This window comes from Paenibacillus sp. 01T443, assembly GCF_056398325.1.
Genome location: NZ_JBFTPE010000030.1, coordinates 1 through 57,671, shown reverse-complemented (window position 1 = coordinate 57,671; position 57,671 = coordinate 1). Strand labels below are relative to the sequence as shown.

Below are 57,671 nucleotides of genomic sequence, written 5' to 3'. Positions count from 1 at the left end.
TAGAGCCTGTAGCTCCGTATAAATATTTTACTGAGCTTAATGCAATAAATCCTTTTAACACCAAAGTAAAATCTCTTTTTTGTTCATCGGTAAGTTTTCCTAAAACAATCGTTCGTGTAATATCTGTTGTTCCATCATAATACTGTCCGCCTGAATCAATTAAAAAAAGACCTTCATTCTTAAGAGTAAATTGTCCTGCGCCCTTCTGAAATCTTCTAATCTTTCTTCTGCAGTAATCTCTGTAATTTCTTCTTTGTCTACAACGTTTTTTAGCCATTTTATAAATTTCACCATGGCTAAACCATCTTTTATTTCACACCATTTTACATTTTTTATCTCAACTTCATTTTTAATCGCTTTTAAATTAGTCGTGATGTCAGGACTTTCAATTTTCTTTGTAATACTGTTAATGGCATTATATAATCTGCTATTTGTTTTATTCGTATCTAAAATAATAGTATCTCCGCTTGAAAGATTTCCTAAGAAAGTTTGTATTTCATGATTCGCTTTTAACTCGATTCCTTCAGCCTCCAGTTCTAATTTAACCAAAGGGGAAACCTTGCAAGAATCAATAAATAAATAACATTTATGTTCTGCTACGATTACATTAGCTATTACAACTGGATTGTTAGGCACATCGGCCCCTCTTATATTCAAAAGCCATGCAATGTCATCAAGGGAAGTTAAAATAAAATAATTTGCTCCTATATTTTTCATTTCTTTTCTTACTTCATTTAATTTTTCTACTTGTGATTTGCCTGCATATTTTACGTCATGAGTAAAAATTGGTCCTTTAGGAATCTCTGGTCTATCTTCCCACAGATCACCAATTAAATCTTGATTCATTTTTAATACGATTCTCTTTGCTTTTAGATCTTTTTCCATCTTTTTAACCATATTAATTGAAAAAACATTTCCATCAAAGCCCACAATGCTTCCTTCATTAAGAACATCTGCTAGCCATTCTGAATAAAATGGTACCCCTGGATCCACCATTCTAAATAATCTGATTCCTGAGCCCTCAAGCTGCTTTTCTGCTTGAATATAGTATCTACCATCTGTCCATAACCCAGCATCCTCTAATGTAATAACTACAGTACCTGCAGACCCTGTAAATCCTGATATCCATTGTCTACATTTCCAATGTTCTGCTACATATTCACTCTGATGTGCATCAAAACTGGGAATTATATAAGCATCCATTTGATTTTCTTTCATTAGCTGTCTTAACTTTTCGACCCTATCCCTGATATTCATTACTAATACCTCCATTTTCCTTAAGACTAAATTCTTTATTTTCACGATCATATAGCCATGCAGCTAGTACTATACTAATTATTCCGGCTGTAAGCTTTGATATGATAAACGCTCCTAACATTTCTGGGGCTACTCCTGACACAAATCCAAATTGACCTCCAAATACAAATGCTCCACTTACTCCAAAGGCAGTACATACCACTTTTCCTTTAGGATTCATTTCCTTAAATGTTCCAAATATCAACAGATTACTAGCCAAACTTCCTAGAATGCCTGCTACTGACACTGAATTAATTCCAAATTTCTCCCCTATTTCTTTAAAACTATTTTTAAAAATTCGATTGATAAGTGCTAGCATAGGATATGCTCCACCTAAAACAAATGCGATCTTGCCTACTATTACAGTAGATTCAGATAGTGCTGCTAATTCTGAGACAAGCCTTACACCAAATATCACATCTATACCTTGTAAAAGTAATCCAACAGTACTCAAACTCATTATAAGCTTTCCAAATACATTAAAAACTTTTATAAAAACATGAGGAGCTTTTAATAATCCGGCTCCTAAAATAATGGCAAAAACAAATATAGGTACCAGATTCCATACTAATATATTGATATTTATTTTTTGCCATAAGCCTGCTGCAAGACATCCTATTGGTATAGTAATAATTCCAACCAACACACCCATAGAAAAATATTTTTCATCCTCTTTAGAAAGCATCCCTAACGCGACAGGTATTGAAAAACTAATTGTGGCTCCTAATGTAGATGCGATGATAATTCCTGAGAATGCCCCCATTTCCTCTGTCAATGCTAGCTCATTAGCCATTTGATAGCCCCCCATATCTACAGCTAAAAATGCTGCAGGAACGATAGAAGGATCTAGATGAAAAACTCTAAAGATTGGAATAATCTCAGCGGATAAAAAATTTGTAAATATAGGGGCTAAAGAAAGTATTCCTATCATGCCAAGCCCTAAAGCTCCCATGGTCTTTATGCCTTCCTCAAATTTCCCACCCAGTTTCAAATGATTTCCGGTAATATAATCAATAGCTCCGATTACAAAAAAAGAACCGATTAGATATAATACAAATTTTTCCATTGTTATGATCACTTTCTATTTATTTTATATAATGTCTTTACTAATCAGCATCTGTAGTATAAAACCCACTATTGTAGATATAATTAGGCGTATTAACAGCTATAAGCTTGACCTTTTTGTTCGTATAATTAGCCCAATTGTGGGCAATATTTGAGTCCATATGAACACTGTCACCAGGATATACTTCATGCCTCTTACCATTTATGTAAACTGTTAATATACCCTCTAAAACATAAATGAACTCTTCTCCCTTATGCTTATAGGATAATATTTCTTCATCTTTCTTTTGAGGAAGAATTTCTATAAGCCTTGGAAAAAGTTGTTTACTTTCTAAGTTTKTACTTAAACTATACTTAATAAAACCACCTTCTACTGAATCCATTAATTCTTGTTCATAACTTCTTAAAACCATATCTTTCCTTTTTAGTGGATAATCAAAAAAATGTGTTAAATGTACTTTCAAAATATCAGCTAGTTTTTCAAGTGAATCAACAGCTATGGTAGTAAGCCCCCTTTCTAATTGAGACAGAAATCCAACAGATAGTTCGCTTTTTTCACTTAACTCTTTCAAAGTAATTCCTTTTTCAGTCCTCAATTTCTTTATTTCCATTCCTATATTCATAAATTCACCCCGGATTTTCATTATTGTGAATAATATAATATAATTTAGAGTAATTATCAATATACTATGAAATAATTTCATAAATATGAAAATCATTAAATTAACGTAATCATCTATTCTCTCAAGAACAGTCCGTAGAATTACACAATCTGGCACAAAACAGACGCTTGATCTATTAGATCTCTATTAGATCTATGCGCCTAGATTATTAAATAATAAAATATGAAAAAGAGCTATCTTATAGTGCCTTACTCAACTAAAGCGCCAATAACTCGAAGGAGAGTAAAGATACAGTCTGCCTACAATTTGATTAACCAACCTCAGTCTTCTGGTTAGGTCATGTTTTTTAGGTACTGATCTATATTAAAATGAGGAAAAATTTTCTAGCTTCGATCAAGTTTTGAAACTTCTCCCTGATTTTGTTGCATTGTAAATAGTTGAATTTGGATGAAATGCGTTTAATGTGAATTCCCCTCCTTAGATGCAACCATAAGAGCATGCTAGATTGCTATACAGATAATGTAACCTATTTAAACAAATCCAACCTTTGGTGATTTACAATTTTTATCAACCAACAGATTTGAAAAAATCACAGGAATAAAAAAAGCCACGTCATGAAGACATGGCCATTGAATCTACAAAAGAACTTATTCGAACAATATTAATAATGACCCGTCATYTCTTCGCCTTATAAAACTCATGATAAAGCTTCATGAGCGCTCTTTTCTCTATCCGCGACACATAACTCCGCGATATCCCAAGCTCCTTTGCAATCTCCCGCTGCGTCCGCTCATCCCCGCCATGTTCCAGCCCGAAGCGCCCAATCACGACTTCCTTCTCCCGATCATCGAGTATATCCAGATTCTTATAAATTTTCGATTTTTCAATCTTCAACTGAACCTTATCCACGATATCATCAGCCTCAGTACCGAGGATATCGATCAATGTAATTTCATTTCCTTCCTTATCCGTGCCGATCGGATCATGCAAAGAAACGTCTTTCCGCGTCTTCTTCAAAGACCGCAGATGCATAAGTATTTCATTCTCAATACAACGAGCAGCGAACGTCGCGAGCTTCGTGCCTTTACCAGTTTGGAAGCTCTCGATTGCTTTGATTAATCCGATCGTTCCGATCGAGATCAAATCCTCGAGATCTTCACCTGTATTGTCGAATTTTTTGACGTTGTGGACACAACCTGATGTAAAAGTCGTACTGGAATTGTGATAGCTTTTGGAAAGAAGTTTTAGGATACGATTCAACAGAAGAGGTCAATGATTTTATCTAATATATTCAATCAGGCGAGATCGGACTAACTGGGAATTATTTAAACCTTACGGATCTGGTGGATGAAAGAGTTCTTCATTATACGTTTGCCCGTAGCGTAGAGTCGATGCAAAGCTTTAATCTATCTATGAAATACGACATGAATGCTGATAATAACGGCTATAGCTGGGGGTATGCTGATCCGCTCGCAGACCATGGAATCGAGCATTTGATGTCCTGCATCCATCCCCATCATGGCTATCATCCTTTATTTAAGAAACAAACACCATTCTACTGGCAGTCACCAAATAGTAAGAAAGTGCTAGTGTGGAGCGACGAACATTATCTAATTGGAAACAGGAAAACAGGATACCCTTCCTCAAAAAATGAGGATGAGTATCCTGTTTATAAATTTCGGACTTTTTCAGTGGCACAGCACATGGCCATGCCCCCTTAGATCGTTAAGGTTTTTCCGGATCAGCGGAACCGGAATATTTGTTAATCACTCGGTACACGATGACTGCCACTTCTGCCCTTGTCGTAGTAGCATTCGGGCTAATCAAACCTTCTCCTCTGCCTGAAATAATACCAGCATTGACTAGTGCCGCCACAGCATCTGTCGCATACGCTGAAATTTCAGATGCATCGGTAAAGCTGTTCAAATCGGAAGCCGATCCATTAGGTTCCCATTTATCGACAGCCTGCAGTGCTCTTGCTACAAGCACCATCATATCCTGCCTGGAAATTTCCCCTCTTGGATTGAATATCCCTTCCTCGGTTCCCTTTGCGATTCCCAGCTCCTTCACAATGCCGAGCGCTTCATAGTAGTAATCGTCTTGATCGACATCCTGGAAGTTGCCGCTGATTTCCACTTTTAAGCCAAGCGCTCTTACTAGCAGCGTCACGAAATCAGCCCTTGTTATCTTTTTACTAGGCTCAAAAGTAGTTGCTGAGGTACCTTTTATGATACCTTGTTTGGCCAATGCTTCGATGGCTGCCTCAGCCCATTTGTGTCTGCTGGTATCCGTAAAGAAGCCATCGGATTCTTTTTGTTTTGCCGTAACTTCGACAACCGCAGTTTTACCTTGATAACTTACCGTTACGGTCGCACTTCCCTTACCGAGCGCTTTCACGAACCCGTTCGCGCTTACCGCAATCACTGATGCATCCGAAGAGGCATACGACGCTTTATCGGTCACGCTCTTCTTGGTTCCGTCGCTATAGGTTGCCGTGACCTGAATAGCCTGAGTTTTGCCTACTTCCAGCGCATATGACGCAGAATCGAGGCTGATTCCCGTGAGCACGGCCACATTCCCTGGATTTCCGGTATTTCCGGCGTTTACAGTAACGTTATACACCGCTTGGTGACCGCCGTCTGCTGTCGTAGCCGTAATCTTCGTCCTTCCAGCAGATACGGTCTTCACGGTAACGCTTGTTGTGCCAGACGCTGCATCGTACACCGCATCTGTAACCGTCACTGCATTTCCTTCTACCGTAAAGGTCACGTTTTTATTGGCTGCATCAGCCGGATTGACCGTTGCAGTCAAGGTATGCTCAGCGCCTATGTCCAACACTTCAGACACTTTATTCAGAGTAACGCCCGTTACCGAGACTGGTACAGCAACAACCGTCGCTTCATACACGGCCTTGTTGCCGCCTGCCGTAGTCGCCGTTACTTTCGAATGGCCTGGCGACACAGCGCTTACCTTTACGCTTGTCGTTCCGCTTACCTCGTCGAATACTGGGGTAGACAATGTGACCGCATTTCCTTCTACTTCAAAAGTTACGGTTTTATCGGTTGCATCAGCCGGACTGACCGTTGCGATCAAGTCATCCGCAGCTCCGACGATCAGGGTCGAGGAGGACTTATTGAGAGAAACACCCTCTGCAGGCACTTGAACGTCGTTAACCGTAACATTGTAGTAGTCTTTGTATTGTCCGTCTTCGGTTTCTACCGTAATCTTGGCTGTACCCGCGGACAGCGCCTTCACTGCTGCGCTAGTCTTTCCGTCAGCGTTGAAGATCACATTGGACAATTCAACCACGTTGTCATTGTCTACCGTGAAAGTTACTTTCTTATTGCTTGCATTAGTCGGCGTTACGGTTGCCACCAAATGATCGGTAGCACCTACACTTAGCGAAGCGGCCGTTTTATTCAGAGAAACTCCATCAGCTGCTACTATAGTTGTTGCCGGCAGCACAGTCACACTGATACTTGTTGTCAATGCTACGTTGTTCGGATTTAGCACGTCTACAGGCAGAGTTACAGTTCCATTTACGGTGAATATTTGCTGCGTTCGTACAGCCGGATCATAGCTTGAACCGTCAACATCCCATGTCACATTAGCGTTCATGCTTCCCGTATCGGTAACGAGCTCTGTCGTTGCAGGTAATCCAAGGGCTTCTGCTGTCTTCTCCGTACCGCTCACCACCCCTGTGATTTCTGCAGGAGTTGTTATGCTCGTAAGCGTCAGTCCTTCCTCAGCATTCAGCAATTGCGTTACTTGATCCTGAGTCAACATATAGTTAAATACGCGAACGTCGTCCAGCAGTCCATTGTATGCTTCTCCCCATGGAGCGGCTCCCAGAATGATTTTATTCGTTGTGTTCGGAAGTGGCCCGAGATTCGTTGCATCGCTTGCCACTAAGTTACCATCGACATAGATCTTCAGCCCAATTGCTTGACCGTAGGAAGCCACATAATGATGCCAGTTGTTATCACTGTAGGTCCATGGAAACACCAGCGATTTATTACTAGATGAACCATTGGGCCAATAGGCCACTTGAGCTTTACCCCCGCCTGACAACTGTAAGGCCGTGAAACGACTATCTTGACGGATAACGCTATAGTAGCCGTTTGAAGGCTGAGAAGTCTTGAACCAGAACGAAACGGTCTCGTCACCCGTTTGATTCAAAGTTGCCGAAGGGTTGATCTCAGCCCTTGAGCCGCCGTTGAAAGCAAGCGCTCCGCCGAACTTGCCCGAATTGGTCCAAGTTGGGTTGTTAACCAGAGTTACGGTGTTGCCCTTGCCTGAAGAATCGCCAGCTGTTGTACCGGAGCCTTCATTAAACCTCCAGTAGGCTTCTAGTTCGGCAGGCTTAACAGTTACGCTATTGCTTGATGTCGAGTGCAGTATAATGTAGTCAAGGTTTACGTTTCCGCTATCTCCATCATCGTATTTATAAGATATCGTATTAAGTCCGGATTTTAGCGTTACAGTCTCAACCTTGTCGCCCCATGTAGCCCAATTTGCCAAGCTCGGCAGGCTAATCTGCCTTAACTTGATGCCGTTCACATACAGGCTGACTTTCTTTGTTGCGCCCGTAGCATTGGCATACCTGAGATCCAGATTATAACTACGCGTTAACTCTGATGAATTATTTACTGTAAAGGTAGTCGTTGCACCAGTTTCCCCGTATCCGTCCACAAAACCGGTCCCGGAATACTTCAGATGGTCGTTAACTACCACTGCACCGCCCGATAGTGAAGCATCCTCAGCCTCATACTTGTTATATGCCGTTACTGTAATATAATCGAGACTAACATTTCCGCTGTCGCCCGATTCATACTTGTATGTTATGGTATTGTCCCCTGCATTCAGGTTTACCTTCTCAACCTTGTCGCCCCATGTATCCCAATTTGCCAAGCTCGGCAGGCTAATCTGCCTTAACTTGATACCGTTCACATACAGGCTGATTGTCTTTGTTTCGCCCGTAGCATTGGCATACCTAAGATCCAGATTATAAATTCCGGCTGACGCAGCATTTACTGTAAAGGTAGTCGTTGCACCGATAGACCCGTATCCGGCCGCAAAACCGATCCCGGAATAGTTCAGATGGTCATTAACTACCACTGCACCGCCCGAGAGTGAGGCATCCTCGGCCTCATAATTATTTTGTTCCACAAATTCCCATTGATCGCTCGTCCAATCACCTCCACCTACCATACCAGATTGTACATATTCGTTCTGTGTGTGTATATGCTGCAAGGCATGCTTGCGGTTTCTGAGCTGGAAAAATCCATTTTCAGAGCCGACTGGCATCCAATCCGCACTCCATCCTGTAGCTGGTCCAGTCTGAATTCGACCGTTATTAGCCTCAATATTCATATAGTTGCCGGTTAACCGGTTTCTGAAACGGATAAATCCATCACTATTTTCTAGAGCCCATTGATATTTATAACCCGTTCCATCTCCATAATTTACTGTTCCTGAATCATCAAAAAGGCTTTTACCTGTCTGCTTGCGATTATAGATTTGATAATACTTACTGTCGGAGTGCGCAGGGACAATACTCGTCGGCAGCGTAAGGTCTCCCGTGTATGGTACTCCATTAAATGTAACGTTTTCAACATAACTACCTATAGACAAGTTTCCAATTGCGCTATCTGTAACAAGCTTCCCGTCAACTTTTACATTTTCAAAATGTACATTTTTCACAAATTCAGTCGCACTTACCCCGCCTACCTGCGACCCGAAATCATATGGATTGGAGGCATAATTAATATTCTTGAACGTAATATTACTTATACTTCCAGTTGCATGATTCCAGATTTGATAGGGATATACTTCCAACATACTCCCGTATCTGGTACGTTCTATTTCAATATTCTCGAAGAGCACATTATCTGTTAAGCCGTTAGCGGAATAAACTCCAATAGTACCTCTTATGCCAGGATATGCATTAGAGTTAATAATGTAGATATTTTTAGCTGTATAGCCTGTAAGATTACCAGCGTTAACCATAAGACTATGCACTCTCATGCTAGCAACCACGTTATTCTCCCATAAGATGTTACTACTATTAGCGCCAGTCACAAGAGCATCGTCAGAAGTTCTAACAAAACTATTCTTCACTGCCACATTCTTATTGTCCATTACAAGCACAATACCGTCACCTTCATGCATACTGGTGAAGCCTTTAATATTGTCTATTTCTACATTTGAACTGCCGATTACATTGACGGACTGCCTTTCAGGATTGACGACAACTAATCCCTCAATTTTGACATTTTCCGAATAGAATGCGACAATACCCGGCATTTCGGGGTTCTTAGCTCTAGCAGCATCCGTAAAATCACCGCTCCACTTAGACATCTCAAGTATGCCTCGTCCTCTAATGGTAATATCCTTTTTAATAGGACTCTTATCCCAATTAGGCTCATTCAAATACGGATTGGTTCTAATCTGTGCCTTGACTATTGCACCTGGCGCTAAATAGACTGTTGTTCCACTCGGTACATCTATATAATCCATCTCAGCCATGTAGCTGCCGTTTGTGTGAGCGCGTATTTTCTGCCTCTTTATTATTCCATAATTTGGACTTGCCGGATTGTCCGAATACTCATGAACTCCAGGGCCAAAGTACATGACGTTCGCATCACCCTTTGACGGAATGTTCGTGTCGATAGGATTTGCAAATATATGCAGCGCATTATAGATATTATCATTTACCTCAAGTACGATGTTTTTATCTCCGGTCACTGAAAACGTGATCACATTTCCAACAATTGTCGGCTCTATTCCGTATGCCTGAGGCCAAACCTTTGCTGATGTTAATGGACCATCGCCATGATACGTAACCTTCATTTCCACTGTACCTGCAAAGTCAAACATTACAAAACCTGTAGGCATATTGCTATTACCTGGATCACCCGAATCACCATTAAACATTCTTGCCAAATGTGTAAATAATTCCTGATAAGTTCCCCCTGGAGTTTTTACCTCTGCTGTAAAAGCTGAATAGCTTGGTGCAGTCCCTTGCGCCGGAATAGGATATACATTAAGTTGATTTCCTGGATCTTGCTCAGCCGCAGAAATAGAATTCGGTGGAGAAACAATGGTAACAATTGTAAACATCACTAGTACCAGGACCAAACTTAATAATTTTTTTCCTTTTTTTTTCATGTTAATTCTCCCTTCTTTTACCTACGATTTGGATCTCCTAAAGCCTTTTGAGTTTTGTCTTATGATTTAGTGGCAGCACAGTTGTTCAGACGTGTTGGATCATTCGCTCAATCAAGCTGAATGCATTTCCCTTCTCATAGGAAGAGCGTATGAAGTTATGTGTATCCCACGTCTGATCCCCATAAAAATTAGTTCTATTAAAACGCTTACATGTTATTACTTGGTTAATTCTTGATTACTTCGATACAAGAAATGTATCGATTTGTTGGCATTTTTAATGAAGGATCATTTTTTTAATTTGCTACAAACCGCTGAAACACCATGATGATTCCGAACATCGGAATCATGCTGAACACGCACAACAGCAAGACGTCGGGAAGAATCATGAGATGATGCGGTAATAACGTTTTTTTTCCTTATTCCCGCTCACCTTCGCAAGAAGCAGGAAAGGCGCAAATTCAACAACTTTGCGCCTTTCTCTTCTTTCCTATCCTTACTATTTTTTGATCGCCGCTTCCACTTCTTTGGTGATTTGATCGCCGCCAAGCCGTTTCCATTCCGCAACGAACGAATCAAACTTGTCGACAGGCTCTTCACCCATTACGATTTTCAAAAATGTTTCATTTTCCAATTTCAGTAAGATGGCCCATTTCAATTCCATCGTTTTCGTCTGTCCGRAGAAGACGTTGCGCGTGACAACGAAATTGGCTGGATCGGTTTGAGCCGCGCCCTCCATTCTAGCCATCACTTCGGACCATGCAGCTAAATCCTTTTTCGGATTCTCATCATTTTTCTTCACGGCGTTATACCAATTTGTTAATTCCGTGTTAAGTTTGGACGGATCTTTTGCTTCCCATGCGCTCTTCAATTCGGAATGAGTTCTGAATACGGCATCTTCCGTATCGAGGTTGAGGGCAAACGGCCATACCCACCAGCCGACGTTCAGCCCCTTATAAATGTCTACCGCATCCGGATCAAGCTGACGTCCGGCTTGAGTCTGTACATTCAATATTTTCATAACCGCATCGGGATGTTCGTACCCCTTCCTGACAACTAAGTACGAGCCGGCCGGATCCGTATCATACGTATTGAATTTCCCGTCTGAATCAACAGGAACGGAATAGGCCTTCCACTCCGCTTTCGGATCGTTCTTGACGGAATCGGTTAACGGACTGCCATAAGGACTCCACCATGGTTCGAGTACGATGCCTAACTTCCCTGCCGCACCAAGCTCGTTCACATCTTTGCGTATGGCAAATTGCTTGTCGATGATACCCGCAGCATACAAGTCGTGAAGCTTGGCTAACGCCGTTTTCATTTCCGGCAAGATGGAGCTGTAGGAGACGTTGCCCGACTTGTCTTTCATCCACTGGCCTTTATAAGCATGAAGCGATCCGAGTATCGGACTGAAGTTACTCTTCCCTTCATACGTGGACAAATCCGGAATTGACGTTAAGCCGACCGTATCCTTTTGACCGTTGCCATCCGGATCTTTCTCGACAAACGCTTTCGCTACAGCAACCAGATCATCGAGTGTCTTCGGCGTTTCCATCCCGACTTTCTCGAGCCAATCCTGCCTGATCCAGGTTAAGCTATGCTGTCCGCTGATTTTCGTACTTGGAAGACCCATCAGTTTGCCATTTATAGTGCCTCTCTTCAAAACACGATCCTCATAGGAATCGTAATAACCTTTAATAAGCGGGCTTGCCAGCTTCTCATAAACGTCAGTCAGGTCTGCAATCAGATCGGCTTCCGTTAATTGCTTCAGCTGCTTTTCATTCACGAGGAACGCATCCGGAATATCTCTGCTCGCGATGGATACAGAAAGTTTTTGCTGGTAGGCTTCATCCGTTTCCGTCTGCCAAGCAAACTTAACTTTGACATTCAATTTTTTCTCGATATATCGGAAGTACTCGTTGTTTTCGACCGTGTCCCCATTGGGCAGATTAGTGCCTTTCGCGCTGATGCCTTTCCCGATGCTTAGCATAATCGGCTGACTATACTTACCAAATGGATCATTTGTGGCGGCTCCTTGCGTTTCATTCGTTTGGCTCGGCTCGGTGCTTGGCGTCACTTCATTGTTACCCGTAGTACAAGCCGTCATAAGGATTGTAAGTGACATGAGTACTGCTGCGGTTGTCTTGAGCTTCATTCTGTATTTCCCCCTTAGATCGTATATTTACCTTACAAAGCGATTGTACTATGCTTCTTGTCCTAGACAGGAGCGAAAACAGTCGATAGCAGGTAGAATTTGATCCTCCGTTTCTTATGTTTGTGTGATCGCCGACCACTTTCATACCTCCTCCGACTGAATTCCTACTCTAGCGTACCTTTCCGCTGCGTCAACGGAATATTCATCGTCATCGTCGTACCATGCCCAATGCGGCTTTCAACCTGAAACCGGCCGTTATCTGCGTAATGGACGTTGATAATCCGCAATACGTAACTTAGTCCGATGCCGAGACCTGATTTTCCCCTTTCGTTTTCGTATGAAAATAAGCGGGAAACTTCTTCCTCCGTCATACCGGCCCCGTTATCTTTTACCTCAATATTCATATAACCGTCATTAGCTGCGATGCCCACTTCGATCACCCCTTCTTCATCTCCAAGCCCATGATACAAAGCGTTTTCGACGATCGGCTGAAGGATGAAACGCGGAATCGTCTGGTCCAGCAATGTCTCGTCCACATCGTAACGAACATTAAACTGGTAATCATAACGAATGCGCTGAAGCGCCATGTAGTCTTTCAAGGCTTCGAGTTCATCGCGCAGCTTGACGACGGATCCTTCTTTGCCTAAGTTATAGTGCAGAACACGTGTGAAAATGGAAACGAGACGGTCGATATCATCCTGCCCGTTCATGCGCGCGATCCATTGAATTGTATTTAACGTATTATGGATAAAGTGAGGATTGATTTGATGGAGAAGCTTTTCCACTTCCAATTGCGCTTTCATCCGCTCATTGCGTTCGATTTCTGCAAACAATTCCCCCATTCTAGTTCTCATGAGATCGAACTCGAATAGCACGCTGTCGAATTCGCGCACGTTCGTCTTATTGAGCTTGGAATCGAATTTGCTGCCTCTCAGGGAACGAATCTCTCTCAAAATGCTTCGGATCGGCCGGTATACGGTCCGCCATACCAATAACGCGAGCGCAATGCTTAAAGCAAGACATACGAGGCTGATGCCTCCGTATCGCAATAGCCAGGTACGGAATTCCTTCTCAAAATCTCGTTTATCGATCGCAACGATGACACTCCACCCTTGGTCGCTAACTTCCTTGAAAAAATAAAAACCTTTTTCTTCTGCTACATTAACAGCCGAGTTTTTAATAAAAGAAAAATCGGTGCCTGAAGGAAATTGAAGCTTATTGTCACTGTAGGCAATTTTACCGCTCTGATTCAACAAAATATGCGAGGCGTTCATCCCATATTGATCCTTTTTGAGAATTTTCTCAAAAAAAAGGAGATTGGTTTCTAGATACACGTAAATCGTTTGCTCTTCTATTCCAGGGACATTTACCGGTCTTGCCAACGAGAAAACGGCATTCTGACTGTGCTTGTACGCTGTTTCGTGCGGACCGAAGAACGATTCGCCCTTAACGCTGGACAGTAAAGGAAGCGATTCAATGGAGAAATCGTCCCTGATTTCCCGGTTTTCGAACTTCACTTTCTCATCGCCCGAAAAAAAATAGAGCATAACCCCCAAATATGGATTCGTGGAATTAACGAGATTCATATTTTTCTGAATCTCCGTCGTCAGCTGCAGCTGCTCGAAAATACTTTGAGACGAAAGCAGATTGGATAACGATTGTCCGACAGATCCTTCTTGCGAAAGCTGCAGAGAGGCATACTCCATATTGCTAAGCGTATTTTCAAGACCCACTCTCGATTGGGACAGCGTGTTTTTAATTCCGCTTTCAATTTTTTCGTGAAAAATCGTTTGCAAAGCCAAATAAGAAACCACCCCTAGTGAGAGGAGTGGAATAATAGTACTCATTAGGAGCGTTGCAACCAATCGCGTTTTCAGGGAAGACCAGTCGATCTTCATTTTATCTCGATGCTCCCTTCGTTCGCTTTACGGTATTCCGCTGGATTCATCCCTGCCCGTTCACGGAATATTTTGCTGAAATACTTTTCATCCTTATAGCCGGTTCGTTCCGCAATTCGGTAAATCGGGTACTTTGTTTCGACAAGCAGCCCTTTCGCCTTCTCGATCTGCAGTTCCTTCATGTATTCACCGAACGATCTGCCGATAATCGTTTTGAAGCATTCGCTGAAATAGCCGCTGCTTATGTTGAATGTTGCTGCTACCATGTCGCGATTGACACGCAAATCGTCCAATTGCAGCATATAATAAAGTGCTTTCAAAACGGTGACGATGATTTCGTCAGAGTAAACGAAGCCTTTCATTCTCTGCTGTATCGCACATCGAATCTCAATAAGGATTTGCTTAAACACGTTCCAGCTTACCAACGATTCAAGGATGGAATCGTATGCATCCAACTCGCCGCTTCGGAACATTTCGCGCCAAAGGCGCACGGATATACGGAGTAATTCCGACAAATATCGGCTGTCAGGTTTCGATTGCTCGATCAAGGCGATCAGACGCTGCCATTGCTCCTCATCATAAAGCCAGCGGAAAGAGAACCACACTTCATCAAGCAGTTTTGGCTCATCGAGAATAGGTTTGTCCATCGATTTTGCCAGCATCATCGTCAGCTCGTATACTTTCCGATTCGGTTCGTATTCGTAAAACAAATAAGTCCGAATGCTTACGACGGATAATTCCGGCTTTCCATAAGCTTTTATAAGGATGTAATCGTTCGATTGAGCTGCATATCGACGTAAGGACGATTCTATTTCGTCATCCGTGCAAGCAATGGACCAAATTTGACCGCCGAACGGTGTTACGGAAAAAATGCCAGCTTTCATCAAATCGGAAACTGGATCTAGTTGCTTGGTTGTAGACATGAGCACCAATAGATAAATAGGTCTGTCTTCCATCTTCGGCTTGGAAATACCCGTTCCCGCCACTTTATTCGTTTCGTCAAACTGGATTCTCTGTACGATTCGCGCCAGCATGTTATCCATGCTTTCTTTTTCCAACTGCGTTTTGACGATGTAGTCAATTGCTCCGGCACGCATCGCTTCTTGAATGTATTCGAAATCCTGATGACATGTCAGCACGACGATCCAGGTATTCGGATGCTGAGCCCGAACCGCCTTCATCAGTTCGAAACCGCTCATTGTTGGCATCGTCAAATCAACGAACAGTAGGTCGACCTTGTGTTGTTGCATGAAATCGAGTGCCGCTCGACCGTTCCCCGCTTCGCCGACAATTCGGATGTCATATTTACCCCATGGCATCGTGGAAATAAGGCCCTTGCGAACCAGCTTCTCGTCATCCACAATCAATGTATTTATCATTTTGTATCGCCTCGATCCTAACGTAATTTCGCTGTAAGTAAGGTGCTAGTTCAGACCTTATATAAAGTTGATTTCATTAAAACACAAAAACCCGAAGGACTACCACTCTTTTCACAGAGTGTCTACCTTTCGGGTTACTGTTCAGTTTTAGTTTGCCCCTTTTTTTATCAAATCTCTTGTAAGATAAAGAGGAGACTTCTGAAATCCCCCTCTAAATGTGGAATAGAGAGTCCGAAGTACATCAATTCATCTCCTCTGTACACCTTGCCGTTATGCTGCAAACGATACGACTTATTCGGATCGAGTCCTGTCAGACGTAATCTACATAGTGGTGCATTCGGCTCGGCAAGGACCTTAAAGTAAGCAGCAAAGGCTTCTTTTCTATCCTCCGATACAAACATCCACGCTGTCTCATTCCCCTCAAAAGGACTAAGAAGACGATAGAAATCTCCATACTGGATTAGCTTTCGGAGTTCTTTATACTGAGCAACCTGCTGCCGGATGTCTTCGCACTCCGATTCATTTAACTTGGTCAGATCCAGCTCGTATCCAAAATTCCCCGACATTGCGACATGGCCGCGTGTTTCCAAAGGTGTATTGCGATGTACCTGGTGATTTGGAATGGCTGAAACATGGGCTCCCATGGAACTTGCAGGATACACCATACTTGTTCCATATTGAATCTTCAATCTTTCAACCGCATCGGTGTCGTCGCTAGTCCAGGTCTGAGGCATATAGTACAGCATTCCTGGGTCAAATCGTCCGCCACCGCCGGAACAACTCTCGAATAAAATATGTGGGAAACTGGAGACGATTCGCTCCATCACCTCATAAAGTCCAAGGATGTAACGGTGCCCTGTTTCGCGTTGACGTTCTGGAGGGAGCTGGGCGGAACCTACCTCCGTCATATTCCGGTTCATATCCCATTTTACATAAGTGATTGGCGCCGATGACAGAACTGAACTGAGCGAATCCACAATATAATCCTGTACATCCTGGCGCGATAAATCGAGAATCAACTGATTCCTAGCTAATGTTCGTGTATGTCCTGGCACATGCAAACACCAGTCCGGATGCTCGCGGTACAGATTACTGTTTGGAGATACCATTTCCGGCTCGAACCATAGGCCAAATTGCATCCCCATTGCCGTAATATCTTCTCCCAGCTTACCGAGTCCTTCTGGAAGCTTGCGCCGATCCTCAACCCAATCTCCCAATGAGCTGTCGTCATTGTCACGCTTCCCAAACCAGCCATCATCCAGGACAAACAACTCCAAACCAAGCTCTTTGCCTGCATGAGCAATTTCATTTATTCTATCTGCGTCGAAATTAAAGTAAGTCGCTTCCCAGTTATTAATGAGAATCGGTCTTTGCTGATCACGGAAGTTACCTCTACATAAACGGGTTTGATATAGCTTGTGATAGGTTCGTGACATTCCACCTAATCCTTCAGCTGACCGTACAAGTACGGCTTCAGGAGCCTGAAATGTATCTCCAGGTTCTAACAACCACTGAAAATTAAATGGCTGAATACCCATGCCAACTCTGGTCATCCCATATTGATCCACTTCCGCCTGCGCTAGAAAACTACCACTGTATACAAGACTGAACCCGTACACTTCACCATGATTCTCCGTCGCATCTTTAGCCAGCAAGGCAATAAACGGATTTTGCTGATGACTGCTGGAGCCGCGTTTACTGTCAATCCGATGAATCCCAGGTACAAGCGGTCTCTTGTGTACATGGCGTTCTCTCGTCCATGTACCGGACAATTGCAACATATCAAAGTTGGAATGATGGAAATCAACATTAGCGCTTAATACTCGGTTCAGTATTATCTTGTCCTGTCCTAAGTTCTCGATACGTACGGAACGTGTGATTGCGTCAAGATGGTTTAATACGGTGTACACAAGAGTCGCCTTTAGTCCACTTTTTGCATCTCGCAGAACCATTTCCAGCGTATCTGCTTCATCATCACTCTCAACATATGTGGAGGGCAGCCCCTGCAAACGCGGCTTACCTTTGCTTAGCGTATAACCTTCATAACGGAAATCAGTAACTGTTGTACCATCCTGCAAGTGGACCTCGAGCGCTGGCTCCCGGAAATCACCATTGCCGTACGACGGAAATTCGTTTGGTAGAGTATCCAGAGAGTAGGCTTTATCCTCTAGCAGAAAACTTGGATTGAATGAGCATCTTTCAACTAAATCTAATGAAGGCTGGAATTGGTTTGCTCCCAGTTTTGGCCCCCAATAGAGATGGGCTGGAACTTCACCCTTAACGATTTGAATAATATAGCTGGAGTTATTAGATCGTAAATGAAACACTCGATTGCTGTTATCATAATAAATGGACATGATATTCTCCTAATCTATTACTTTATTATTTGTTAGACCTGAACTGTAATCGAAAACGAAATTTCATGTCATCCTCGAACCACATCGGGAAGTTGGTACCCCAAGAATTATTGTGCAGATTAAAATGAAAGCCACCCGCGAGTGGAGCAAACGTATTGTCAAATTGCAGCAATCGTCTTTCACCCGGACAAACTACAGGCGCATCCAGTGTCTCAATCACGACACGTCCATCCGCACCTTCATAATAAAGTCCTGTATTCACAGCGTGCATATTCCGGTTGCCGTTCTTTACTACCGATAACGGCGAAATCCGTGTACCCAATTTGTCCATTGTCCACATGTTCGAACTGTCAACGCAAGGGACAAACGAGAACCAGCTCGCTTCCGGCAAACGGCATGCCGATTTATCCGTCCAGTTCAACTCCACATCGATATTAAAATCGTTATGATGGAATGTGTATATGATCTCGAGCTGATGAGGTGCGCCATAATGCTTGCAAGCATCGGTAGGCATCTCCAATTGAGCACAAACTTTGTCGGCGTCCGCTAGCCTTTCCAATTGAAGATTTCTTAGAATCGGACGGTACTGCTTATGTTCCGGAGCAGGCTCTGCATATTCAATTCCGGGCTTGGCGTGATCTGGAATCGCCCAAATATAATTCTTTTTCATGTCAACCGTATATTCCTTAATATAGCGATCGTAGTTTTCTTTGCCGAACGTTTCATAGCGGTAGGCAGCCAACCTATTTCCATCATTTGCCCATACTTTCCCATTGGTATCAACCAGCTGATCAATAGAACCGTCAGAATCGAAGCTAACTAGAAATTCCCCTAACGTATAGCATCGGTTCATTTCAAGTTTTTCAATGTTTTCAGCGGCATTTGAATGATATGAACTGACAGGGTTCAGGCTGTCTAACACTTTCTTTGCTTCGAATTGCAATTCCGAACTTAACGCTGACACCGCCTGATCCAGATATGCGCGCTGCTCCTCCCACGAGCTTTCAAAGTGCCGGTAGCTGCGCTCTTCCTTTCGCCCAAGTCGATCAAACGTATCATAATGCGGACCTTGAACCGCTTCATCCCTAAATTGATCCTTCGATCTCGCCGCCGAAAAATCCGCTGCAGAGTAATTTACGTAATCTGCTAAATATGTTTTCTCATCCAATCCCCAAGTATGCTCTGTGATCAACATGAGACGATTGCAAAACCTGCTGTAACTTTCGCCATTTGGATCTAGAGAACCCGTACTTACCCATTTGTCCCTTAATCGAAGAAGTTCCCGGTAGCGAGCCACTTTGAGCGGATCGGAAGCCGTGCCCTGGATCCACGAATCACCTATTTCCTCGCAAACGACCGGAAGCACATGCTTACATTCCAGCAGCTTTTCGGCGAATGCGTCCAGTGTTGACGCGGCAATTTCCGCACCCGGGTATTCAGTTTGCAATCGACTGTACAGCCACTCTATATCTTCTAAGGAGGAAGGACCGTTATTATCGCCTGTGTGGGCAAAATAGAGCACATCCTCAAGTCCCTCCACTTCCAGAGCTTGACCATAATCGCCGGCATAGTTAACGATCAGCTCAGATCCATCGCTCGCCCTCCAAACAAACGCTTGCGGGACGCACGGAGGCTTGCTGGAAGGATTTACTCCTATATGCAAATAACGAATTCCGTAACTAGCCAATATAGGTACGATGCCGATCGTATGTCCTGGAACATCCGTCATTTTCGCGGCAATGGTATTTTTCCCGAAACGTTGATCCAACTTCTTGGAAATCGACAAGCCATATTCAAGCAGTGTTTTATCCATCAATTCCGTATGGGTCGTAAAAGGAAGACCGTGCCATGCAATTTCGCCTCTGCTTATCGCATTCTCCATTTGGATCCGCTGCTCCTCAGGCGCAGATTGCAAATATTCGTCGATCAGCCAAGACCCAACTGTCCAAATAAATTTCGACCGTCCGTCATCGTTTTGCATACGTTCAGACAATGATAAGGCTTGCGGAATAAACGTATTCATGTACTTGTCAACCACATTAGCCGCAAGATCGGTAAACCCAATATCCAAATGCGTTTTAAAAATAACATGTACTTTTTTAACTGTAGTCATAAATCCGGCCTACTTTCCTTAATTTTCCTCTTAATTCTTCCCTTAATTCTTTCATTAACGATCCTATGATTCCGCTATTCTTTAACCGAACCCAGTACGATGCCATGAACGAAATAGCGCTGCAAGAACGGATAAATTAACAAAATCGGGATCATGGCGACCATCAGCTTTGCCGCGTTTAAAGTTTTGTCCGATGCTTTCATCAGTTGGATCAGCTGATCTGAGGTTAAGTTACTCATCGCTTCCGGCGATATAGAGACGACCAGCTGCTGGATATACGTCTGAAGCGGATAGTTTTCTGGCTTGCTCATGTAAATCAGTCCGTCGAAGAACGAATTCCAATGCCCGACAATACTGAACAGCGTCACCGTTGCCATCGCTGGTAATGAAAGCGGAATATAGATGCGCATCAGCGTATACCACGGTCCCGCTCCATCGACGACCGCCGCTTCGTTCAATTCCTTCGGTAAACTTCGAAAAAAATTCATAATCAGAATGACATTGAAAATGGGAACCGCCCCTGGAATGACCAATGACCAAATCGTATTTTGCATGCCGAGTGTCGTTATGGTCATGTATAGGGGAATCATTCCTCCGGAAAACAGCATACAAAAGACGAGATACCACATGTACAGATTTCTTCCGCGGAACTGCTTGTTTTCCAGGGACAAAGGATACGCCATAATAACAGTCAGGATGAAATTAAGCGCCCCTCCCAAAACCACTCGTTTGACAGAGACGCCAAACGCCCTGAAAAACTTATCATCTTCAAGAATAATTTGATACGACGTCAGGTTGAACCCGACCGGCCATACAGTCACCTTTCCGGCGTTCGCGGCTGCTTGGTCACTGACGGAGAGAGCGATTGTGTACCAGAGTGGGTAAAGCGAAATCAGCGCCGTAAGGACTAACGCCAGTAAAATAAGTAAATCAACGGTACGATTGGATAACGATTGCGATCTAACCATGATGTCCTCCTTTCTTACTTAAAAAATCCTATAGTTTGCGAATCTATAAGCCAATCGATACGAAATCGCAATTAGAACAATCGCTACGACCGATTTCAACAAACCGACGGCCGTGGCCAATCCGTACTGCATTTGCACTATGCCAATCCGGTATACGTAAGTGTCGATAATATCCCCGGAAGAGTAGACGAGCGGATTATACAGGTTGAATATTTGATCGAATCCCGCGTTAAGCACGTTGCCGAGACTCAGGGTGGTCAAGAGCACAATCGTCGGCATAATGCCGGGAAGCGTAATGTACTTCAGCTTATGAAAGCGACTCGCACCATCTATTTCCGCCGCCTCGTATAATGCAGGATTGATGCCAGTCAAAGCAGCCAAGTACACGATGGCGCCGAATCCGAATTCCTTCCATACGTCGCTCCATACGATGATATGTCGAAACCATGTATTGCTGGCCAAAAACATGATCGGATCAACACCAAAAAGAGAAAGTAATTGATTTAGAATACCTTCCAGCGACAAAATATTAATCATGATGCCCGCCAAAATGACCCACGACATGAAATGCGGCAAATAAACGATCGTTTGTACCATGCGTTTGAACTTTTGCAATCGGACTTCATTTAAAAGAAGCGCGAACGTGACCGGTACAATAATGCCTGCAATGATTTTCATCGAAGCGATGATGATTGTATTCAACAGCACTTGCTTACTATCTGGAATTTGCAGCATGAAGGTAAAGTTGTCAAGGCCGTTCCATTCCTGTTTCCAAATCTGCTTGCCCGGCACAAACCGCTGAAACGCCATGATGATTCCTAACATCGGAATGATGCTGAACACGAATAACAGCAAGACGCCGGGAAACATCATAAGATGATAGTGAAATAACGTTTTTTTGTCCCTCATTCTCGCTCACCTTCCCAGAAGCATGGAAGGCGCTAAGTCGACGACTCAGCGCCCTCCGCTTCCTTCCTATCCTTTTATTTTTTTTTGACTTCCTCTTCCACTTCTTTGGTGATTTGATCGCCGCCAAGCCGCTTCCATTCCGCAACGAACGAATCGAACTTGTCGACGGGCTCTTCACCCATTACGATTTTCAAAAATGTTTCATTTTCCAATTTCTGTAAAACAGCCCATTTCTGATCCATCGTTTTCGTCTGTCCGAAAAAGACGTTGCGCGCGATAACGTAATTGGCTGGATTGACTTCCTTCGACCCCTCCAATCTCGCCAGCGTTTCAGCCCATGCAACTAAATCCTTTTTCGGATTCTCATCATTTTTCACAAAGGATTCATACCAAATTTTTTCTTGCGAGTTAAGTTTGGACGGATCTTTCGCATCCCATGCGCTCTTCAGATTGAGATAGGTATTGTATACGGCAGGTTCATCACCGATTAGGAGGGCAAACGGCCATATCCACCAGCCGACGTTTAGCCCCTTATAAATGTCTTTCGATTCCGGATCGTAAGCACTATTGAACTGGACATTCAGCACTTTCATAACTGCTTCGGGATGTTCGTACCCCTTTCTGACAACCAGGTACGCACCGGCCGGATCCTTATCAAACGTATTGAATTTTCCGTCTTCATCGACAGGAACGGAATAGGCCTTCCACTCCGCTTTCGGATCGTTCTTGACGGAATCGGGTATCGGACTGCCATACGGACTCCACCATGGTTCGAGTACGATGCCTAATTTCCCTGCCGCACCAAGCTCGTTAATATCTTTGCGGATGGCAAATTGCTTGTCGATGATACCTGCCGCATACAAGTCGTGAAGCTTGGCTAACGCCGTTTTCATTTCCGGCAAGATGGAGCTGTAGGAGACGTTGCCCGACTTGTCTCTCAACCACTGGCCTTTATAAGCATGAAGCGATCCGAATATCGGACTAAAGTTATTCTTCCCTTCATACGCGGACAAGTCCGGTATTGACGTTAAGCCGACCGTATCCTTCTGACCGTTGCCATCCGGATCTTCTTCGATAAACGCTTTCGCCACAGCAATCAGATCATCGAGCGTCTTCGGCACTTCCATCCCGAGTTTCTCGAGCCAATCCTGCCTGATCCAGGTCAAGCTATGCTGTCCCCCCATGTTCGTACTCGGAAGACCCATCAGTTTGCCGTTTATAGTGGCCCTTTTCAAGACACGATCCCCAAAGGAATCGTAAGTTTTTTTAAGCTGCGGGGCTCCCAGCTTCTGATAAACGTCTGTCAGATCGGCAATCAGATCGGCTTCCGCCAATTGATTCAGTTGCTTTTCATTCACGATGAACGCATCCGGAATATCTCTGCTCGCGATGGCAACAGACAGTTTTTGCTGGTAAGCTTCATCCGTTTCCGTTTGCCAAGCAAACTTTACTTTGACATTCAGTTTTTTCTCGACGAACCGAAAGTACTCGTTGTTCTCGACCGTGTCCCCATTTGGCAGATTCGTGTCTTTCGTACTGATGCCCTTCCCGATGCTTAGCGTAATCGGTTGACTAAACTTACCCAAAGGATCATCTGTGGCGGCTCCTTGCGTTTCATTCGTTTGGCTCGGATCGGTGCTTGGCGCCACTTCTTTGTTACCCGTAGTACAAGCCGTCATCAGGAGCGTAAGTGACATGAGCACTGCTGCGGTTGTCTTGAGCTTCATTGTGTACTTCCCCCTAAGACCGTATATTTACCTTACAAAGCGATTGTACTATGCTTCTTGTCCTAGACAGGAGCGAAAACAGTCGATAGCAGGTAGAATTTGATCCTCCGTTTCTTATGTTTGTGTGTTCGCCGACCATTTTCATACCTCCTCCGACTGAATTCCTACTCTAGCGTACCTCTCCGCTTCGTCAACGGAATATTCATCGTCATCGTTGTACCATGCCAAATGCAGCTTTCTACCTGAAATCGGCCGTTATCTGCGTAGTGGATGTTGATCATCCGCAATACGTAACTTAGTCCGATGCCGAGACCTGATTTTTTTCTTTCGTTTTCGTATGAATGGTAAGCGAGAAACTTCTTCCTCCGTCATGCCGGCCCCGTTATCTTTCACCTCAACGTTCAAATGACCGTCATTAGCTGCGATGCGCACTTCGATCACCCCTTCTTCATCTCCAAGCCCATCATACAAAGCGTTTTCGACGATCGGCTGAAGGATGAAACGCGGAATCGTCTGGTCCAGCAGTGTCTCATCCACATCGTAACGAATGCCCTCATTCCGTTCGATTTCCGCAAACAATTCCCCCATTCGAGTTCTCTTGAGATCGAACTAGAATAGCACGCTGTCGAATTTACGCACGTTCGTCTTATTGAGCCTGGAATCGAATTTGCTGCCTCTCAGGGAACGAATCTCTCTTAAAATGCTTCGGATCGGCCGGTATACGGTCCGCCATACCAATAACGCGAGCGCAATGCTTAGAGCAAGACATACGAGGCTGATAATTAATGAGGCGAGTGGCTTCAGCCAGTTCCTCATCGGAGTCCTTTGCAAATAAGGCATTGTATCAGGCGAATTCTTTTCCACGGATCCGTGGTTGCCGTCAAAAAGGTGCCTTGAAGATGGTCATTGTTGTCGTTGTTCCGAGAAAACCACGATGTTTGGCTTTAATCTTTTAGATGCGCAGCTCACGCTTCCGTTCTTTGAACGCCTCACACCATGAAAGAACATTATCGCCCTTCCGGTAACGGAAGATTATTATAATAAAAAAGACTGTCGGTAAATTTCGCCGACAGTCCTTCTCTTCCAAGCAGTATACTCCTCATCCTATTCGCTGGACAATTCCTTGAGCGGTTTGATTTTACCATGGGTATGCTGTTCTTGCTTTCGTGACTTCCGCTGTTGATTAAGCTAACGTGTCCCGTCCCTCGGTTTTAAGGGTCTATCTCACATATACTCACTCATGCGCAGAATTTCATTATCTAGGATCAGCTCGATCTCAGAAAGTAGCGCAGATGATACCGGTTGGGGTGTGATAAAGGCTTAGCATTTGGATGGCAGACTTGCATTCCCAATCCTTAAATACCGTCAGAAACTCTGGAAAATACCGATCCAGCCAGTTATGGACACGTACTTGTACAACACAAAGGTCAGTTGTCAGGTGTTCGCGAATTTTCATCGCTTCCCTTAGTTCAGCATAAACGCCCTGAGAAGGCTTGGTATGGCGTATCTCCCGTCTTTGACCAGCTGTGCAATGACTTTCGCGTCCTTGATGTCATTCTTCGTTGGCGAATTGTCATCGAGTTCTTTACTTTTCTTCACGTGTAGTGGATTCACCACACCATAGTTAACTTGATTCTCACTTAGATAATGAGCAAGGTTTAACCAGTAGTGGCTGGTCGGCTCCATACCGACGATGACGTCCTGAAACCCTTGTTCCGCAGCAATCTTTTGGAACCAATTAACGAATAACTCAAAATAAACGTAGGCGATAATTCCTCCCATTCTTACATTAGGATAATCATCTATTAGACAATAAAAACAAGTAGGCAGAAACCCAATCCTGCCTACTTGTCGGATAATTACATTTATTATTAATTGCCCCAAATCTGTAATTCACGTATTGCATGGCCCCAAGTAGATCCACCGCCGGAAACGGCAGTCACGTTCAGTTTTACATATCTTGCAGCAATCGCAGTGAATGTGGAAGTTCTCCCTCCGGCAGGTACTCCTGTTTCGGTTGCAACTGTCGTCCAATTGAGGTTATCCGTTGAAACCTGTACTGTATAAGCAGTAGAATAATTCCAAGTATCTGTATTGGCTACAACCATATCAACATTATAATTTGCACCCAAATCAACTACCGGACTCCACAGGTCGTTCGCATTGGACTGGGCATATGTCGAGGTATCTCCGTCTACCATAGCTTTTGCCTCATGTCCGGTGATAACAGTCCCGTTAAGCATGCTGGCTGACTTTCCCAGCGCAAGAGAATTTTCAACATTTGTGCGCAGTATAATGTAGTCAAGGTTTACGTTTCCGCTATCTCCATCATCGTATTTATAAGATATCGTATTAAGTCCGGATTTTAGCGTTACAGTCTCAACCTTGTCGCCCCATTTATCCCAATTTGCCAAGCTCGGCAGGCTAATCTGTCTTAACTTGATGCCGTTCACATACAGGCTGATTGTCTTTGTTGCGCCCGTAGCATTGGCATACCTGAGATCCAGATTATAACTATGCGTTAACGCTGATGAATTATTTACTGTAAAGGTAGTCGTTGCACCGATTTTCTCGTATCCGTCTACAAAACCGGTCCCGGAATAATTCAGATGGTTGGTATTTACCTTTGAACCGCCTGATCGTGACGCAATCTCGGCCTCATACTTGTTATATGCCGTTATTGTAATATAATCGAGACTAACATTTCCGCTGTCCCCCGGTTCATACTTGTATGCTATGGTATTGTCCCCTGCCTTCAGGTTTACCTTCTCAACCTTGTCGCTCCACGTATCCCAATTTGCCAAGCTCGGCAGGCTAATCCGCTTTAACTTTTTGCCGTTCACAAACAGGCTGATTGTCTTCGTACTGCCCGTAGCATTGGCATACCTGAGATCCAGATTATAACTACCCCCTGACGCAGCATTTACTTTAAAGGTAGTCGTTGCACCGGTTTTCCCGTATCCGGCCGCAAAACCGGTCCCGGAATAATTCAGATGGTCGTTAACTACCACTGCACCGCCCGAGAGTGAGGCATCCTCGGCCTCATAATTATTTTGTTCCACAAATTCCCACTGGTCGCTCGTCCAATCACCTCCACCTATCATACCAGATTGTACATAATTGTTCTGTGTGTGTATATGCTGCAAGGCATGCTTGCGGTTTCTGAGCTGGAAATATCCATTTTCAGAGCCGATTGGCATCCAATTCGCACTCCATCCATTCATCGGTCCAGTCTGAATTCGACCGTTATTAGCTTCAATATTCATATAGTTGCCAGTTAACCGGTTCCTGAAACGTATATATCCATTATCATTTTCCAGAGCCCATTGATATTCATATCCCGTTCCATCTCCATAACTTACTGTTCCGGAATTGTCAAAAAGGCTTTTACCTGTAAGCTTGCGATTATAGAGTTTATAATACCCGCTGCCGTAAATCTGAAGTTCATAGATTCTTGCCGCCCTATTGGTAGTTTCAGTTTGAGGATTTGTAATATAGAGCTTTACGTACCTTCCACTGGCGTTAACATTTATGTCCGTTTCATTGGCCGTATTGCCGGTTACTGTGTCAACAGTAGTCCAGGTGCTGCCGTTATTACTTACCTGAATCTGGAAATCCCTTGTATTCAAGCTCTGTGTGCCCCAGTTTTCAATACCTCCGGCATGAATGATATGATATCTTGTAATCCACTTTGGCGCGCCAAGATCTACGATTAGCTCGTTTTTTTCTCCTTTTGCACTCCACTTGGAACCGTTGGCTGTCGTACCGTCAACCGCCATGGAGGGGGTTTGCCCTGAAATATTTGGGGTTGATGTGGCTGTTTTACCTAAAGCAATATTAGTATCGGAGTGTGCAGGGACAATGCTGGTCGGGAGCGTAAGGATTCCTGAGTCTGCAACCCCATTATATGTGACGTTTTTAACATAACTACCTATGGACAAGTTTCCGCTTTTGCTATCTGTAACAAGCTTCCCGTCAACTTTTACATTATCAAAATGTACACCGTTGACATACTCGGTCTCACTTATCCCTCCTATCTGCGACCCTAAATCATATGGATTGGAAGCATAATTGACATTCTTGAACGTAATATTACTGATACTTCCAGTTATATGATTCCAGATTGAATATGGATATATTTCCAGCATACTCCCGTATCTTGTACGTTCTATTTCAATATTCTCGAAGGTCACATTATCTACTAAGCCTGCACCGGCATAAATTCCAATAGTACCTCTTATGCCAGGATATGCATTAGAGTTAATAACGTAGTTATTTCTAGCTACATAGTTTGTAAGACCACCAGCGTTAACCATAAAACTATGCACTCTCATGCTAGCAACCACGTTATTCTCCCATAAGATGTTACTACTTCTAGAGCCGGTCACAAGAGCATCGTCAGAAGTTCTAACAAAGCTATTCTTCACTGTCACATCATTATTGTCCATTACAAGCACAATGCCGTCACCTTCATGCATACTCGTGAATCCTTTAATATTGTCTATTATTACATTCGAACTGCCGATTACATTGACGGACTGCCTTTCAGGATTGACTACAACTACTCCCTCAATTTTTACATTTTTCGAATAGAATGCGACAATGCCTGGCATTTCGGGTTGCTTAGCTCTAGCAGCATCCGAAAAATCACCGCACCACTGAGACAAATCAAGTATTCCTCGTCCTCTAATTGTAATATTTTCTTTCATCGGTTTAGTATCCCAGCCAGCCTCATTCAAATACGGATTGGTTCTAATCTGCGCCTTTACTACAGCACCTGGCGCTATATAGACTGTTTTTCCACTCGGTACATCTATAAAATCCATAGTTGTCATGTAGTTGGAATTTGTGTGAGCGTGTATAGACTGCCTCTTTATTCTGGAATCGTTTGAATAATCATGAAGTCCAGGGCCAAAGTACATGACATTGGGATCAGTCGGTGACGGAACGTTTGTATCCATAGGATTTGCAAATATATGCAGCGCACTATAGATATCACCATTTACCTCAAGTACTATGTTTTTAGCTCCGGTCAATGAAAATGTAATCTCCTGACCGTCAATTGTTGGCGTTATTCCGTATGCCTGAGGCCAAACCTTTGCTGATGTTAATGGACCGCCATGATACGTAATCTTCATTTCCACTGTACCTGCAGAGTCAAACATTACAAAACCTGTAGGAACATCGCTTTTACCCGGATCACCCGAATCACCATTAAACATTCTTGCTAAATATGGGAATAGATTGGAATAGGATCCCCCTGGACTGCTAACCTCTGCTGTAAAAGCTGAATAACTTGCAGTACCTGCCGGCGGATCAGGATATAAAATAAGTTGGTTTTGATCCTCCGCGGAAACAGATTTCGGTGAAGAAATAATTGTAACAATTGTAATCATCAATAGTACCAGGACCAAACTTAATAATTTTTTTCCTTTTCTTTTCATGTTAATTCTCCCTTCTTTTACCTACGATATTTTTTTGGGAAAAATCTGTCTCAGCGCGTCTGGTTCGGCTGCAGCGTCAAGCGGAACCGGTATTTCATATCGTCTTCAAACCACATCATGAAATTGGTGCCCCAAACGTTATTATGCAGGTTAAAATGAAACCCGCCATCCAGCGGCACGAACGAGAACTTCCCGCTTCCGGCAAGCGGCAGGCTTGTTTATTCTGCGTATGCAGGTCGATCCGCTTTTCGTTCCAGACGAAGCGATCTAACTGTCGCGCTATACTGTTTATGCTCGGGCTTCGGCTCCGCGTACTCCATTCCCGGTTAGGCGGAGTTGAAATTGCCTTCATACGCTTGCGAGAATTTATGCGCCTCCTTGAAATTGGCTGTTGAATATACTTTCTACTAAAGTCAGCATCCCCCCATACGAGTGAAATAACGATCGTAATTTTCTTTCGCGATCGTTTCGTACCGGTACATCCCGAGCCTGTTCTCGTCGTCCGCCCACTTTTTACCGTTCGCATCGAGCAAGCAGTTGATAGAGCCATCGCCGGCAAAGCTGAGTCGAAACATCCCCAGATCATAGCATTCATTCACTTCCAGTTGGGCAGTCATCCTATCCGGATAGACGGTTACACCAGGCTGCATGCGTTCGAACGCTTCATGCGCTTAAGCGGCCAGCTCATCGCTAAGCGCGGCCAGCGCTTGGTCGAGATAGGCGCGCTGTTCTTTCCAGGAGCTTTCAAATAAGCTGTACGTCCGATCGAGTTTCCCGGGCCGGGACTAGATCTAAGATTTACCTTTCAAAGTGATTGTACTATGCGTCTTGCCCTAAACAGGTGCGAAAACCGTCGATAACAGGTAGAATTTGATCCTCCGTTTCTTATGTTTGTGTGTCGCCGACCATTTTCATAGCTCCTCCGACTGAACTCCTACTCGGCGTACCTTTCCTGTCAACGGAATTTTCATCGTCATCGTCGTACCATGCCAATGCGGCTTTCAATCTGAAACCGACCGTTATCTGTGTAATGGATGTTGATCATCCGAAGAAGTGAGAACTATTATCATTTACATTCACCGTGAAAGAATAATCTAACTTTCAGTTACAATCCTAAATGTCTGCTCCCATCATTTAAACGCGAATAATATACTTTCTATCCATGCATTTCTCAACAACGGTCCGAGTCTGAGATAAGAGCGCAGAAACAACAAAGATTTCGTCCCCATTTCCGTCCCCAAGATTATCATTGTGGGATCATAAGTTATTGAAATCTAAATACAGCAAACAAAAAAAAACTTGCTACGCAAGGGCTTGAGTCGTTTGGTTGGTGTAGCCTAGGGGAACCTGTGACCTCATAGCTGCCAGTAATGAGGAAATTATTTCATGTCATCTTTTACCCATGTTTAAGGAATTAATGTGAGTTCCCCTCCTAAAACGCAACGAAATGAGCATGCTAGATTGCTATAACAATAATAAAACCTATTAAACAAATCCATCCTTTGTTATGATTAGCTATTTCTTTCAACCAACATATTTGAAAAAAATCACATAAAAAAGCCACGCTGCAAAAACGTGGCCATTAAGTCTACTTTAGAACTTATAAGGACAATATTAAAAATAACATGTCATCGCTTCGCCTTATAAAACTCATGATACAGCTTCATGAGTGCCCGCTTCTCTATCCGCGACACATAACTCCGCGAGATCCCTAATTCCTTAGCAATCTCCCGCTGCGTCCGCTCATCCCCGCCATGCTCCAGCCCAAAGCGGCCAATAACCACTTCCTTCTCCCGGTCATCGAGTATATCTAGATTCTTATAGATCTTCGATTTCTCAATCTTCAGTTGCACCTTATCCACGATATCATCAGCCTCAGTACCGAGGATATCGATCAATGTAATTTCATTACCTTCCTTATCCGTGCCAATCGGATCATGCAAAGAAACGTCCTTCCGCGTCTTCTTCAAAGACCGCAGGTGCATAAGTATTTCATTCTCGATACAACGGGCCGCGAACGTCGCGAGCTTCGTTCCTTTTCCAGTTTGGAAGCTCTCGATCGCCTTGATCAATCCAATCGTCCCGATTGAGATCAGATCCTCGAGATCTTCCCCTGTATTGTCAAATTTTTTGACGTTATGGACACAACCCGATGTAATAGCAATAAAAATAACCGATTGCCGTCAAAAACAGTAATCGGTTAATCTTAAATAATTCTTTTTTTCAAGTGGAGATCTATAACTTTAACCCACTCTGGCAGTAATTTTTCATAATCTGAGCCAAGAGTCGTCCGGGTCAATATTTACACTTACACCAAGTCGATCAATAATGAGATTACGGAATGTACTTTTTCCACTTCCGTTATTACCGGCGAACACAAACATAGTTGCGATCGGATCATTCATGTTTTGAGCCTTGTTTGAATACAGTTTCAATTTKACCATTACTATACTCTTTTACAAACTCACCTTCAAGTGTTTTTACATACAATGTAGGTACCATTTGCTTTAGCGTCCAATTTAGCTCTATTCCCGGTTAATCTAATGAACTTACTAAGGTCTTGCATTCCATTCATTCCTTTTCACCATCCCGTTCCAATCATATAATCTGATTAGTTAAAGCTGAGTAGCATCCTTAAAAACATTCAAACAGACGTACCAAAATCACAATACTCTTGTTCGCTAATAGTTATCTGACCTATCCTAGCGTCAATTCATCCATTCACAAAAAAAGAGAGCCGGCTTTGCCGGCTCCTGCGTTCATATACAAGTCCGACTTATAAAACTCATGATAAAGATTCATCAGCGCTCTCTTCTCAATCTGCGATACATACATAACTTCGGCTAATACCCAGCTCCTTCGCAATCTCCCGCTGCGTCCGCTCATCTCCGCCATGATCATGGCCGAACCGGCCGCGGATCACTTCCTTCTCCCGCTCATCGAGAACATTGAGATTGCAGTAGATCATACTTTTCTCAATCTTGTGTTGCACCCAGTCCGCCACATCATCGGCTTCTGTACCGAGGATGTCTATCAGCGTAATTTCATTGCCTACCTTATCCGTACCAATAGGGTCATGAATAAAGACGTCTATACGCGTCTTCTTCAACGAGTAAGTGCATAAGTATTTCCCAAAGTCCCTTTCTTTTTGGAGGAGTTCACCAAGAATAACCTGATAGAGTAATTCGAAACTCCTTAGAATCTAATAAGGAGGTTATCATTTTATTATCACTAATAATGCCTATTTATGTTCCTTTCAAAGAAATTCTTTCGATCACTAGTAAACTTCTTAAGTTTTTCATCTTCATATATATCTACTAATAACGGAATAAAATCTGAATCAACAAGTTCATTTTCAGCATCTTGATCAATTAAAGTATTTGAAATAAAATGGAACGTTAATAACTTATTTCTAATACCTGTATTTATTAAAGATGAAGTATATGATATATATTGTTCCTTAAAATTCTTTTTTCTTGAGTGATCCAAATATTTGTAGACATTACCATATGCAATAGCAACACTACCTCTTAGTATATGCGCAATGGTTTTAAATTTTTGATTATCACCGTCTAAATAATAATAGTTGTTCTCTARCATAATTTCATGTAATTGGAACTTATTTTCATTTTCTTTTTCAATTAATAATCTAAATAGGGAACGTAGAAAATAATCAACAACATCGTTCTTGTTCAATTTACTATTTTCTATTTCCTGTGAATTTTGAGATAGAAAATTAATCAAATGGTTGTTAATAATCTCCTCTAGATCTAATTTGCGATACTCTTCTTCATTTATAACGATACGAATAAAATTTTCCGCGAATACTCTCCCAGTGATCTTATTAAGACTTCCAGCAGTCTGATTGACAAATTCTTTTAGACTCCTTTTCAACTTTGTCAGATTTTTTACATGGCTTAGAATTCTTTTCAGACAACTCTCATAATAGATATCTAGACCATATTCCGCTATGAGATCAATGTATTTGCTTAAAATAATACTTCTTTCGAAAGTATGAATAGCTTTAGAATGCATCATAAAATACATTAACCCGAAGGTTTCTTGCTTATTTAAATCCATTTTTTCTTTTTGAAACAGCTCTGCAAACAGCAATTTCTGACAATCAAAACTTGTCTTTAATGATACGTTGAATAATAGTTCTTTTTCGTCATTGTTACTAAGAACATTCTTTATCTCATTCAACAAAATATTCTTATGCTCATCAAAAGAGGTATCAAGAAACAAAATCTCATACATTAGCAATTCGCTCTTTAGTTCACTAAACTTATTTCTCCATAAATAGAAATTTGCCCAATCCTTAAAGTCCCTATAATATTGCAGGAGTATTCTATATGCCCAATACAATTTAAAAGAAAATTTTACATTTATCACCTTTGTACTCTCAAAAAAATCAGGAATTTCAACTATTTCTTTACTCAATAACTGAACAAAACGCAGCTCAAAATAACAATGCCCTATCCCACTAAAAATATCATTTGATTCGGATTCTCTAATTGTGAGTTTCTTAATCACCATCAACTTATTAACGACATGTTTGATTTCTTCACTATTATTTGCATCAATTTCTTCTTCAGGTAAATCTCTCTCGGAACACATAATCATTTGCCTTTTTTTTATATCCGAGTATCTTTTAATAAAATCGAAATAACATAAATTGGGCAACTCATCTTTAATGTCTTTTACGGTATTAGCATAAACATGACAGAGCAATGGGTTATCTAAAAGCATAGCTATGTTACTTTGATTACTTGGGAATTGTTCAATTACACTTACATCAATGTTGTGTAACAGTAAGATTCTTTGGCACACCTTATTACTAGTATTAATTTCTGTCATACTTACGAATAAGTTAAGAGCATCGACTTCATTACTTTTGGAAAAGCAATAGTCACGCATAAAATCACTGTTGTCCAATAAAAGATATTGATCATTCTCATTAATCGAAACACACCAGCTAATCCAGTCAAATCTTGTGTACTCGACAACAATCTTTTTTAGATCCTTATAATATTTTGAACTCGAGTATAACAATGACTGAAGTCCATCAATAACAAAGACAATACTGATATTTAATTCCTGAGCAATAATGAATTCATCTAGTACATTAATATTTGAAAATTCTGAATTAAAGTATCTATTTACACTATCTATTACCACATCTTTAAAATCCTTTTCTTTCATTTCTGCAATAGATAATGGGATTCGTATCGAAAATTCCTCTAAATGTTTTTCAATTTTATGCAATGAAAGTATAGTACTTAAAAAATGGGTTTTACCTGTTCCTGACTCCCCAGATATCAATAGTAACTTGCAGAAACTCTTGTTCAAGAGAGCATGTAACTCATATAGCAAAGGCCTTAAGTCATTGGTGCTTCTGTCATCAGGTAATTCGGCCAAGATAGTATTTACAGATTTAAGCATACTGGTACGAAGTTCATCATAAGGAAGTTGTAACTCCAATATTCCTTGCAACTTTTCAACTATTTCTCTATCTCTTTTTTGAGTTGCAAACTCTCTGGACATCACTCTGATATGACGCTTTATATTTAACTTCCATGAAGGCTGTTCAAAAAAATGGTTGACACCAGATTTAATAATTAAATCCTTGTCTAAGGTAGTTGAAAAAGGTAAATCCACATTATCAAGAAAATGTTCTATTTTTAACGAATAATTATGAAACATATTAGCTAGTTCAGTACTAGGAAAACCTAATTCCGGTGAAGATTTATCTATAAACGGAACCCCGTTTTTAGTTAACAGATTTCTAGCCGAACGAATGCTCACCGCCCCAATTGTTCCGCCAGCCATTTTATAAGAAAGCAAAGCAACAACTTCATCCTTAACAATTACCGCTGACCCTGAGGCCCCCTTGACAATGTACTTTTGGTCTGTAATGTCTGGAGTACTGCATTTTAAATCAAGATCGTACTGAGAGATATGTTGAATGACATTATGAGAAAAATCCCCTACGAAAAAATCACCCGTTTTAGTTTTTGTAATAGGAAACCCAAAAGCCTCCCAAGGATAATCCTTATTTAGATCCCTACTTATTAAAATTAGGGGATCGACTTCTTCCACCGGATTTTCAAATTCAAGAATAGCAATATCAACATCCTCTTCAAGAGTTTCCCGTGCATTTATTAATATCGCCTCTCTCTTTCCATCCTTTAAGAAAGGAAAGTCAAGAAAAATAGGGGATTTTTCTTCTACATGGTCCATAATAGCATGATAGGCTGTTAACGCACGTGTGGGACTAATAAGAAAAGCAGTACCAAATTCCTTACCACATTGTAAACGTGCAGTAACTTGCTTCTTTTTTTTCTCGTTCATTACAATCTCCCTGCCTCTGATTAGTCACTTAACCGTTTGATGAAAATAGGTCCATCATCAACACAACATATATAACTATATTTCTCCATCCAATCAGAACGATTCAATGCTTTAGAAGTCTCAGTTTCGTAATTAAAATAAAGTTTTCTAGTACTCTTTACTTGTGAGTTAAATAAAATTCTTGCAATAGATTCGATATGGGGATGCCCGTAGGGGGTACCACATGCAGAGAAAATGAAGACATCACCACTAATATGCTTCATTAATTCAGTGTTTGTATTACGTTTACTTCCATGGTGGGAAACTTTTATTGCATCAAAATGTACAGGCTTACTGTGGCTCATTTCTGGATACACATTTTTCAGCTGATTAAGTACTTCAGTGGGCGGTGAGTCAGCCAGGAATAATAGTTTCTTATCTTCAAATTCTAGAATAAAGGTTATTGAAGATGAATTAATAGGAGAAGGATCCTCCGTAAACTTCCCTTCTAAAAGTTCTAAATTTCCTTTAGAGACATGCTCACCGGCATCTGCATCGGAATTGGAATCGTCTTCAAGATATCGTGTAGCAAAGAGAACTGCATCATCTAATATTTCATCATCGTTAAAAATAACCTCAGGAAATATTTTTTTTATCTCTCTAAACCATTTTTTTTGTAGACTTGAGAGTTGTTCATTGATTGGAGTTAGAACTGTAATTTTTACTTCTTCATTAATATAAACAGGTTTTTTTTCGGCTTTCACTGCATTTCCATCAAAAGCATAATTCCATGGGTATGCATTTTTGTATATCAACCCTGCAATAGTTGTACCATCTTCGGCACTAATTTTTGTTTCTGCAGCATCAGCAGTTGAATGCATTTGTCTCACCATTAGATGCCTTACATCTTCATTAATTTCTCCATCTACTGGGTGATGCATCAAATGTCGGTAACTATTAAACCAAATGTCCTTCACAGATACATAACTGGGAGAGTCACTTCTTCCGTTTTGCTTTAGGAATGATTCAGCCCCTCCTATGTGGTCATCATCAACATGTGTTAAAACGAGTAAGTCAATATCCTCACTTTTAGCTTTAAGTTCAATTAATTTTGGTTCAATACATTCTGTATAGGTTTCGGTTACTCCTAAATCTATGACTATATTCGTTTTTTTTCCTCCAGTACATGAGACTAGTAAACAATCTCCTCTATCTGCTTTAAAAACTTCAATTTTAAGCTCACCCAAATTTATTACCTCCTACTTTAGACACAGGCTTAATTTGAAATTTCCACATTTCACACTTGTAGTCCTGATTTTACCACATAATTTGTTACGCTATCTATTAATAAGAAAACTGAAAACTAAAAAAACAAGCAGCGTTAATTCTCTGCTTGTTTTTTTAGTTCAAATTACTTAGACAATAGATTTTATAAGGCCCAGACTATGATCCGGCATGCCCACATCGAGATTCGCCAGAAACAGCTTAAAAGACATGTATTAGAATGGGTTTTATTAGGAGATGATCAACAACACTGCTCTTTCCTTTTTTCTTTCTCCCGCCGATAATAATAGAGAACGATTTTTGGAATCTATAATTACTGCTAATGAAGAAGGTCTGAAATGGCTATAAAGAAATAATGATACGAGCATTTAGAAACACTTTCCTGTCTTGATTAAAATAATTAAAGGTGGCGCTTATATATATATGGATTTTCGTCAGTATTCTTAAACTTACATTCGTCCATATCCGCAAGCATAATTTCGCAAGATTGAAGAATTACGATGAGATTTTTATACTTATAGGCGGGAGTGAAAGGTAAGTCCTTTGTCGCCTCGATTTCTTTTCCCCAGCGCTCGTATATTTCGTCCTTTTCTAGTTTCTTCGCCATCAGAACCCTCGACCTTCCTCAAATTCTATGAAATATCTGTTATGCACGAAACTCGTAAACCTGGCGTATGTAATACATACCGTTCACCCTAACCGCTTCAGGCGTTATCTTTTCAATGTAGCCTGTTTCTTCGTGTATCGGAATAGGTATGTCCTTAGCATAAATACCCTACGTCGTGTTAATGCTGCTGCAAAGAATTCCGTATTATTCTCTAACGGCAAACGTGCCATATGAAACATTCCTCCGACCCTCGGTAAGGTTTCTTACTATTTCGACAAGATAATTCTTCCCCCTTCTTTTCCCAGCAGATATAATAGATTTGGAATATTACGTATTACGTTGGAGGTAAGAGTATGTCAGACATTCAAATAGAGGTTGAAACGTTAAAAAACATAATGCTGTCAAAGGCTACGGGGGGCGTTGTAAACGGTGGAGAATACCGTATCTTGCGAGATAAGCTCACTAAGAACGAGAAATTAAAGCCGGTACTACCAAGATGCCTCTTTACTTGTCGTACCATAGACGAGTTTTGGGGGCACATCAAAGAGATTTCACCAAACTACGAAGGTCGCCGCAACTATTTACGTGACGAGTTTAATACGGTACTCGAATATCTCGAAAGCATGGCAGAATCACCGTCCGACAATATTATTCTAACTGCGTTGGATGGTAAGAACGGCGCTACATACATCCAAGACGCTTGGAGCAAGGCGTTAGAACGTAGAGAGTCCGACCCCGAAGGTGCAATTACATCAGCAAGGACATTACTAGAATCCGTTTGTAAGTTCGTGCTGGACGAAAGCGGTGCAGCGTACGACGATAAAGCAGAGCTTCCACAGCTTTATAAAGGCGTTCAGAAAGCGTTGAATCTCGCACCTGACGACCACACGGAAGACGTATTTAAGCAAATTCTAGGAGGTTGTACTTCAATCATCGTAGGCTTGGGTTCCGTTCGAAATAGATTAAGCGATGCACATGGACGAAGCGCCAAGGCTGTAAAGCCCTCGAAAAGGCACGCGCAGCTCGCTGTTAACCTTGCTGGCGCTATGGCCGACTTCCTTTTCTCAACGTGGGAGACTAAACAGGAACAGCTTAGTGTAACGTCTGAAAAGTAACGATAAAAACCCTCCATTGAGCGGGGTTTTTATCGTTACGTCTTAGACCGATTATTACCGTGTTCTTCTTCATAACGCATTTTAGCACATTGAATTATCATCGTATGTAAATCCTGCGTTCCCGAATGCTCGGTAACGGTAAATTGTGGTTCTCCTTTATCGTCGATATTACGTTTCTTTTACATATCAGCGCTTTTGTGAGCTTCTAAATTCAATGAGTAAACACGGCAGCCTATTATTATTTTCTACATTAAGATGATGATATGAACAGGATTGACTCTGGAACCATAGATAAACCTGTCTTAGAAAGCCTAGGTTTTATGCTACTCTTCTCCAAGAGGTGGTTGATCTTAAATAGGAATATGAATTTTGATGGAGTTGCTCGTCGATATGCCGACGGTCATTACACAGAATGCCAGGCGTCAATCCCGAGCGTGACAAGACGGTCAGCGATGCTTTAGCTAAAATTCAAGCAGCTCGATCTGCTACAAAGAATCGCCAATAAGGTGATCCTAATCGCTGATTTTATTAGGTGCGGTCAAATCATCAGTTTCAATACACATCTCGTTCATAACCGAGTTAAATATTATATCTGCTCCAAATGTAAGTTTCCATCCAAAAAGCCATCCTCCATTTGGAGGATGGCTTTAATACAAAGAGAACTATCCGAGTTAAGAAAATTCTCCTTGCTAAATTTAATATAAGAGCAATCAATATTAGTTAATTCACTTCTTCACCTTATAAAACTCATGATACAATTTCATCAACGCCCGCTTCTCAATCCTTGACACATAGCCCCGACTGATGCCCAGCTCCTTCGCAATCTCTCGTTGCGTCCGCTCATCCCCGCCATGATCCAGGCCGAACCGGCCCGCGGATTACTTCCTGTTCCCACTCGTCGAGAATATCGAGATTGCGGTAGATCTTACTCTTCTCAATCTTCAGTTGCACCCGGTCCACATGTAGACTTAAAACAAAGTTTGATAATTTGAAATAGAGATCGATAATATTTCGGTGTAGACTACAATAACGGTGCTTCATTAAACTAAACGGGCAGGAAAGTTACAATTAAAAGGCCCGCCATTTTTATAGCCATTTATACTAATTATATCTTTTGTATCTGCGAAGTTCATGAAAAACTGTTATGTGAAAGAATCTATTAGTATAATAGGGGTATTCTAAAGGATAATAATGGAGGAAATATAATGAATAAAGAGATACCACTAATCGTACCCATTGCAGCAAGTTATTTTAAAAAGGCGATGAATTCACAAAATGATTTGTATTATAGAACTATAGATATTAGATTATGTCTTGAGAGAATTGCTGATTCGATGATATATGAATTTGTTGCGTCAGATATTAAAGAGAAATGGAATGGATATAAGTTACATAAAAAGTTAATGATGGCCAAAGAGTTTCTCGATAACAAAGTTGTATCAGACCTAATTGATGCAAAGAAAATTGGAAATATGGGTGCTCATGAAGGTTCGGAAGCCAATATTACTGAAAATAATATTGAGTTTTCATTAGAGGCTGTATCGAATTTCTCAGTGGAGATGTTCGTATCATATTTCAAGGTATATGGTTTTCATAATAATGGACCAAGTAAATGGGCACCAACAATATTAAGTGTATTACCACCTAAATATCGAATACAAATACTGAATAAATATTTAGAATATGATAAATCATACTTAGTTATAAGAAAGCTAACAATGGCATACTTGAAGAATGGTCAAAACAATGAGTGCTTTCAGGTTATAGAAAGAAGTTATAGTGATAATTTGATTTCTAGAGAGGAAGCAGAATTACTTAATGATGATATGGAACTTTTAATGCGTAATATTAGATTATTACCTATATCAGAAAATCTAGAGATGGCAAAAGATAGTTTTAAGGAGTTAGTGACTGCGATTCCAGATAATGAGATTAATAAATTTGCTCTATTGGTTTCTATGATATTGGGAAGTGAGTTGGTTGCTTCCACAGATTCCATCGCATAACACCGCATTCATGCTGCGGGCCGCCCGATGGTTCTCGAGGAAGAGGAACCAGGCGGACAACCCTTCACTCCCTAACCGCATCGCGGCTGTTACCTTCGGTCACTTAAGATCATTGCGCTAACGGGGAACAATAGTTGAATAATAAAAGGGCTGCCACCAGGCAGCCCTTTGTCGTTAAGTTCAGTTTTTATCAAACTTTATTTTAAAAATACTTGGTCTCCTTTACGTAAAATCAAAGGTATGTAGCTTTAAAATTATCAAACTTTATTATAAAGCTATACCACATGTGCCAAGAATGTCGATCAGCGTGATCTCAATACCTTCTTTGTCCGTACCAATTGGGTCATGTAGGGAGACGTCTTTACGTATCTTCTTCAACGACCGTAATTGCATAAGTATTTCATTTTCAATACAACGAGCCGCGAACGTCGCAAGCTTCGTGCCTTTTCCAGTTTGGAAGCTCTCGATTGCCTTGATAAGCCCAATCGTGCCGATTGAGATCAGGTCTTCGAGATCTTCACCTGTATTGTCAAATTTTTTGACGTTGTGGACACAACCCGGTGTAAAAACAACATCGTTGCCTTAACGATTGATTAGGATCAAGTTATACTGAAGCAGGAAGATCCTTGTTAAATAAGGGGTTATTCCTAATGACGTGTAATCTATTGGTTTCTTTAATAATGCTTGGAGACATTATCGTCCCCATAAAATGATGTGCATGTTTCCGCATACTACATGGCCAGAGTTTGGCCATCTAATGTCAGATGGCCGATTTTTTATTTTACGTTTGTGGAAACAGGTCCACGGTTTGGGACGTCGATATTGATGCCTTGCCGTTATATGAATGGCCAAAGTTCGACCAACAACTGATGTCAGTTGGCAAATCTCAAATCTTACGTATCAGGGAGATGCACGATTTCATCAATCAGTAGCCAGCGATGCTTGCTGAATTTGATGAAATCCTCTCCCGAAGAATGATACAAAAAATCACCATTTTCGAAGACCACTTCAATGAGGAATTCAAATCCGATGTTGATGCGGATATTGAAGGATAAAGCAAAGCAGGACTTCTTTCAATTATTTAGGAGGTCCTGCTCTTTTTAGTCATCGTTAGGTAAATACCATCCGTGTTCACGATGAATACTGGGTGCATGTGGAGTTTCATTACCCCATGCTCTTATACTCATCTCTTTATCAAATCTTCCAAGTAAGTTCTGTAGGCTACAAGCCGCTTTAAAATCATCACCTGATGAGCAATAGTCTAGTCTTACTTTTTCTCGTGCTGTATCAAGTTCTGCATCTGTTGCATTCTCAAACCATTTACTACTATAAAGGCTTGCTTTTTCTATCTTTTCTTTCAAATTATCAAGTAATTCCTTTATAGCATCTTTATTCTTCAATCCAAACGCGATAAGAATAAGTGTAGGGATGCTTATTCCAATGAGAACAAGCTGCTTTTTATGTACTTTTATCCAAGTCACAATTCCATTCTTATCTTCCGTAACTTCTTCTAATCCCTGTTCATTCTGGATTTCTTTTTTCATAAGATTTCTCTCCTTTCAACTTTTCTTCCTCTATAACTGTATTTGTAATTTTCACGATGATATTATGGTTTTCAACACAACATACAAAGCACCACATTATTAGCTCCATGTCTTATCATTAAGTTACTCAGCAATCTCCTGTGTTCAAGGCAGCATCTCTGTCTCAAGAATTTGCGCCAAATCAAATATTCGTGAGCCCATTGGTGCTCTTGGGGTTATCTTCTTCACTCAACTTTCGCACCCTAACTTCGGCAGATAAGCCTTTCCCAAGAGGGAAAGGAACAGGGATGTGAATCTTTGTTGGGGTATTCTTAAAGGAGAACATGCACGTTAATCATAGCCTATTGCCACTGCAATATCCAGAAAATTTCCCCAATTTAAAAAAAGAAAAGTTCTCTGCAAGCGACAGGAGTCTCATCTTTATTTAGTCATATAGATCTTACTCAACCGCCTTATCCGCACCCATCTGATTGCCCAACTCAACGACCATCGTGCCAATGAACTGGCTGATCTACGGTTTGAAGTGAACCTTGGTCTCGTTCCTAGGAACATCAACCCTGCCCATGATCATTTAGAGCATCGTTTTCTTCCTGATGGGAGCCTTGTCGGACACCTTGCGCCAGTTCGGAATGTGCTGCAGAGATATCCGAATCGTTTCACTCAATCAGATTGATTTCCCAAATACAATAAAGCCCGAACGGTGACTCGTTCGGACTTTATCAGGTAAATGCGGCTTCTATTCAATAGATCTTGTTAGCGACACACAGCACTCCACATGTGTGGAGTGTGTATACAAAAAAAAGACMAAACGGAATTTCAGCCATTTGGTTTCTTTTATTGATATAACATCCTGAGATCAATCCCTAACTTTATCGCCATATACGATAAGATCAGATGTAATATAAGAGCTCAGGTCATTTCTTACCGCTTCGCCTTATAAAACTCATGATACAGTTTCATCAACGCCCGCTTCTCAATCCGGCTCACATAACTCCGCGAGATGCCCAGCTCCTTCGCAATCTCCCGCTGCGTCCGCTCATCCCCGCCATGCTCCAGCCCAAAGCGGCCAATCACAACTTCCTTCTCACGGTCATCGAGTATATCCAAGTTTTTATATATCTTAGATTTCTCAATCTTAAGCTGCACCTTATCCACGATATCATCAGCCTCAGTACCGAGGATATCAATCAACGTGATCTCATTCCCTTCCTTGTCCGTGCCAATCGGATCATGCAAAGAAACGTCCTTCCGGGTTTTCTTAAGCGATCTCAGATGCATAAGTATTTCATTCTCGATACAACGAGCGGCAAAAGTCGCGAGCTTCGTCCCTTTGCCGGTTTGGAAGCTCTCGATCGCTTTAATCAATCCAATCGTCCCAATCGAGATCAGATCCTCGAGATCTTCCCCTGTATTATCAAATTTTTTGACGTTGTGAACACGAACCGATGTAATTTGAGTTTTACAACTGATACATCACCCTAAACACCATCGCCGTACGGCTAGCGAGCTGTAATTCGAGCTTACCAGCCGCCCATTTGAACTGCGAGCGCGGTCCAAAACCGCCAAAACGTGCGTCGTCCGTATCAAAAATCAGTTCAACAGGCGTTGAGTCAAAACTGACAAATTTCGTGTCCGTCGGATGGAAATTGAAAGCAAAGAGCAAATCACCCTTCTGGTAGGCTAGCAATTTATCGTCGTTTTGAATCCACTTCTGTTGCAGGCTTGCGGTCTTCTGTAAAAATTTTGAATCGTGCTCAAGCGCAATCATCGCATTATCAAAATCGAGCAAATACTGAAAGCGAAGCTCTGGATTGGTCGCAAGCGACCATTGCCGCCGCGCATGGTCAAACGAGTCGCCATTACCCTCGCGCGGAAAATCGAGCCATTCAGGATGGCCAAATTCATTGCCCATAAAGTTCAAATAGCCCTCGCCTGCAAGCGAAAAAGTGACAAGCCGCAAAACTTTATGCAGCGCGATCGCACGGTCAATAATCAGCGACTGCGAATGAACATCCATCGAATAGTAGAGCTCACCATCCGCGAGCCACATCATGAGCGTCTTGTCGCCGACAAGCGCCTGATCGTGACTTTCCGCATAGCCGATATTTTTCTCTCCTGGCCGCCGCGTCGTCAGCTCCCACCAAAGCCCCATCAGGTTCAGCTGATCATCCGATTTCGTCTTGAGCTGCTTGATCCAGTAGTCAGGAATGCCCATAGACAGACGATAGTCAAATCCAATGCCACCATCAGCCAGCGGGAGCGCCATACCTGGCATCGCAGACATATCTTCAGCAATCGTCAGCGCTGATGGATTGACCTCGCGGATCAGCTCATTTGCGAGCATCAGATAGACGATTGCCTCGATGTCCTTATCCATTGAGAAATATTTCTCATAGCTGTCAAAGCTCGTCCCGAGCCCATGATGGTGGTAAAGCATACTCGTCACGCCGTCAAAGCGGAAGCCGTCAAAATGATAAACTTCGAGCCAAAATTTCAGATTCGATAGCAGAAAATGAATGACCTCGTCCTTGCCATAGTTAAAAAGCTTTGTGTTCCAAGCCTCGTGCTCTCCGCGATCGCCCTCGTGGAAATATTGCGACGTCGTGCCGTCAAATAAATTCAGTCCTTCGCCCACATTTTTCACCGCGTGCGAATGGACGACGTCTAATAGGACACGCAGCCCCAGCCCGTGCGCTGTGTCGATCAATTCCATCAGTTCGTCAGGCGTTCCAAAACGGGAGCTGATTGCATAAAAATTTGATACCTGATAGCCGAAGCTCGCGTAGAGCGGATGCTCCATAATCGCCATCAGCTGGATGGTGTTGTAGCCAGCCGCCTTGATCCGCGGCAGCACGTCGCGCGTAAATTCCTCGTAGCTATTGATCTTATGCTCCTCTGAAGAGATACCAATGTGCGCCTCATAAATCAGCGGCGCTTCAGTTGACAGGTCGGGCGCGGCATTTTTGAACTGATAGGTTGGCTGCATAATCACACCATCAAATTGATAATTATCATTTTGTATGGCGTAGCTGATGTAACTCGGCACGCGATAGAGCGGCTCACCATCCACGATCAGTTGAACCTTAACCTTCGAGCCGATTGGGAGGCTGCCCGGCATGCGCAGCTCCCAAACACCGCCATTCAGCCGCGTCATCTCGTGCGAAAGCCCATTCCAGCCGTTGAAATCGCCGACCAGATACATCATCTCCGCATTCGGCGCCCATTCACGGAAAGTCCAGCTGTCGCCGTCCTGATGAAAACCGAAATATTTGTAGCCATTCGCAAAATCCGAAAGTGTCTGATTTTCACCACTCAACAGCCGATTTTTCGTCCGCTCAAATTCCGACATCCGTAGCCGCAAGTCTCCCTCAAACGGTGCCAGCCACTGGTCAATCTCCAAAATTTTTAATGATTCGTTTATCGTCGCAACTTCCATAGTCACACCTCACTATTGTATCTATGGTACATTTGCAGCATCTCTTGGTGCGTTCTCTCTTTCTCTATAAAGAATTATTCGCCCAGTAGTTAAACACTCCTGCCCTTAACATTAATTCAATAAAAACGGGAGCTCATCATATGATCTTTACAATATATTTTCTTGAAATCATGGAATCTTTAGGATAAAATTGCAAAACTGGAGTCTGAGGGGGACAAAAAGGATGAACTTTATTTTTTTCTCGCCGAATTTCCCAAAGTACTGCACCGAATTCTGCTTTCACTTGAAAAACTGCGGAGTGAATGTGCTTGGCATCGGCGATGCAGATTATAACGATCTCAACGAAAAACTGAAAAATTCCCTTACGGAGTACATCAAAATTAATCGTCTGGAAAATTACGACGAGGTTCTGCGCGCGGTCGGTTATTATATCCATAAATATGGTAAAATCGATCGTTTTGAATCACTTAACGAGCATTGGCTGGATCTTGACGCGCGCATTCGAACGGATTTCAACATTTTCGGTACGAAGCTCGATTTTATATCCAATTTAAAACAAAAATCGAAAATGGAAAAGTTTTTCAATAAAAGCGAGGTCGAGTCCATACGTTCCATAACGAAATTCCATCGGGTGAAGGCAAAAAAATTTATCGAGAAGATCGGCTATCCCGTCGTCGTAAAGCCAAATCAAGGCGTGGGAGCGAACATGACTTACAAACTCGCGAGCGAGTCGGAGCTGGAGCATTTCTTGCATACCAAACCATCGGAAGTCGAATTTATTATGCAAGAGTTTATAGACGGCGTCTTGCTAACCTACGACGGTCTTGTCAACAAAGATGGAGAAATCGTATTCGCAGCAAGCCACGAATTTCCGCATAGCATCATGGATACCGTAAATTCTGGAAATCATTTCAGCTATTATGGTTTAAAGGAAGTAAGTAAGGAAATCGAGGAATCCGGAAGAAGGATCATTCGAACCTATGGGATCAAAGAAAGCTTTTTTCATCTCGAGTTTTTTAAATCCAATGCGGATGGAAATATTATTGCGTTAGAAGTCAATATGAGGCCGCCGGGTACGTGGATGACGGATGCGATCAACTTCACTTACGATATCGATATTTACAAGCTATGGGCGAATATGATTGTTAACAATCGGGTGGAAGGACCTTTTGCCGGTAAGTATTATACCGGGTTTGCCAGTAAAAAAAACCACCTCACCTACGCTCATGAGCACGAAGAGATCATGCTGCGATATCATCATGAAATTGTCAAACACGACAGCATTACGGATGTGCAAAGCCAATCTAGAGGAAATTATGCGTATCAATTTCGTTCAACGGACTTTGATAAAGTGAAACAAATTACAGCTTATATTCATGCAGTGGAAAATAGAATCAAGGTGTTCTCATGAAAGTAACCTATCACAAAGTATATAGCGGCAACTTGCATCGGGACATGGAATACAAAATATACGGACATCAAGGGAAGCCCTTACTTGTTTTTCCGACCTCCTGCGGACGGTTTTATCAGTATGAGGAATCCGGCATGATCAGCACGTTGGAAAGTTTTATTGAACAAGGAAAAATTCAAGTTTGGACATGCGACAGTATTGACGAAGAGACTTTTTATGCCAAGAACTCGACGACCGATGAGAAGATGACACTCCATGACCAATATGATGCCTATGTGAAAGATGAACTCATTTCTTCCATTCTCCGTCAAAGCAAAGAGAACAACGGTGGAGGCACGCAGAAGATCTTGGCGACGGGATGTTCGCTCGGGGCTTATCACAGTACCAATATGTTTTTCCGGCACCCGCAATATTTTGACAGTTTAATTGCTTTAAGCGGTTTGTATTCGACCAATCGATTTTTTGGAGAAGAGGTCCCTCCTTCAGCTTATTTCCATTCACCGCTTCACTATTTAAGAAACTTGGAGGACGCTTTTTATCTGAATCAATACAGGAACAGCAAAATCATCATTTGCACAGGCCAAGGCGCTCATGAAGATTTAATGCGATCGGAGACGCAGAAGCTCAAGGAAGTGCTGCAGGAGAAACACATCCCGGCAAGCGTTGAATTTTGGGGGTACGATGTCAATCACGACTGGTACTGGTGGAGGAAGCAAATCCTTTACTACATGGATCGCTGCTTAAGTTAAAAAACGCCAGTCCTTTCATTACTGCCTCATACCTTGTTCAGACGATGATTGTCGACACCAAAAAAGCTTGAGAATGCTCTGACATTAGCATTCTCAAGCTTTTCCTACTTCTTCGCCTTATAAAACTCATGATAAAGCTTCATCAGCGCCCGCTTCTCGATCCGCGATACATAGCTGCGGCTGATGCCAAGCTCCTTCGCAATTTCCCGCTGCGTCCGCTCATCCCCGCCATGCTCCAGCCCAAAGCGTCCAATAACAACGTCCTTCTCACGGTCATCAAGTATATCCAAATTTTTATATATTTTGCTCTTCTCAATCTTGAGCTGCACCTTATCAACAATATCGTCGGCTTCCGTGCCTAGGATATCAATCAACGTAATCTCGTTGCCTTCCTTGTCCGTACCAATCGGGTCATGCAGCGAAATGTCCTTCCGCGTCTTCTTCAAAGACCGCAGATGCATAAGTATTTCATTCTCAATACAGCGAGCCGCGAAAGTCGCGAGCTTCGTGCCTTTCCCAGTCTGGAAGCTCTCGATGGCCTTAATCAATCCAATCGTCCCAATCGAGATCAAATCCTCGAGATCCTCACCTGTATTGTCGAATTTTTTGACGTTGTGTACACGACCCGATGTAATTAATTCACTACTACGACCTCATCGCTGCCAGTGGAGCGATGGGGTTCTGAATTGTTGAACAGGACTCTTTTGAGTTTTGTGTTTCTCCGTATGAGTGTGCCGCTATTCCAAGAAAAGATGTGACCAAAGTTGTGTCCGGATTAAGACAAATTATATCTTTCAATTCCTCATAATTAGTATCCTTTAAAATTACAGTCGCGACAATAGCACTAAACTGAGAATCGGGATGTGCTTCTCTCAGTAGACTTTTAAGACCATTTACAATAATATTTCTTCTTCTTGTTGATGTACTAATACCTTCTTTATATTCCCGAGCTTTATCAAGAATAAGTTCCAGCGACCTCACTTGAATCCTTGATCTCTTTTGTTCTTCTATCTTCTGTTAAGGCTTTATCTTGATTGATATAATCTTTCGCCATTAGAATAGCTGCTAGTAACTCTTTTTTCAAACAACTACAAGCTACGTCAAATTCAAGAGTCCACTCATTAGAAACATAAGCTTTAACATTGCCATCACTATATTTTAGTTCTCTATCATATTTTGTTACTTTAGTATTTCTATCCGAAAGCATAATAATAGTGTTTGCAAGCACATCTTTCGCATATTGCAATACCTTCTCTTGTGTAGGTTCATAAAGCAGTTCAATCCAAAGATTATATTGAGGAGCCGTGAACAGCAGTTCCTCCGGAATCGAAGAACTAGGGGGAAAGAAGGTTCGAGATACATAGCTGTACGCTCCCCGTAAGGTTTCATGGCCTTCTCCTGAAATGAGCTCTCCTGCACCGCTCACCTTTAAACTATTTTGTTCGAATTGATAGAAAAAGGGTTCTTCACTCCAAATATATCTGCCTTTGCTCGAAATAAGTAACGGGCAGGCCTGATTGCCATTGAGGTTTGAAGCCAAGTCCACGCTAAAGGATGAAGTGCCAAAGGGCATGCTTCGACCATCAGCAGCGCGGCCTCCCCACCAATATTCGTCAGGCAGCAGTTCGATCATCAGTCCATGAGTTGTCATCTATGATTACTCCTGCATCACAATTTGAACACAAACCGGTCCATGAAGGTCTTGGCAATCGACGGTATAAAGCTGCGAATTATCGGAATGAGATCTCAGCTCTCTCGTTACTCCGTTTACTTCAACGAAATCAGGTCTTTTATCCGCAAAGAAAGTAAATGCTCCCCCTTCGTCCAGAAAAAGTGTGGTCCTGGATTCGTTTCGAATGATATGCTTGATCGTTTTGGGGGAAATCATCTTGTTTGTCAATCCAATCGGGGCAATCCCCGAGTCGCAGCTGACCAGAATGAACAGTTTTGCTTCCTTCTCATTCAGGACGATCGGATATTCTTCATCACGCCCAATCACCGAACATGCTTCCGAGAAATATTCGTAGACTGCAAACCGGCTTCCATGCAGCCCCGGAATATCTGCAGGACGAATCCGGCTTTGGATCGGCTGTCCATCCTTGTTGATATGAAATGCAGCAACAATTCCAGCATCCCCAGCACGGCTCCATATCTTTAATGCAGCATTTTCATGGACCGGATCTACAGTCAAGCAATCCAATGTCGGCATCCCGGGCAAATCGCAGCGCAACAGCTTCCCGTCACGTTCAATCAGCGGTCGGATCAAATTGGGGTCGGTTGCTTGAAGAGGATCGCTAAAATATACCGGTCCACCGCTTACCGCTCGAAGAAGGGCATGACGTTCCGCATCGGCATGAACCGTCCAGAACATATCCCAATCTCCCCAGTAGAGATGGCCATGATAGAACGAGTTGTATACATTTTGCATGGCGTGTTCTGCGAAGCAATCCGGGTTCTGGGGAACAAAATCATCACTGTTACGGCTAATGGCGGACATGGGCCTGCTCCATAAGTTTTCCGAGGCCATTCCCATGCAGTTGATCATTTGATAATGGAAATGCATGGCGGCAGAAGCCTCCAGTGCCACATGTCCCCCTTTAGCGGCCTTTCCTGCAGGAAGATGATGTTTTGTTAAATTGGCTATCGCACTTTGTCCATCTACCTTAATGAGTCGAATTCCCTGAAGGCGTAACTGCTGATGAAACTCTTTCCAAAAGCCAAATCCGTGGTCATCACATGCAGGAATAAGAGCACCCCCGTTGGTGGGCATCAGATGTTCTTTCATATTCGCAGCCAATTCACTTTCAGGATGAATACCGCCCCAATAGCCTACGAATGTATGCCATACTCCTACTGAATTGATATCCAGCTCCTTCAACTTGTCTACAACACTTGCAAGTCCGCCCGGAAATTTGCCTGCATCARCCTTAAAAGATACAAGCTTCCCATCCTTAATGTCCTGCCATCCGTCGTCAATGATCACCCAGCGTACCGGAAGATTCATGTTCTTAAATTCATTGCACTTTTGTACGATCCCCTCTTCGGACACCTGTTGGTAAAAGGCATCCCAAGTACACCATCCGATGTACTCAAAAATATCCGGATATTGCCGTTCATCCTTATTTGCAACACCAAGTTTGCGTCTCGCCGAGGTTAACGTATGTTCCGCCAATTCGAACGGATTCTCATGGATCCCCAACATCGCAACAGAGGTATTCATGCGGCTGAACCCGCCTGTGTTGTTAAACACAACCAATTGCAAATTCCCTGCGGTTGTTCCCTGCAAATCTGCCTTACCGTTTTCTTCGCAAAGCGGTATGATTTGAAAGAAGGAGCCTGTTTCACGTTCTATCAGCAGCTGCTGCGTTCGGCTGGGCAACCCATCGAGTGTCCCGGTATACGGTCTTGTCCACCAATCGTTAAACCGGTAATGCCCCAACAGGCCCGTCATTCCAGGGAAGCTTTCCATCGTTAGCACAATCCCTTTGTTACTGTCAAAAAAACGCAAATGATCAAACAGCGGATTATCAATCGATGCGGAAAGAGATATCGCTGCACAGCCTTCCTCTATGCTCAAATGAAGCTTAACTAAAAGTCCTTCAGCCTCATTCCGAAATTCGCAATCTGTTACCGGCAACCCGCTTTCTTCTCCTGCGATCACCTGTGACAAATGTAAAGTGTGGCTGGAACCATCGTCCAAGTTCACAACAGCTGAGATTCCTTTTATAACCGTCTCCCCGCCGTCAACCAAATCAAGCCTATCTCCTGTTTGTAAGAAATTTAGCAAATGTTTTACCCTCCCGGAATCTAAGTTAATTCAACCTGTTGAAATCTGTAGAACACACTCGTAAAGTCGCCATGCATGACCGGAATGGTTAACCCTGCATGCATTAATTCGTCACCGCCGTAAATGCGGCCGGTCTCTGCATGTTTGTACTTCGCATCAGGATGCAAGCCGTTTAAACGCAGGAATCTTATCCGTTCTCCCGGTTGCGCAAGCACCTTAAAGTAACCTACAACCGCTTCATTCTTGTTTTCGGAAACAAACATCCACGCTGCTTCGTTACCTTGGAAGGGATCAAGCAAACGGTAGAAATCTCCGAATTGAATAACAGACCTGATTTCCTTATATTGAGRGATCATCTTGCGGATAAAATTCTTTTCTTCTTCGCTCAACTTCGTAAGGTCGAGCTCAAATCCCAAATTCCCTGACATGGCAACGTGAGAACGGATATCCAAAGAAGTAACCCGATGTACCTGATGATTCGGTATAACGGACACGTGCGCCCCAATGGTACTGATTGGATATACGAGACTTGTCCCGTATTGGATATTTAGGCGGCTGACCGCATCCGAATTGTCGCTGGCCCAAGTTTGGGGCATATAAAACAGCATTCCCGGATCGAATCTGCCGCCGCCTCCAGAGCAGCTTTCGAATAAAATATCAGGAAACGAAAACGTAATTTGCTCCAAGACGTGATATAAACCAAGAATATATCGGTGGGCGATTTCTCTTTGACGTTCAGGAGGCCAGGCAAGGGATCCAACTTCTGTCAAATGACGGTTCATATCCCATTTGACATAACTGATGGGTGCGCTATTCAACACCTCGGTTATCACACGGACAATATAATCGCAAACCTCCGGCCGAGACAGGTCAAGAACAAATTGGTTCCTTCCCAATGTCTTCGGCCGTCCTTCCACTTGGATACACCAATCAGGGTGTTCCCTGTACAGATGGCTATCCTCCGAAATCATCTCAGGTTCGAACCATAATCCAAACTCCATCCCTCTGGCACGAATTCTTTCAGCCAAATCTGCAAGGCCGTCCGGCAGCTTACGCTTGTCCACCTGCCAATCTCCTAATGAGCTGGTATCATCGTCGCGGTGCCCAAACCATCCGTCATCTAACACAAACAGCTCGATTCCAAGACGCTGCGCTTCATCTGCCAGGCTCTCCAATTTCTGCGCATCAAAATTGAAATAGGTTGCTTCCCAGTTGTTTATCAAGATCGGCCTGACTCGATCCCTATGTTTGCCCCTGCATAAACGGGATCTGTACAATTCGTGGTACGTGCGGGACATCCCCCCCAGCCCATCCGAAGAAAAGACCATGACTGCCTCAGGCGTTTGAAAGGTTTCCCCCGGACCTAACAGCCAGGTGAAATCGAACGGATTAATCCCGATCGATGCCCGGCAGGTATGATACTGCTCCACCTCTACCTGGGCAAGGAAGTTGCCGCTGTACACCAAATTAAACGCGTATACCTCTCCCTTACTCTCGTCGGCTCCTTTTCGCAATAAGGCCATGAAAGGATTCTGCTGCGGGCTGCTGGCACCCCGGGCACTGCTGATGGCTTGAACACCGTGGGTAAGCGGACGCCTTTCTATATTCCGTTCATTCGTATGCGATCCATAAAGGGTCAACCACTCAAATTCATCATCCCGAAAGTCCACACTTGCGCTTGAAACACGCAACAGTTTGATATTGCACTGCCCATGATTGGTGATGGCAACGGAGCGGCTGATGGCATCATGGTCACGGAAGATGCAATAGGTTAACGCGACCGACAAGCCAAGATGCGCATCCTCCAATACAATCTCAAGGGAAATAGCCTCCTTATCGTTCTCTGCATAAGTCGCAGGAAGGCCTTTTAGTACTGATTTCCCATGATAAATCCTGTGAGAATGATATCGTAAGTCAGATATCGTAGATCCGTCTTCCAGTTGTAACTGGAATGCAGGCTGCCGGTAGTCCCCGTTTCCGTACACCGGATATTCATGAGGTATCGTATCCAAAGAAAAGCTGCGGTTCATAGGGTTAGGGTTAGGTGAGAAGGCTCTATCCAAAAATATCAAGGGGTTGCTTTCGTTATAGGAGACAATGCTCCTTCCCCAGTACAAATGGACAAGATAACCTCCATCCAATACCTTCATCACATAACTGGTTCCTTTATTACTGAGGTGAAAAATCTTCCTCTTTTCATCGAAATGTATATTCATGTATCTTCCTCCCCAAATTCAGAGAGCTACCCTGCGGTAATTCTCCTCTCACTGATCCATATCCGAGTTGTGAGCCATAATCAACCTTTCACACTGCCGAGAACAAGACCTTTCGTGAAATATTTCTGCAAGAACGGATATACGACTAGGATCGGGACCGTTCCAAGGAACAACTGCGCTGCGCGGCCGGTTCTCACGTTCATTTGCGCGAGCAGCTCCGAATAGTCGGTGCCGGCTCTCAACATAATTTGGTCGAAGCTGAGCAACAGTGTCTGCAAATAGCTTTGCAACGGATAATTATCGGGATTGTTCATGTAGATGATGCCATCAAACCATGAGTTCCAATGCCCAACGATGGTGAACAGTCCTACGGTCGCAAGCGCCGGCTTAAGAAGCGGCAAGAGGATGCGGATCAAGATTTGCATCGGCCCGGCTCCGTCGATCGTCGCTGATTCCTCAATCTCTTCCGGCAGGCTCCGAATGAAGTTCATGAGAATGATCATGCTGTAGACGGGCAACGCGCCCGGCAGAATGAGCGACCAGATGGAGTCGATGAGTCCGGCTTTGACGACGATAAGGTAGCTCGGGATCAACCCTCCGTTAAATAGCATCGTCAATACAAAAAAACCCATATAGATGCCGCGTCCCATCACTTTCTCCTTCGTCTTGGAAAGCGGATATGCGGTGAGCACCATCAAGATGAGGTTGACTATAGTCCCCAGCACGACTCGCTGGGTCGAAACCCAAAACGATTGTAAAAATTGGCCTCCTTCCAACGCAAACTCATAAGCCTTCGTCGTAAAATCGACTGGCCAGAATACGACATCTCCCGCCGCTACCGCTGCGCTCCCGCTAAAGGAAACAGCAAGCAGATTAACGAAAGGCAGGATGCAAAACAGCGAAGTCAAGAACAGAATCGAATAATTGGCGATAAGAAATAGCTTACGCCCTAGGCTTTTATCTTGAACCATAATTTCCCTCCTTAATAAATCTTGTATCCTGCGGCTTTTTTCGCAAGCACGAGGGATAAGACGACCAGGATACAAGTGATGACCGATTTGAACAGGCCGATCGCCGTGCCTATCGAATATTGCGCTTGCACAATGCCGAGCCGATACACATACGTATCGATGATGTCGCCAGATTCGTAAACAGCGGGGGAATAGAGGTTGTAGATTTGGTCAAAACCCGCGTTCATGACGTTACCGAGGGACAGGACCGCCATCAGGATAATTGTCGGTGCAAGCAGAGGCAGCGTAATATAGATCGTCTGCTTCCAACGATTCGCCCCGTCGATCAGCGCTGCCTCATACAGCCCTGGGTCGATGCCAGTCAAAGCGGCCAAATAAACGACAGTGCCGAAGCCGAACCCTTTCCAGATATCGGTGACGATCATCGTCCACGGGAAGATCGAGGGGCTGCCCAGGAATGAAATTGGCTTCACACCGAGAAGACCGAGAAACGTGTTGACGATCCCATCCGAAGCTAGAATATCGATCATAATGCCGGCCATGATAACCCAGGACAGGAAGTTTGGGATATAGACAAGCGTTTGGAACGTACGTTTGAAGGCCGCCCGCATTACTTCGTTCAGTAATAAAGCGAAGATGACTGGCACGAAGATGCCGCCGAGCAATTTGAAAATCGACATGTACAGCGTATTCCAGATCGTTCGCAAGAATTTCTCCTGCTTGAAAACGTGTTCGAAGTTTTCCATTCCGACCCATGGCGAATGGAAGCCGAGTCCCGGATTATAGTCTTGAAACGCGATGACCAATCCGTAGAAGGGGAGATAGCTGAAGATAAAAACGAGAATGATACTCGGAACCAGCATGAGGTGGAAAGCCCTCTGTTGTCTTAACTTTCTTAACATGTCCCGATCCTCCGTTCCTAGAATAATATAAAGGAGGCGAGCGTAACCTCGCCTCTTCGCATGGTTCTCGATCGTTAGTTATTTGTTGCCGTACATTTTGTTTACAGCTTCGGTCACTTCGTCTCCGCCGGCTTCCCGCCAGTCCTTGATGAGCTTATCGAAATAATCGATGCTCTCCTTACCCATGATGATCTTCGTAAAGCCTTCGGTCAGAATATCATCCAGCGTGGAGCCGTATTTGGCAAGTTCCTTGGGCTGTGCTCCCCAAAGCGAGTTCTTGATATACTGATTGTTGTCGATAAAGGGCTTGGCGAGGCCATATGCGCTCCTCGGCGCGCCTTGCTGCAGGTAGTCGCCAACCGTGGCCGGTGTGCCTTTCGTCTCAAACTCGACACTGTTGTTGTACTTCTGCCACTGACCGGTCGCTGTGAAATTGCTCGTGTCTTTCGTCTTCATCGCCTCGCTGACCTTCACGAACTGCTCGTAGTCCGTGTTCGGGTTCGTGACCTTAAACGGTTGAGGAGCGTGCTCCAAGCCATCGTTTACGAAAGCGGCCAAAGTCTCTTGCGATTCCTTGCTGAATCCTTCGTCCATCATATAGGCGTAGAAGTTAATCAGCTTGATCACCGCTTCCGGATTCTTAGCTTTCTTGTTTACGACAACGTAGTTCCCGTTTAAGAAGGAAACTGAATGAATCACTTCTTCGCCATTGGCGGACGGTATGTTGTAAGGATAAAATATCGCATTCTTACCCAAGTTCGTGACAACATCCACGCCCGGACTATAGCCCCACCACTGGTAGTGAGGTTGTACGCCGACTTTGCCGGCTACGACATTAGCGTTCATCGCTGCTATATCTTTAATCGAAAATTCCGGATCGATAATGCCGAGCTTATACCATTCCGCAAATGTTGCAAGCGCATCCTTCATCTCGGGCTGGGTCGAACCGTGGACGATCTTGCCGTCTTCGCCTGGAACCCATATGTCCGGATGAGCTCCCCATGCGACTGCGAGCGTGTTTAGTGTATCGAGCGTCTGATCAAGCGCAATGCCGTAACCGCCGTGTTTTTCCATGAACTTGAGCGCAATGTTCTTAATGTCGTCTATCGTCTGCGGATCCTGGAGCCCAAGCTCTTCCTTCCAATCGTTGCGGATCCAGACAAAATCGGGCTGGTCAATGACGCCGTAGTGTAATTGCGGGATACCGTATAATTTGCCATCCTTCATGCCGGACTCAAAGCTGGGTCGATCGAATTCCATGTATTTTTTCACCCGATCGGATGCGTACTTGTCGAACACCTCGGTCAGATCCATGACCATGTCCGCTTCCATCAACTTCTGCAGCTGCGATGCGTTTACACGATAAATGTCGGGAAGCTCGCCGGACGAGATCGCGAGGTTCAGCTTCGTTTCGTAATCGTCGGATACCCAATCCGTCACGACGTTGATGTTGAAGCGCTCCTTATACGCTCGCGTCCAGATGTTGTCCCCCATGTCGTCGCCTTCCGGAAATTGAGCGGACGTATTCGTTTCACGAATGGTGTGAATCGTGACCGGCTCCTTGTATTTCCCGAAAGTATAATCTACTTCCCCGTTCTCTTTCGTCGCCTGTGAAGATTCGGCTCCCGATTCCGTCGCTTGCTCTTTCTTGTCTTCACCGTTGCTGCACGCAGCAAGTAACATTAGCGCAATTGCCAAGATGATGGATAATCCTTTTCGTTTCATTTGTACCCCCCATTTGTATCAATATTGGAATTTAGAGAAATAAATAACAGGCCCTTCATAAAATCCGTCTCGTCAATTTACTGACTCTTCTGGAGACCTTATTGAACCTTTTGCCAGTAGTTCTTGTGAGTCAGCCACGCAATCACCCCTTTTTTCTTTCATTCGCTGCACACTTTATTCTGTACGAGCTTGTACTATCATGACATCTTCAGGCTACGCCATCTATCAATATTGTGGACGAATCATCATAAATGTGTATTTCTATGAAAAAAAAAAATGAACCCGGTGGAACAAACACAAAAAGAAATGAAACAAAAAAAGCTGCTGCCCCTTGATGGGGGACTGACCCCCTAGAGTGAGACAAATCAAAACACCTTCAAGAGAATGTGAACATGTCGTAAGATGTGGATACAACCTTGGAGGTGTTTTTGCGTTGGCAACAAGAGTAAGCTACCCAGTGGAAACAAAGATGAAGGCTATTGAATTG

At 43.0% G+C, this 57,671-nt stretch carries 34 protein-coding genes and 6 pseudogenes (1 of these 40 running past the window's edge); 4 read left to right on the top strand and 36 right to left on the bottom strand.

The genetic code is table 11. The annotated features are described in order from the left end of the window. The 24 genes and pseudogenes from AC1DLI_RS30805 to AC1DLI_RS30690 all read right to left on the bottom strand — a co-directional run. Positions 1-1,257 (bottom strand): annotated as a pseudogene (locus AC1DLI_RS30805) (aminopeptidase P family protein); it reaches 434 nt to the left of the window's first position. Then, complete coding sequence (gene eutH, locus AC1DLI_RS30800) at positions 1,241-2,362, bottom strand: ethanolamine utilization protein EutH (protein WP_477608955.1); 1,122 nt, start codon at positions 2,360-2,362, stop codon at positions 1,241-1,243. The pseudogene AC1DLI_RS30805 and the gene eutH overlap by 17 nt, the downstream one beginning before the upstream one ends. A 40-nt stretch (positions 2,363-2,402) precedes the next feature. After that, a complete protein-coding gene (locus tag AC1DLI_RS30795; protein ID WP_477608953.1) occupies positions 2,403-2,984 on the bottom strand; it encodes a helix-turn-helix domain-containing protein in 582 nt (193 codons plus the stop codon). Positions 2,985-3,659: 675 nt separating this feature from the next. After that, entirely contained in the window at positions 3,660-4,235 is a 576-nt protein-coding gene (gene sigK, locus AC1DLI_RS30790; protein WP_477608985.1) for an RNA polymerase sporulation sigma factor SigK, read from the bottom strand. 474 nt (positions 4,236-4,709) lie between these two features. After that, the gene (locus AC1DLI_RS30785; RefSeq protein ID WP_477608951.1) at positions 4,710-10,154 is read right to left on the bottom strand and encodes an S-layer homology domain-containing protein; all 5,445 of its coding nucleotides are present in this window, start codon (positions 10,152-10,154) and stop codon (positions 4,710-4,712) included. 496 nt (positions 10,155-10,650) lie between these two features. Then, positions 10,651-12,306 carry an extracellular solute-binding protein gene (locus AC1DLI_RS30780; protein ID WP_477608949.1) on the bottom strand — a complete coding sequence of 552 codons (1,656 nt, stop codon included), beginning with the start codon at positions 12,304-12,306 and terminating at the stop codon, positions 10,651-10,653. Between the two features lie 164 nt (positions 12,307-12,470). Further along, positions 12,471-14,204 carry a sensor histidine kinase gene (locus tag AC1DLI_RS30775; RefSeq protein ID WP_477608947.1) on the bottom strand — a complete coding sequence of 578 codons (1,734 nt, stop codon included), beginning with the start codon at positions 14,202-14,204 and terminating at the stop codon, positions 12,471-12,473. After that, entirely contained in the window at positions 14,201-15,583 is a 1,383-nt protein-coding gene (locus tag AC1DLI_RS30770; protein ID WP_477608945.1) for a response regulator transcription factor, read from the bottom strand. Before AC1DLI_RS30770 ends, AC1DLI_RS30775 begins: the two co-directional genes overlap by 4 nt. A 167-nt stretch (positions 15,584-15,750) precedes the next feature. Then, positions 15,751-17,940 (bottom strand): alpha-galactosidase, encoded by a 2,190-nt coding sequence (locus AC1DLI_RS30765; RefSeq protein WP_477608943.1) that lies wholly within the window; start codon positions 17,938-17,940, stop codon positions 15,751-15,753. A gap of 25 nt (positions 17,941-17,965) precedes the next feature. Further along, complete coding sequence (locus tag AC1DLI_RS30760; RefSeq protein WP_477608941.1) at positions 17,966-20,053, bottom strand: DUF5054 domain-containing protein; 2,088 nt, start codon at positions 20,051-20,053, stop codon at positions 17,966-17,968. Positions 20,054-20,127: 74 nt separating this feature from the next. Continuing rightward, positions 20,128-21,021 carry a carbohydrate ABC transporter permease gene (locus tag AC1DLI_RS30755; RefSeq protein ID WP_477608939.1) on the bottom strand — a complete coding sequence of 298 codons (894 nt, stop codon included), beginning with the start codon at positions 21,019-21,021 and terminating at the stop codon, positions 20,128-20,130. 18 nt (positions 21,022-21,039) lie between these two features. Then, the gene (locus tag AC1DLI_RS30750) at positions 21,040-21,930 is read right to left on the bottom strand and encodes an ABC transporter permease (protein ID WP_477608937.1); all 891 of its coding nucleotides are present in this window, start codon (positions 21,928-21,930) and stop codon (positions 21,040-21,042) included. Between the two features lie 74 nt (positions 21,931-22,004). Further along, entirely contained in the window at positions 22,005-23,657 is a 1,653-nt protein-coding gene (locus tag AC1DLI_RS30745; RefSeq protein WP_477608935.1) for an extracellular solute-binding protein, read from the bottom strand. A 255-nt stretch (positions 23,658-23,912) separates the two neighbouring features. Continuing rightward, the gene (locus AC1DLI_RS30740; RefSeq protein WP_477608933.1) at positions 23,913-24,245 is read right to left on the bottom strand and encodes a sensor histidine kinase; all 333 of its coding nucleotides are present in this window, start codon (positions 24,243-24,245) and stop codon (positions 23,913-23,915) included. 516 nt (positions 24,246-24,761) lie between these two features. Beyond that, positions 24,762-24,830 (bottom strand): annotated as a pseudogene (locus AC1DLI_RS30735) (DUF6254 family protein); the annotation flags it as partial. Positions 24,831-24,960: 130 nt separating this feature from the next. Beyond that, a pseudogene (locus AC1DLI_RS30730) lies at positions 24,961-25,412 on the bottom strand (IS110 family transposase); the annotation flags it as partial. A gap of 116 nt (positions 25,413-25,528) precedes the next feature. Further along, on the bottom strand, positions 25,529-29,101 hold the full coding sequence (locus AC1DLI_RS30725; protein ID WP_477608931.1) for a galactose-binding domain-containing protein: 3,573 nt from the start codon (positions 29,099-29,101) through the stop codon (positions 25,529-25,531). A 50-nt stretch (positions 29,102-29,151) separates the two neighbouring features. Continuing rightward, on the bottom strand, positions 29,152-29,280 hold the full coding sequence (locus AC1DLI_RS30720) for a hypothetical protein (protein WP_477608929.1): 129 nt from the start codon (positions 29,278-29,280) through the stop codon (positions 29,152-29,154). Between the two features lie 234 nt (positions 29,281-29,514). Next, a complete protein-coding gene (locus tag AC1DLI_RS30715) occupies positions 29,515-29,751 on the bottom strand; it encodes a hypothetical protein (protein WP_477608927.1) in 237 nt (78 codons plus the stop codon). Positions 29,752-30,729: 978 nt separating this feature from the next. Continuing rightward, a complete protein-coding gene (gene sigK / locus AC1DLI_RS30710) occupies positions 30,730-31,272 on the bottom strand; it encodes an RNA polymerase sporulation sigma factor SigK (protein WP_477608983.1) in 543 nt (180 codons plus the stop codon). 550 nt (positions 31,273-31,822) lie between these two features. Beyond that, positions 31,823-32,232: pseudogene (locus tag AC1DLI_RS30705) on the bottom strand (sigma factor-like helix-turn-helix DNA-binding protein); the annotation flags it as partial. Positions 32,233-32,332: 100 nt separating this feature from the next. Continuing rightward, positions 32,333-35,452 carry a trypsin-like serine peptidase gene (locus AC1DLI_RS30700; protein ID WP_477608925.1) on the bottom strand — a complete coding sequence of 1,040 codons (3,120 nt, stop codon included), beginning with the start codon at positions 35,450-35,452 and terminating at the stop codon, positions 32,333-32,335. A 20-nt stretch (positions 35,453-35,472) separates the two neighbouring features. Beyond that, positions 35,473-36,678 (bottom strand): MBL fold metallo-hydrolase, encoded by a 1,206-nt coding sequence (locus AC1DLI_RS30695; protein ID WP_477608923.1) that lies wholly within the window; start codon positions 36,676-36,678, stop codon positions 35,473-35,475. Positions 36,679-37,115: 437 nt separating this feature from the next. Continuing rightward, entirely contained in the window at positions 37,116-37,322 is a 207-nt protein-coding gene (locus AC1DLI_RS30690; RefSeq protein ID WP_477608921.1) for a hypothetical protein, read from the bottom strand. 353 nt (positions 37,323-37,675) lie between these two features. Here AC1DLI_RS30690 and AC1DLI_RS30685 point away from each other — a divergent pair, with 353 nt between their 5' ends. Beyond that, a complete protein-coding gene (locus tag AC1DLI_RS30685; RefSeq protein ID WP_477608919.1) occupies positions 37,676-38,437 on the top strand; it encodes an abortive infection family protein in 762 nt (253 codons plus the stop codon). A 725-nt stretch (positions 38,438-39,162) separates the two neighbouring features. Here the strand turns inward: AC1DLI_RS30685 and AC1DLI_RS30680 are convergent. Further along, positions 39,163-39,397: pseudogene (locus AC1DLI_RS30680) on the bottom strand (sigma-70 family RNA polymerase sigma factor); the annotation flags it as partial. 245 nt (positions 39,398-39,642) lie between these two features. On the opposite strand from AC1DLI_RS30680, the gene AC1DLI_RS30675 reads away from it, so the two are divergent. Beyond that, entirely contained in the window at positions 39,643-40,443 is an 801-nt protein-coding gene (locus AC1DLI_RS30675; RefSeq protein ID WP_477608917.1) for a hypothetical protein, read from the top strand. Positions 40,444-40,728: 285 nt separating this feature from the next. Here the strand turns inward: AC1DLI_RS30675 and AC1DLI_RS30670 are convergent. The 4 genes and pseudogenes from AC1DLI_RS30670 to AC1DLI_RS30655 form a co-directional block, all read right to left on the bottom strand. Further along, positions 40,729-40,992 (bottom strand): annotated as a pseudogene (locus AC1DLI_RS30670) (sigma factor); the annotation flags it as partial. Positions 40,993-41,543: 551 nt separating this feature from the next. Further along, positions 41,544-41,987 carry a hypothetical protein gene (locus AC1DLI_RS30665; protein WP_477608915.1) on the bottom strand — a complete coding sequence of 148 codons (444 nt, stop codon included), beginning with the start codon at positions 41,985-41,987 and terminating at the stop codon, positions 41,544-41,546. Between the two features lie 921 nt (positions 41,988-42,908). Beyond that, entirely contained in the window at positions 42,909-43,457 is a 549-nt protein-coding gene (gene sigK, locus AC1DLI_RS30660; RefSeq protein ID WP_477608981.1) for an RNA polymerase sporulation sigma factor SigK, read from the bottom strand. Next, positions 43,447-45,423, bottom strand: a complete 1,977-nt coding sequence (locus tag AC1DLI_RS30655; RefSeq protein ID WP_477608913.1) for an alpha-amylase family glycosyl hydrolase — start codon at positions 45,421-45,423, stop codon at positions 43,447-43,449. Before AC1DLI_RS30655 ends, sigK (AC1DLI_RS30660) begins: the two co-directional genes overlap by 11 nt. A gap of 223 nt (positions 45,424-45,646) precedes the next feature. Here AC1DLI_RS30655 and AC1DLI_RS30650 point away from each other — a divergent pair, with 223 nt between their 5' ends. Then, positions 45,647-46,834 carry an ATP-grasp domain-containing protein gene (locus tag AC1DLI_RS30650; RefSeq protein ID WP_477608911.1) on the top strand — a complete coding sequence of 396 codons (1,188 nt, stop codon included), beginning with the start codon at positions 45,647-45,649 and terminating at the stop codon, positions 46,832-46,834. Beyond that, positions 46,831-47,583, top strand: a complete 753-nt coding sequence (locus AC1DLI_RS30645) for an esterase family protein (protein WP_477608909.1) — start codon at positions 46,831-46,833, stop codon at positions 47,581-47,583. The genes AC1DLI_RS30650 and AC1DLI_RS30645 overlap by 4 nt, the downstream gene beginning before the upstream one ends. A 104-nt stretch (positions 47,584-47,687) precedes the next feature. On the opposite strand, the gene sigK (AC1DLI_RS30640) is transcribed toward AC1DLI_RS30645, so the two are convergent. The 7 genes from sigK (AC1DLI_RS30640) to AC1DLI_RS30610 all read right to left on the bottom strand — a co-directional run bounded on the left by sigK (AC1DLI_RS30640) (position 47,688) and on the right by AC1DLI_RS30610 (position 57,184). Then, entirely contained in the window at positions 47,688-48,218 is a 531-nt protein-coding gene (gene sigK / locus AC1DLI_RS30640; protein ID WP_477608979.1) for an RNA polymerase sporulation sigma factor SigK, read from the bottom strand. Between the two features lie 320 nt (positions 48,219-48,538). Further along, positions 48,539-49,234, bottom strand: a complete 696-nt coding sequence (locus AC1DLI_RS30635) for a hypothetical protein (protein ID WP_477608907.1) — start codon at positions 49,232-49,234, stop codon at positions 48,539-48,541. A gap of 6 nt (positions 49,235-49,240) precedes the next feature. Beyond that, positions 49,241-51,370 carry a Sip1-related alpha-galactosidase gene (locus AC1DLI_RS30630; RefSeq protein ID WP_477608905.1) on the bottom strand — a complete coding sequence of 710 codons (2,130 nt, stop codon included), beginning with the start codon at positions 51,368-51,370 and terminating at the stop codon, positions 49,241-49,243. Positions 51,371-51,390: 20 nt separating this feature from the next. Then, positions 51,391-53,586 carry an alpha-galactosidase gene (locus AC1DLI_RS30625; protein WP_477608903.1) on the bottom strand — a complete coding sequence of 732 codons (2,196 nt, stop codon included), beginning with the start codon at positions 53,584-53,586 and terminating at the stop codon, positions 51,391-51,393. A gap of 80 nt (positions 53,587-53,666) precedes the next feature. Continuing rightward, positions 53,667-54,557 carry a carbohydrate ABC transporter permease gene (locus AC1DLI_RS30620; RefSeq protein ID WP_110771168.1) on the bottom strand — a complete coding sequence of 297 codons (891 nt, stop codon included), beginning with the start codon at positions 54,555-54,557 and terminating at the stop codon, positions 53,667-53,669. A gap of 11 nt (positions 54,558-54,568) precedes the next feature. Further along, a complete protein-coding gene (locus tag AC1DLI_RS30615) occupies positions 54,569-55,459 on the bottom strand; it encodes an ABC transporter permease (RefSeq protein WP_169088512.1) in 891 nt (296 codons plus the stop codon). 78 nt (positions 55,460-55,537) lie between these two features. Next, a complete protein-coding gene (locus AC1DLI_RS30610) occupies positions 55,538-57,184 on the bottom strand; it encodes an extracellular solute-binding protein (protein WP_477608900.1) in 1,647 nt (548 codons plus the stop codon). Positions 57,185-57,671 lie beyond the last annotated feature (487 nt).

Excerpts from the sequence above, each read along its gene's own strand:
- AC1DLI_RS30750 (WP_477608937.1), bottom strand. The coding sequence starts at position 21,930 with ATGAGGGACAAAAAAACGTTATTTCACTATCATCTTATGATGTTTCCC.
- AC1DLI_RS30770 (WP_477608945.1), bottom strand. The coding sequence starts at position 15,583 with ATGATAAATACATTGATTGTGGATGACGAGAAGCTGGTTCGCAAGGGC.
- AC1DLI_RS30715 (WP_477608927.1), bottom strand. The coding sequence starts at position 29,751 with ATGCAGCCTGGTGTAACCGTCTATCCGGATAGGATGACTGCCCAACTG.
- AC1DLI_RS30740 (WP_477608933.1), bottom strand. The coding sequence starts at position 24,245 with ATGGGGGAATTGTTTGCGGAAATCGAACGGAATGAGGGCATTCGTTAC.
- AC1DLI_RS30685 (WP_477608919.1), top strand. The coding sequence starts at position 37,676 with ATGTCAGACATTCAAATAGAGGTTGAAACGTTAAAAAACATAATGCTG.
- AC1DLI_RS30690 (WP_477608921.1), bottom strand. The coding sequence starts at position 37,322 with ATGGCGAAGAAACTAGAAAAGGACGAAATATACGAGCGCTGGGGAAAA.
- AC1DLI_RS30650 (WP_477608911.1), top strand. The coding sequence starts at position 45,647 with ATGAACTTTATTTTTTTCTCGCCGAATTTCCCAAAGTACTGCACCGAA.
- AC1DLI_RS30675 (WP_477608917.1), top strand. The coding sequence starts at position 39,643 with ATGAATAAAGAGATACCACTAATCGTACCCATTGCAGCAAGTTATTTT.
- AC1DLI_RS30645 (WP_477608909.1), top strand. The coding sequence starts at position 46,831 with ATGAAAGTAACCTATCACAAAGTATATAGCGGCAACTTGCATCGGGAC.
- AC1DLI_RS30610 (WP_477608900.1), bottom strand. The coding sequence starts at position 57,184 with ATGAAACGAAAAGGATTATCCATCATCTTGGCAATTGCGCTAATGTTA.
- AC1DLI_RS30745 (WP_477608935.1), bottom strand. The coding sequence starts at position 23,657 with ATGAAGCTCAAGACAACCGCAGCAGTGCTCATGTCACTTACGCTCCTG.
- AC1DLI_RS30765 (WP_477608943.1), bottom strand. The coding sequence starts at position 17,940 with ATGTCCATTTATTATGATAACAGCAATCGAGTGTTTCATTTACGATCT.
- eutH (WP_477608955.1), bottom strand. The coding sequence starts at position 2,362 with ATGGAAAAATTTGTATTATATCTAATCGGTTCTTTTTTTGTAATCGGA.
- AC1DLI_RS30725 (WP_477608931.1), bottom strand. The coding sequence starts at position 29,101 with ATGAAAAGAAAAGGAAAAAAATTATTAAGTTTGGTCCTGGTACTATTG.
- AC1DLI_RS30615 (WP_169088512.1), bottom strand. The coding sequence starts at position 55,459 with ATGTTAAGAAAGTTAAGACAACAGAGGGCTTTCCACCTCATGCTGGTT.
- AC1DLI_RS30785 (WP_477608951.1), bottom strand. The coding sequence starts at position 10,154 with ATGAAAAAAAAAGGAAAAAAATTATTAAGTTTGGTCCTGGTACTAGTG.
- AC1DLI_RS30655 (WP_477608913.1), bottom strand. The coding sequence starts at position 45,423 with ATGGAAGTTGCGACGATAAACGAATCATTAAAAATTTTGGAGATTGAC.
- AC1DLI_RS30760 (WP_477608941.1), bottom strand. The coding sequence starts at position 20,053 with ATGACTACAGTTAAAAAAGTACATGTTATTTTTAAAACGCATTTGGAT.
- AC1DLI_RS30635 (WP_477608907.1), bottom strand. The coding sequence starts at position 49,234 with ATGACAACTCATGGACTGATGATCGAACTGCTGCCTGACGAATATTGG.
- AC1DLI_RS30755 (WP_477608939.1), bottom strand. The coding sequence starts at position 21,021 with ATGGTTAGATCGCAATCGTTATCCAATCGTACCGTTGATTTACTTATT.
- AC1DLI_RS30665 (WP_477608915.1), bottom strand. The coding sequence starts at position 41,987 with ATGAAAAAAGAAATCCAGAATGAACAGGGATTAGAAGAAGTTACGGAA.
- AC1DLI_RS30775 (WP_477608947.1), bottom strand. The coding sequence starts at position 14,204 with ATGAAGATCGACTGGTCTTCCCTGAAAACGCGATTGGTTGCAACGCTC.
- AC1DLI_RS30620 (WP_110771168.1), bottom strand. The coding sequence starts at position 54,557 with ATGGTTCAAGATAAAAGCCTAGGGCGTAAGCTATTTCTTATCGCCAAT.